The organism is Sulfitobacter sp. M368, from assembly GCF_025141875.1.
In the GTDB taxonomy this organism is placed as follows: Bacteria; Pseudomonadota; Alphaproteobacteria; order Rhodobacterales; family Rhodobacteraceae; genus Sulfitobacter; species Sulfitobacter mediterraneus_A.
In genome coordinates this window covers 3,547,501-3,604,728 of record NZ_CP081113.1, presented here as the reverse complement: position 1 = coordinate 3,604,728, position 57,228 = coordinate 3,547,501, and the positions used below count along the sequence as shown (strand labels likewise).

Below are 57,228 nucleotides of genomic sequence, written 5' to 3'. Positions count from 1 at the left end.
AATGTCGCAGATCGGGTCATCTATGGCTACGTTCTGGATTTCCTGAACATGTCCTGCTGCGGGATCAACAATCCCTTTGTTTTCAACGTTGCGGATGTCTTTATCTTTGCAGGCGCAATCGGTTTGGTCTTTTTTGTGGAAGATCCAAAAAAGGCTGGAAAAGCGGCGGCGAAAAAACATAAGTGACATTGCCCACCTGCCTGCGATATTGAAAGGCAGACCCATAGGAGACGACCCATGCGCCGTATCGCTTTGATTGCCCTGATCCCGCTCGCTCTTGCGGCGTGCTCCAATCAGGGATTGAGAGATCTGCGCAGCTCCTCTGACGGGCCGGACGAGTTTATGATCCAGCCGGTAAAGCCGCTAGAATCCCCCGACAACTACGCGACGCTGCCAACGCCGACACCGGGCAAAGCCAACCTGACGGATCGCTCTGCCCTGAACGAAGGGGTGCAGGCCTTTGGCGGGCGTCCGCAATCGGCGGATGGGGGTATCCCGGCAAGTGACGGCGCATTGGTGCGTCATGCCAGCCGCAATGGCGTTTCCGCCAACATCCGCGAAGAACTGGCCGAGACCGACGCCAAGTTCCGCAAACGTAAGGCACGGTTCACCCAGTTCCGGATTGTGCCGGTGGATCGCTACAATCAAGCGTACAAACGACAGGCGCTTGATGCCAACAAGGAGGCACGTCGCTGGCGCCGGGCTGGTGCGCGTACTCCATCGGCGCCCCCGGCAAAGTGATCAGTCGTCAGCGCTGAAAGTGCAGATCGCCCCTTGATTGTGTGCGCAACCCGCGTACCTACAAGCACAAGCGAAACATTCAAAGGACGCTCCATGTTCAAAGCGCCGATTTTTGCGGCTTTGGCGGCGGTATTCCTGCCGTTTGCCACAGTCCACGCCAATGCCAACGAGGCGGTCAGCCATTTCACCCTTGAAAACGGGATGGATGTGGTCGTGGTCGAAGATCACCGCGCCCCTGTTGTACAACAGATGGTCTGGTATCGCGCCGGATCTGCGGATGAGCCGAAGGGCGCATCAGGTGTTGCGCATTTTCTGGAGCATTTGCTGTTCAAAGCGACAGACAAAATGGAGTCGGGCGAGTTTTCCGCAACCGTGGCCGCAAACGGCGGGCGCGACAACGCATTTACCAGCTATGACTACACCGCCTATTTCCAACGGGTGGCCGCCGATAGGCTGGAGCTGATGATGCGGATGGAAAGCGACCGGATGCGCAACATCCGGCTGACGCCGGACAACATCCGCACCGAACGTGACGTGATCCTCGAAGAGCGCAACCAGCGCACCGAGAACAACCCGTCTGCACTGTTCAATGAACAGATGAACGCCGCGCAATATCTCAACCATCGATATGGCGTGCCGGTGATTGGTTGGAAACACGAGATGCAGACACTTGATCTGGATGATGCGCTGTCCTTCTACGAGACCTATTATTCGCCCAACAACGCCATTCTGGTGGTCTCTGGCGATGTGGAACCCGAAGACGTGCTGGCATTGGCCAGGAAATACTATGGGGTGATCCCCGCCAATCCTGACCTGCCCGAACGCCTGCGCACCGAAGAACCGCCCCAGAACGCAGAGCGGCGGCTGATCTTTCGGGATCCGCGTGTGGCGCAACCCTATGTAAGCCGGTCCTATCTTGCACCGGAACGTGATCCCGGTGCACAGGAAAAGGCCGCTGCACTGACAATCCTCGCCGAGATCCTCGGCGGTGGCACCACGTCTTTCCTGGCGGAAAAGATGCAGTTCGATACCCAAGTCGCGACCTACACGGCGGCTTATTATCGGGGCAGTTCCCTTGATGACACTACGTTTAATTTCATTGTTGTTCCGGCGGATGGCGTGACCTTGCAACAGGCAGAAGATGCTCTTGATGCTGCGCTGGCGGATTTTGTCATTGCCGGTGTCGATGCAGAACAGTTGGACCGGATCAAATTACAAATCCGCGCCTCCCAGATTTATGCCCGTGACGATGCCGACAGCGTTGCCAACCGCTATGGTCAGGCGCTGGCGATGGGGATGAGTGTGCAAGACGTGCAAGACTGGCCTGATATTCTTGAGGCTGTGACAGCCCAGGACATCATGCAGGCCGCCAGTGAAGTTCTTGATCGCCGGGCGTCTGTCACCGGATGGCTGATGAAAGCGGAGGCCGCGCAATGAGATTGATTTTTGCCCTGATCCTGACAGCACTGGCTGGTCTTCCAGCCCGCGCCGAAGTGAACATCCAATCTGTTACCAGTCCCGGCGGGTTGACCGCATGGTTGGTTGAAGAACCTTCCATTCCCTTTGTCGCGCTGGAAATCCGGTTTCGCGGGGGTGCCTCGCTGGACCGGCCCGGAAAGCGCGGCGCGGTGAACCTGATGACGGCGCTGCTGGAAGAGGGGGCGGGCGACATGGACGCCCGCGCTTTTGCCCGTGCCGCAGAAGCGCTGGCCGCCAGTTATGATTTTGATGCCTCCAATGATGCGGTGGCGATCTCGACGCGGTTCTTGACCGAGAACCGTGCAGAATCCGTGGCTTTGCTCAAGTCAGCGTTACAGGCGCCACGATTTGACGAAGAAGCGATTGAACGGGTGCGGCGGCAGGTGCTGTCGATCATCCAGTCTGACCAAAAAGACCCCGATGACATCGCAAGCCAGACGTTCAATCAAATTGCCTATGGTGATCACCCATATGGATCGTCCCTGAATGGCACATTGGAAAGCGTGGCGGCTTTGACTCGCGATGACCTGCTGGCGGCGCATGCTGATGTGCTGGCCCGCGACCGGATTTATATAGGCGCCGTTGGCGACATCACGCCCGAAGAACTGGGCGCATTGGTGGATGAACTGCTTGGCGGATTGCCGGAAGAAGGGGCAGAAATGCCGCCACTGGCAGAGGTGACAATCCCCCCTGGCGTGACGGTGGTGGACTTTGCCACACCGCAATCCGTTGCGATCTTTGGCCAAAAGGGGATCAAGCAGGATGATCCAGACTTTTTTGCCGCGACCATTCTGAACCATGTGATCGGCGGCGGGTCGTTTGAAAGCCGTCTGATGACTGAGGTGCGCGAAAAACGTGGGCTGACCTACGGGGTCTATTCCTATCTTGTGCCGCGGGATCTGGCCGAGGTTTACATGGGCAACGTCAGTTCGGCCAATGACCGCATTGCGCAGGCCATTGCAGTGATCCGCGATGAATGGGCCAAGGCTGCGGCCGATGGCATCACCCCGCAAGAGCTGCAGGACGCCAAGACCTATATCACCGGGGCCTATCCCTTGCGGTTTGATGGCAATGGACCGATTGCGAACATTCTTGTGGGCATGCAGATGATCGGCCTGCCGATTGACTACATTCCAACCCGCAATGACAAGGTTGAGGCGGTGACGCTGGCGGATGTGAAGCGCGTTGCGGCGGAACTGCTTGACCCCGAAGGCCTGCACTTTGTTGTGGTTGGGCAGCCCGTAGGTATCGAGAGCACGGGCAATTGATCAGCCTGTGTAAAACGAGGCGCTAAAGCGCCACACGATATTGGTTCTGGCCAAGGGCCAGAACGTTTTTTGAGTTTTTCTTGCCAAATGAAGGCAGGGATTACTCGCCGTAGGGCACCCAGATGTTTTTGACCTCTGTGGCGGCTTGCAGGAATTCCCGCCCTTCGCCAGCGGCCCCGTGCCAGTCACGGGCGATACCGTTGTTGACCCATGTGCGCTTGAGATTATGGGCGGATCCTTTTTCGATGATTCCGCTCAGCTCTCCTGCGCCAAAGGACCAAACCGCGTCGACATCCATGTGCCGGGCCAGCGGATCGGCGATATCTGATTGCGGGCCTGTCAGGATGTTCACTACGCCCGCAGGTACGTCGGAGGTTTCAAGCACTTGCACAAAGTCGGTTGCGGACAGTGGGAAGGGCTCGGACGCAGAGAGGATCACGCGGTTGCCCATCGCAATCGCCGGCGCCATGCAAGAGATCAGGCCCAGAAGCGGCGCCTCGGCAGGGCAGAGCGCGCCAATGACGCCCACAGGTTCCTTCATTGCCAGTGCAACACCGCGGATCGGAACGCCGTGCACCTGACCGTCGTATTTGTCGGCCCATGCAGCATAGGTAAAGAGGCGGCGCACGGAGGCATCGACCTCTTTTGCGCCGGACTTGCCACCCTGTATTGCATCAAGGCGGTTGGCGAATTCACCGTGACGCGCGGCGAGGTTTTCGGCGATGTAATAGAGGATTTGTGCCCGCAAGTGCCCTGTGGTCTTTGACCAGCCTTTGGCGGCCTGTGCCGCCTCGACAGCGTTGCGCACATCCTTGCGGTTGGCCAGTGATGCATGGCCCAGCAAGGCGCCTGATTTGCCCCAGACCGGCGCGGAATAGCCACCGTCGGGCCGTGCCTGTTTGCCGCCGATGTAAAGCTTGGCGGTCCGGTCAACAGGATCGGCGGGCGCGCCTTCGCCGGTGAAGGCATCAATGGGTTTGAGCGGTTTGGCATTGCCTTTGGGTTTGGTGTAGGCGCTGAGGCCTTCCCAGCCACCCTCGCGGCCAAAGCCGCTTTCACGGACGCCGCCAAAACCCGCAGCGGCATCCATCAGGTTGGTGCCGTTGATCCAGACAATCCCGGCGACCAGCTTGGGGGCGATGTCGAGGGCCAGATTGACGTTCTCGGACCAGATCGTCGCGGCCAGTCCATAGCGGGTGTTATTGGCCAATTGCACCGCCTCGGCAGGGGTGCGGAATGTCGTGGAGACCAGAACCGGACCAAAGATCTCTTCTTGCATCAGGGTGTCGGCAGGGTTCAGACCAGTGATTAGAGTTGGCGGATAAAAACACCCTTCTGCTGGCATCTCGGTTTCTGCGACGAAACGTTCGCCTGCGGTATTGGCCTCGACCAAGCTGGATACCGATTGCAGCTGCACCGGATCGACCAAAGCGCCGACGTCGATGCTTTTGTCTAGCGGGCTGCCCACACGCAGCTTGTTCATCCGGGCGCGGAGCTTGGCATAGAAACGGTCCGCGATGGGTTCATGCACCAAAAGCCGCGATCCAGCGCAGCAAACCTGCCCCTGATTGAACCAGATCGCATCAACCAGCCCCTCGACAGCGCTGTCGAGATCGGCGTCGTCAAATACGATGTAGGGGGATTTGCCGCCCAGCTCCAGCGTCAGCGCCTTGCCGCTGCCTGCGGTCGCCTCGCGGATGCGGCGGCCTACGGCGGTGGAGCCGGTGAAGGCGATCTTGTCGACGTCTGCGTTGACGATCATCTCACCCACTGCACCGTCGCCGGTGACGATGTTGACCACGCCTTTGGGCAGACCCGCCTGACGGCAGATGTCTGCAAAAAGAAGGGCAGTCAGCGAGGTATACTCCGCCGGTTTCAGCACCACGGTGTTCCCCATAGCCAATGCAGGCGCGATCTTCCATGCCAACATCAACAGAGGGAAATTCCACGGGATGATCTGTCCACAAACGCCCAAGGCTTCGGCATCAGGCAGTTCGCTGTCCATCAGTTGCGCCATGCCCGCATGGTAGTAAAAATGCCGTTGGGCCAAGGGCACGTCGATATCGCGGGCCTCGCGGATCGGCTTGCCGTTGTCCATCACTTCCAGCACCGCGAACAGGCGGCTGTGTTTTTGCAACAAACGGGCCAGCGCATAGAGGTATTTCGCGCGGCCATGCCCGCCAATCGCGGCCCATTTGGGCTGTGCTTTGCGGGCCGCTTTGACGGCGGCATCAACGTCGGCTTGGGTGGCTTGGGACAGGGTTGCCAGAATTTCGCCCGTTGCGGGGTTCTTGCTGTCGAAACCATCACCGGCCTTGGTGAAAGCCCCGTCGATGAAATGGCCAAACCGATCGCCCTGATCGACAAGCCACGCCAGTGCTTCGGCGGCTCCCTCGGGGGCGGTGCCATACTCCATGGTCTCAAAGATGTCAGCGACGCTCATAGTTCACCCTTTTCAAAAGTCTTGGTCCAGCGCTTGGCTTAGCTTGTGGCGTGGCGGTATCCGGCGGAATAGCTGCCGGTGACGTGGTGTTCGAGTTGCCGCTCAATGTCATTGAGCAGCGAGGAAGCGCCAAAGCGGAAGAGGTCCGGCTCAAGCCAGCGATCGCCAAGCTCTTCTTTCATCAGCGCAAGATAGGTGATCGCATCCTTGGCCTTGGAAATGCCGCCCGCCGGTTTGTAGCCGACGCGGATGCCGGTGCGTTCAAAATAGTCGCGGATGGCGCGGATCATCACCAGACTGACGGGCAGGGTAGCGTTGACGCTTTCCTTACCGGTGGAGGTTTTGATGAAATCGGCACCGGCCATCATGCACACCAAACTGGCGCGGGCGACATTGCGCAGGCTGCCCAACTCGCCGGTGGCAAGGATCGCCTTGACGTGCGCATCACCGCAAGCGGCACGGAAGGCTTTCATTTCGTCATAAAGCGCCTGCCAATCGCCGGTCAGGACATGGCGACGCGAGATCACGATGTCGATCTCGGCGGCGCCTGCCTCAACGCTCATTTCAATTTCGCGGATGCGCAGTTCAAGCGGCGACAGGCCGGCGGGAAATCCGGTAGACACCGCCGCGATGGGGATATTGGTGCCTTCCAGGGCGCGTTTCGCGGCCGGGATCATCTCGTGATAAACGCAGACCGCGCCGGTTGTGATCGGCTTCATCCCCAGTGCGTTCAGCAGATCAGGCGCAACCGGTTGCCGCGCCTTGGCACAAAGGCGTTCTACGCGCCGTTCGGTGTCATCGCCAGACAGCGTGGTCAGGTCGATACAGGTGATCGCACGCAAGAGCCATGCCGCCTGATGGGCCTTTTTCACAGACCGCCGGGCAGGCAAAGTCGCGGCACGGCGTTCCACGGCGGAGGTGTTCACCTGCACGCTACGCACCCAGTCGAGGTCAAGCGGCATACCGGGATTGCGCGGCTCCGTAACCTGCGGCAGATGCGCGTCGGTTGTCGTCGCGTCGGTGGTCTTTTTATCGGTGAGCTGGGCGGCCATAGGGCATCTCCGGTTCGAACAGATGGTCAAATTGCCACGGGCGGCAGGGGAATAGCAAGATGTCCTGCCGTGCGGTCACAAATGCATCAAATTGGGCAAAGCCGCAGGGGGCGAGCTCGGTTCAGGCCAAAACCGGCGGAAAAGCGCGCCAATCGACTGCTGGTTTAGAATGATATTGAGAATTAGTCGCAACAAGCTTGACTTAGTTGAGAATCAATCGCATCTATTACCGCAAGGAGATTGAGATCTATGGATTCTTTTTCGGTAACACGTCGCGCAGCCCTGTTGGGTGGTCTTGCGGTCTTGGGAACTGTGTCCTTTGCACGGGCCGCTGGCCAGCTGGATATTGTAGCGACCACGGGGATGATTGCAGATGCCACACGCCGGGTCGGCGGAGATCTGGTGTCGGTGCGGGCCTTGATGGGACCGGGCGTTGATCCGCATGGCTATCGTCAGACCCGCAGCGATATCGTGGCGATGACCCGCTCTGATCTGGTGCTGTGGCACGGGCTCTACCTCGAAGCGCAGATGGAGCGGTTCTTTGAAGAATTGGGCGACAAGCGGCAGGTCGTTGCCGTGGCGGAGGCCCTGCCAAAGGACAGCCTGCTGAGCCATGCAGATTATGAAGGGCGTTATGACCCCCATGTATGGATGGACCCGGCGACATGGATTGGTGTGGTTCAGGAAATCACCCGCACATTGACCACCTCACGGCCAGAGCATGCCGCCGCATTTGAGGCCAACGCCGCAAGCTACATCGAAGAATTGAACGCATTGGTCACCTACACAGCCGAGGCATTGCGCCGCGTGCCGGAAGATCAGCGCGTGTTGGTCACCGCGCATGACGCCTTCAGTTATTTCGGCAAGGCTTATGATTTTGAGGTGATCGGTATTCAGGGCATTTCAACCGCCAGCGAGGCGGGGTTGAACCGGATCAGCGAACTGGTGGACGTTCTGGTAGAACGCAACATCGGCGCGGTGTTTGTCGAAACATCGGTGTCGGATCGCAACATGCGAGCCTTGATCGAAGGGGCCGCTGCCCGCGGGCATGAGGTACGCATTGGCGGATCGCTTTACAGTGATGCGATGGGTGCGGATGGCACTTATGAAGGCACCTATATCGGTATGATTGATCACAACGCGACCACCATCGCCCGTGCTTTGGGCGCGGATGTGGCCCCTGGCGGCATGTCGGGCAAATTGATGCGGGGGAGCTAATCATGTCATTGGATCTGGTCACAGCAGACGCATTCACATCCCAGGAAACGGCCCGGCAGGACAGCCCTTTGGCGATCCGAGGGTTGACGGTATCCTATGGGCAGAAACCTGCGGTCTTTTCTGTCGATATGACAGTCGAGGCAGGCAAGATGACGGCGATCATCGGCCCCAACGGGGCGGGTAAATCGACCATGCTCAAGGCCGCACTGGGCATCATCAAACCGCTGGCGGGCACAACAACCGTATTTGGCAAACCAGTGGCGCAACAGCGCCAGAAGATCGCCTATGTGCCACAACGGGCTTCGGTGGATTGGGATTTCCCAACGCGGGTGATCGATGTGGTTCTGATGGGCCTCTACCCCAAGCTTGGCTTGTTGGGGCGGGTCCGTGCGGCGCACCGTCAAAAGGCCGAGGATTGCCTCACCCGTGTCGGTATGCAGGATTTTGCCACCCGCCAAATCGGCCAGCTGTCCGGCGGCCAACAACAGCGTGTATTTCTCGCCCGTGCCTTGGCGCAGGATGCAGAGCTGTACCTACTGGATGAACCTTTCGCGGGTGTCGATGCCGCGACAGAAAAGGCGATCATCGCGGTTCTCAAATCCCTGCGAGATGCAGGCAAGACCGTTGTGGCCGTACATCACGACCTGAGCACGGTGGCTGAATACTTTGATAATGTGTTCCTGATCAACACCCGCCGCGTGGCCGAAGGCAGCGTGGTCAACACCTTTGTCTCGCGCAACCTGCAAGATGCCTATGGCGGCCGCCTTGCCGGGGCGCAGATGGATGCGCTGGCACTCTCATGATCTTTGACGCACTGCTGTTGCAGCTGGGCTATAACGCCACGCTCGTGACGCTTGGTGCGGCCTTGCTGGGCATGGCTGCCGGTGTGGGTGGCACTTTCCTGTTCCTGCGCAAACGCGCCCTTGTCAGTGACGCGATCAGCCATGCCACCCTGCCCGGTGTGGCGCTGGCATTTATGGCGATGGTGGCGCTGGGCGGGGATGGTCGCAATCTGATCGGGCTGCTGGGCGGCGCGGCGATTTCGGCGGCGGCAGGCCTCCTGTTGGTCTCATGGCTCAGCTCCAGAACTCGACTGGCCGAAGATGCGGCTATCGGGTCGGTGCTGTCCGTCTTTTTTGGTTTTGGGATTGTCCTGCTGACCGTGATCCAAACCATGACCGCAGGCAGGCAGGCAGGCCTTGAGGGGTTCTTGCTTGGCTCTACCGCAGGAATGTTACGTAGCGATGCATTGGTGATCGCGGTCTCAGCGGCGATCACGCTGGCGCTGGTCCTGCTGATGCGGCGTCCGTTGACGCTGGCGGCATTTGATCCCGAATACGGGACTTCGCTTGGGCAGAATGTGCCGCGCACCGATCTTGCCATGATGGGGCTGGTGCTGGCGGTGACGGTTGTGGGCCTCAAGATTGTGGGCCTGATCCTGATTGTGGCGCTGCTGATCATCCCGCCGGTGACCGCGCGGTTCTGGACGGAACGGACCAATCATGTGGTGCTGATCTCCGGTCTGTTGGGTGGCGTATCGGCTTACATTGGCGCCGCGCTTTCGGCGGCTTTGCCGGATGTGCCCACCGGGCCGATCATTGTGCTGGTCGGCTTTGCCCTGTTTGCGATTTCTCTGCTTTTGGCGCCGCAGCGTGGATTGGTCTCTGCCGTGATGCGGCACTTGAGCTATCAGCGGCAGGTGCATCTACGCCAGGGGCTTTTGGCGCTGGCCCACGGGCAGCCGATCTACGAACGTCTGACCCTGCGCCTGTTGCGCAAACGCGGCTGGGCCTTGCCTGACGGCGTCGCCACCCCCGAAGGCAAAGGCCGCGCGGCCAAAGCGATGCGCGACGAAACCCGCTGGCAAGAGATCCGCCGCGATCCGGCGTTTGAAGTGGCGGCATCGCGATACGACGGGCTGACCGAAATCGAAAGCGTCCTGACCCCAGACCAAATCATCGAAGTGGACCGCCGCATTGGCCGCGCCGGACCGGTGTCCGCATGAACGGCGCGGAGTTTGTTCCCCTTTCGCTGGTTCCGTTGCTGACCGGCATCTTCGTGGCGGTGGCCTGTGCATTGCCGGGCAATTTCCTTGTGCTGCGGCGGCAGGCGCTGATCGGCGATGCGATCAGCCATGTCGTGCTGCCCGGTATCGTTGTGGCGTTTCTGATCACCGGCGTGGTCAGCACATGGCCCATGCTTTTGGGCGCGGCGGGTGCAGCGATGGTTGCAGTTGTCGCGATTGAAGGCGTTCGCCGGCTTGGCCGGATCGAGGCGGGCGCGGCCATGGGCGTGATCTTTACCGCGATGTTTGCCGGCGGTGTCCTGCTGTTGGAACAATCCGACACGTCCTCGGTGCATCTGGATGTGGAACACGCCCTTTATGGAAATCTGGAAAGCCTGATCTGGCTGGATGCGACAGGTTGGTCCTCCTTGTGGGATTGGCAGGCACTCAAGGGATTGCCGGTGGAACTGCCGCGCATGGCCCTCACACTTGTTGCGGTTACGCTTTTTGTTGCGCTGTTTTGGCGGCCCCTCAAGATCAGCACTTTTGACGAAGGGTTCGCCCAGACCATCGGCATGCGCACCGGCCCGTTGGGGCTGGGGCTGGTGATCATGGCGGCGATTGCGGCGGTGGCGGCCTTTGATGCGGTGGGCAGCATCATTGTGATTGCGATGTTCATCTGCCCGCCCGCAGCGGCGCGTTTGATGACCAACAGGCTAGAGCATCAGGTGGCGTGGTCCGTTGCTTTTGCCACGATCGCGGCGGTTCTGGGCTATGTCTTTGCAGGCTACGGGCCGCTGTGGATCGGACTGCAAGATTCGGTCTCGGCGGCTGGCATGATTGCCACCGTATCGGGGATCATCCTTGGTCTTGCGGCCCTCTTTGGCCCGCACCGCCTGCGCGGATCAGCTGCCCCGGTAGGTTGAATAGCCAAAGGGCGACAGCAAAAGCGGCACGTGGTAATGCGCATCTCCGTCTGAAATGCCAAAGCGCAGCGGGATTTCATCCAGAAACCGCGGATCTTCGGCAGGGGTGCCGATCCGGTCAAGGTAGGCACCGGCCTCAAACACCAATTCATATGTACCGGTGGCAAACTGCCCCTTGGGCAGGATCGGCGCATCTGTGCGGCCATCTGCATTGGTTTGCATCTGCGCGAGTTTGAGCCGGTTTGTGCCTTCAACCCGGTAAAGGGTGATGGTCATCCCTCCGGCAGGCAGACCGCGTGCTGTGTCCAGAACGTGGGTTGTAAGATATCCTTGCGACATTTGAACGCTCCTGCCTGTTGCCTTGGAACCGTTGAGGATAGCTGCCCCGCCGGTCAGGTCAATCCATGGCTGCAAACCGATTCGCGCCCTGATTCGCATGTTTTTTGTAAAGCGATTCGTTTTTGCTTTGACCTGCGAATCATCCCTTGCGTATATGGAGGCCCACACCACATTCAGGATCGGCCAATTGCGTGCCGTGATCTGTGGTCAAACGTCTGGGGGGACGTAACACATGAAATATTGGACCGTTCAGGTCAGATCATTCCGGCAAGGCGACGGTCAAACCCGCGCAATGCCAGTGGTGCCGTACCCCTATGCGCCGGGGTTGGCCCCCCGTGGCAGCCTATCCAGCAGTTACAGATTGGCCCGCGTCCGATACCGTTAAACGAAGAAAAAGCGCAGATGCATCAGCCTTTCTGGCAACGGGTCGCCCCAAGGGGCGGCCCGTTGGCGTTGCGGCGGATAAATTGCACAATTGCGGCGCAGGCAGGATTTGTGCAGGGTGATGGGCGCGCAAACAGGATGCAGATATGACCCGCTACCCCAGAGATTTTCGCGGCCACGGCGCGACGCCGCCCTACGCCGCTTGGCCCAATGACGCCCGGATCGCCGTGCAATTCGTGCTCAATTACGAAGAGGGGGGCGAAAACTGCCTGCTGCATGGTGATGCGGCGTCAGAGGCATTCCTGTCCGAGATTGTCGGCGCAGCCCCCTGGCCGGGCCAGCGCCATTGGAATATGGAAAGCATCTATGACTACGGGGCACGGGCCGGGTTCTGGCGGTTGCATCGCCTGTTCACCGGCGCGGATATCCCTGTCACGGTATACGGCGTCGCCTCCGCTTTGGCGCGCGCGCCCGAGCAGGTTGAGGCGATGAAAGACGCCGGTTGGGAGATCGCCAGCCACGGGCTGAAATGGATCGACTACAAGGACCACAACGCCGCGGATGAACGTGCCGACATTGCCGAAGCCATCCGCCTGCATACCGAGGTTGTGGGGGAGGCACCGCAGGGCTGGTACTGCGGGCGCACATCGGTGAACACCGTCTCCTTGGCGGCACAGACCGGCCGGTTCGACTATATTTCTGACACCTATGACGACGATCTGCCATATTGGATGGAGATCGACGGCCGGGAGCAATTGATTATCCCCTACACGCTCGACTGCAACGACATGCGCTTTGCCACGCCGCAGGGTTTCAACTCGGGCGATCAATTCTATACCTATCTGCGCGATACCTTTGATGCGCTTTATGCCGAAGGCACCCAAGGCCAGGCCAAGATGATGTCCATCGGTCTGCACTGCCGTTTGATTGGACGTCCCGGACGGGTGCAGGCGTTAAAACGGTTTGTCGAGTATATCAAAGGGTTTGAAGGGGTCTGGACGCCGCGCCGGATTGATATTGCCGACCACTGGCGTGCGGTGCATCCCCCCGCGCTGCGCGGCTTGCGCCCCAGTCAATTGTCGCGGTCTGATTTTGTCGCGGCCTTTGGCGGGATATTCGAACATTCCGCCTGGATCGCCGAACGCGCGTTTGAGCTTGAACTTGGCCCCGCCCATGACTGCGCGGCAGGATTGCACAATGCCTTAACCCGAATGTTCCGATCTGCAACCTACAACGAACGGCTTGGCGTGTTGACGGCGCACCCGGATCTTGCAGGCAAACTGGCCGCTGCAAAACGGTTGACGGCAGAAAGCACTGCAGAACAGGCCAGCGCAGGATTGGATGCGCTCACTGATGCAGAACGCAGCCGGTTTGAGGAGCTGAACACCGCCTATGTGGCCAAACACGGTTTCCCTTTCATCATCGCGGTGAAGGATCACGACAAAGACGGCATTCTGCGGGCCTTTGAAACGCGGATCAGCAATGACACCGACACCGAATTTACCACTGCCTGCAAACAGGTCGAACGCATCGCGCGTCTTCGGCTGGAGGATATGTTTTGACCTATGCGTTCCCCCCCGGCGGCCTGCCGGATCAATCCGTAAACCCCGAAGGCGCGGCGGTCTTTACCGACGCCTATGCGGTGATCCCGGCGGTCACCCAGCGCGACATCGTCACCAGTTTTCTTCCCGGTTGGAAAGGCATGCGTATGTGGGTCTTGGCCCGCCCGCTCAGCGGTTTTGCAGAGACCTTTTCCCAATACGCGGTCGAACTGTCCGCGGGCGGCGGTTCAGACACGCCCGAAGTGGATGACGAAGCGCAATCCGTTCTATTGGTCACGGAAGGGCAATTGACCCTCAACATTGATGGGAAAACCCATAAGCTGACAGAGGGCGGCTATGCCTACCTTCCACCTGATACTGTCTGGACCCTGTGGAATGACGATGCCGGACTGTGCAAGTTTCACTGGGTGCGCAAGCGCTACGTTGTGGCCGATGGTGTTGATGTGCCGCCCCCTTTCGTGACTTCTGACAAGGACGTGGCCCCGATAGAGATGCCCGATTGTAATGGTGTCTGGGCCACCACACGATTTGTCGATCCGTCCGATCTGCGCCACGACATGCATGTGAACATCGTGACGTTTCAGCCCGGCGGCCGCATTCCCTTTGCCGAGACCCATGTGATGGAACATGGGTTGTATGTGCTGCAAGGCACGGCGGATTATCTGCTGAACAAGGACTGGGTGCCTGTCGGTCCCGGCGATTTCATGTGGCTGCGTGCGTTTTGCCCGCAGGCCTGTATCGCCACAGGCAAGGAACCGTTCCGCTATCTGCTGTACAAAGACGTGAACCGTCACATGCCGCTATGACCCGTGAGATCACGGCGGAACCATTGACCGCCGAGGCCTTTGCCCCCTTCGGTGATGTGCTGGAGCTGCGAGAGACGCCAGACAAAATGATCAACGCGGGCCTTTGTGGCCGTCATCATGATCTGGCGGCACTTGATTTTGGGCCAGATGGCCGCGCCGGGATCAGCCTGTTTGACGCGCAGCCGCGCAGCTTTCCTTACGAACTGACGCTGCTAGAGCGTCACCCCGAAGGATCGCAGGCTTTCATGCCGCTGACAGAACACCCATTTTTGGTGATCGTCGCGCCCGACCTTGAGGGCAATCCGTGCAGGCCGCGCGCCTTCCTGACCGCCCCGCATCAGGGCGTCAATTTTCACCGCGGGACATGGCATGGGGTGCTGACGCCGCTGCATGCGCCGGGGCTGTTCGCGGTGGTGGATCGCATCGGAGCGACACCAAATCTGGAAGAAATATTTCTTGATCCACCGTATATTGTGGTCCCATAGTTGCTGCGACCCGGAAAAACCGGGCGAAAAACAGCAAGACAGGGACAGAAAATGACAGATACCTCCTCATCGGTCGGCTATCACGACCCTTCGAACACACCGCCACTTGGCCAAGCGATCCCCTTGGGATTGCAGCATGTTTTGGCGATGTTTGCCTCTAACGTCACGCCATCCATTATTGTCGCCGGTGCCGCCGGTCTGGCTTTCGGCGGGCCAGAGCAAGTTTACCTGATCCAGATGGCAATGCTCTTTGCCGGGATTGCAACGCTCTTCCAGACTGTCGGTTTTGGGCCGGTTGGTGCGCGGCTTCCGATCATGCAGGGCACCAGTTTTGCCTTTGTGGGTGTGCTGGCCGGGGTCGCCGCGACCCAAGGTCTCGGTGTGGCGCTGACTGCCTGTATCATCGCGGGTGTGATCCACTTTCTGCTTGGGTCGGTGATTGACAAGCTGCGCTGGCTTTTTCCGCCCTTGGTGACTGGCCTCGTGATCCTCGCCATCGGTCTTTATCTCATCCCGGTCGCCATCAAATACGCGGCGGGCGGTGCCGCGACGTTTCAGATGCAGGCCGAAAGCTTTGGCTCCCTGATGCATTGGACCGTGGCCCTTTCGGTGGTGATTGTCGCGCTGGCGCTCAAGTTTTTCACCAAAGGAACGCTCAGCAATGCGGCTATCCTAGTGGGTCTGATCGTTGGCTACATCGTCGCCTACCTCAGCGGCATGGTCAGTTTCGGCGCGGTCTCCAAGGCAAGCTGGTTCACAGCAATCAAGCCACTGCCTTACGGGTTTGAATTCTCGCTCGGCGCTGTCATCGCCGTCACGCTGGTCTCGATCGTTTCTGCGATTGAAACCGTGGGGGATACCTCCGCCACCACCAAGGCAGGCGCAGGGCGCGAGGCCACAGACGCCGAAATCACCGGAGCGACCTATGCTGACGGTCTGGGCACAGCGGTCGCCGGTGTCTTTGGCGGTTTGCCAAACACATCCTTCAGCCAGAACGTGGGCATCGTCGGCATGACCGGCATCATGAGCCGCCATGTGGTGACGATTGGCGCATTGGTTCTGATCCTGTGCGGGCTTGTTCCAAAAATCGGCGCTGTCATCGCGTCCATGCCCCTGCCGGTCTTGGGCGGCGGTGTGATTGTGATGTTTGGCATGGTTGCGGCTGCGGGCCTCAATGTGCTGAGCGAGATCAACATGAACCGGCGTAATATGGTGATCATCGCTGTTGCGCTGGCGGCGGGTCTGGGTCTGAACCTTGTGCCGACAGCAGTGCAGTATCTGCCAGGCGTTGTGAAAACACTGGCTACATCCGCGGTTGCCCCTACGGCATTGGTGGCGATCGTCCTCAATCTGGTATTGCCTGAGGAAATCTAGGCAAACTCACAGACACGCCCCCTTGCGCGGGCGTGTCTTTCCCGTTCTTGTAGCGGGACGATTTTTTGACCGGAGCCTTCCCCATGTACGATCTCGCCGCCATCTCCAGCTGGATAGAGTTTGCCGTGCGTTGGGTTCATGTGATCACCGCGATTGCCTGGATCGGATCGTCATTCTACTTCATCGCATTGGATCTCGGCTTGCACCGCGACCGCAATCTTGTCTCCGGCGCCGATGGTGAGGAATGGCAGGTTCACGGCGGCGGCTTCTATCACATCCAGAAATACCTGATCGCCCCGGACCAGATGCCTGGCGATCTGATCTGGTTCAAATGGGAAAGCTATGCAACCTGGCTGTCTGGGTTCGCCCTGTTGGTGCTGGTCTATTATCTGGGTGCAGAATTCTATCTGGTCGATCCCTCCGTGGCGGATATCGGCACGGTCCAGGCGGTTCTGATTTCGCTGGCCTCGCTGACCTTTGGCTGGATCGCCTATGACCAGATCTGCAAAAGCAAGTTTGGCGACGACAACACCCGCCTGATGATCCTGCTTTATGTGATCCTTGTCGGGATGGCCTATTTCTATACCTCGGTGTTCTCAGGCCGGGCGGCGCTGCTGCATCTGGGGGCGTTCACGGCCACGATCATGTCGGCAAATGTGTTCTTTGTCATCATGCCGAACCAGCGGATTGTGGTCGCGGACTTGCAGGCCGGGCGCACGCCGGACGCCAAATACGGCAAGATCGCCAAGCAGCGCAGCACCCACAACAACTACCTGACATTGCCGGTGATCTTCATGATGCTGAGCAATCATTACCCTCTGGCCTTCGCCTCAGAGATGAACTGGCTGATCGCGGCGCTGGTGTTCCTGATGGGCGTGACAATCCGGCATTATTTCAACACAGTGCATATGCGGGCGGGCAATCCGATCTGGACATGGTTGGTCACGGCGCTGATCTTTGTGGTGATCATGTGGCTCTCCACCGCGCCGATGTTCCAAGCGGCGGAACGTGAAGAGGCGCATGGCCCTGCCCTGCGCTTTGCCAAGGCCGAAGGGTTTGCGGACGTGCAGGATATCGTCATGGGCCGGTGCAGCATGTGTCATGCCGCTGAACCTGCGTGGGAAGGGATGCATTGGCCGCCCAAGGGCGTGCGGCTTGAGACCGAACACCAGATCGCCATGGCCGCCAAGGAAATCTATTTGCAGGCGGGGCTGACCCACGCCATGCCCCCCGCCAACCTCAGCTATATGCAACAAGATGAACGGGCACAGATTGTGGCCTGGTATATCGCCGCCACAAAATAGCTGGGGATAACCCGGTTTCGCCCCGATATCCGGGTTTAAGAATCGGGCGCTCCCATGCTAGGTTTTGCGCTATGGCGCATCCCAACCCCAACATAAGCGAAAATCAGCCCGTCATCCGGCAACTGGACGACGCTGCAATCAACCGCATCGCCGCAGGCGAAGTGGTAGAGCGGCCTGCCTCTGCGGTCAAAGAACTGGTCGAAAACGCTGTTGATGCCGGTGCCAGCCGGATCACGGTGGAATATGCGGACGGCGGCAAGACATTGATCCGGGTCACGGATGATGGCTGCGGCATTGCGCCGGATGATCTGCCGCTGGCCCTGTCGCGCCATGCGACCTCCAAAATTGACGGCTCGGACCTGCTGAATATTCACACCTTCGGCTTTCGTGGGGAGGCATTGCCGTCTCTCGGCGCGGTGGGCCGGCTGACCATCACCAGCCGCGCCGCAGGACATGAAGGGGCAGAGGTCACGGTGAGCGGCGGCAAAATGGGTGCAATCAAACCTGCGGCCCTGAACGGCGGCACCGTTGTCACCCTGCGAGATCTGTTTTTTGCAACGCCCGCACGGCTCAAATTCATGCGCACCGACAGGGCCGAGGCGCAGGCGATTGGCGATGTGGTCAAACGATTGGCGATGGCGGAACCCTTTGTGCAGATCGTGCTGCGGGATGTCTCTGGTGACGGAGCAGGGCGCGAGGTGTTTCGCGCCGATGCGGAGCAGGGCGATTTGTTCGATGCCCTGCATGGCCGTTTGGCGCGGGTATTGGGGCGCGAATTTGCAGACAATTCGTTGCGCATCGATGCGGAACGCGAGGGGCTGCATCTGACTGGTTTTGCCGCGCTGCCGACCTATTCGCGTGGGTCTGCAGTGGCGCAATATCTGTTCGTGAATGGCCGTCCGGTGCGGGACAAACTGCTGACTGGCGCACTGCGCGGTGCCTACTTCGATTTTCTCAGCCGCGACCGGCACCCGGCGGCGGCGCTGTTTTTAGACTGTGATCCGACGCTGGTAGACGTGAACGTGCATCCTGCAAAATCCGAGGTGCGGTTTCGCGATCCCGGTCTGGCGCGTGGGTTGATCGTTTCGGCGCTGCGTCACGCGCTGGCCAATGCCGGGCATCGCGCCTCGACCACGGTCGCGGGGGCCACCCTTGGCGCGATGCGTCCTGAACCCACCGGCGCACGGGTTTATCAGATGGATCTCCCATCAACAGGCGCACGGCAGGCGGCCTATGACGCGCAAGCGCCGGGTTTCGCCGAGACCGCTGGGATGTGGGGCCGTGTCGAAACTCCGCCGGAAGAGGTAGTCGAAACCCAAGATCCCGCGCAGCAATATCCGTTGGGCACAGCCCGCGGTCAGGTGCATGAAAACTACATCATCGCGCAGACCGAAACGGGCATGGTCATTGTCGATCAACACGCGGCCCATGAACGGCTCGTCTATGAAAAACTCAAGACCCAGATGGCCGAAAACGGCGTCGCGGCGCAGGCGCTCCTGATCCCCGAGATTGTGGAACTGTCCACAGGCGACTGCGCCCGTCTATTGGACCTGGCGGACGAGTTGCAAAAATTTGGGCTGGGCATCGAAGCCTTTGGCGGCAGCGCCATCGCAGTGCGCGAAACACCCGCGATCCTTGGCACGGTGAACGCCCGCGCGATGGTGCTTGATATCCTGGATGAACTGGCCGACCAGAACGACAGCAACATCCTGCAGGCGCGGATCGAGGCGATCCTCAGCCGCATCGCCTGTCACGGCTCGATCCGGTCGGGCCGCTGGATGCGGGCCGAAGAGATGAACGCGCTGCTGCGCGAGATGGAGGCGACCCCGCATTCGGGGCAATGCAACCACGGCCGGCCCACTTACGTAGAACTCAAGCTGGCCGATATTGAACGGCTCTTTGGACGGACATGATCACAATCGCAGGGCAAACATATCAATGGGGTGATCCGCAGGTCACAGCGGCGCTGATCGGGGCGGGGGTGATCATGTTGATCTTGATCCTGCTGATCATGGCGGTGCGGGCGGCGGGGCGTTCGGCCCAGATGGCCGCGCCGCTGGCACAGCAGATGCAGATCCTCGGTGGCCATGTGCAACAGCTCGGCGCGGGCCAGGAACAATTGCGCGGCGGTCTGCAGACGGTGTCTGACACACAAGCCAACGCACAGGCCCAGATGATCCAAAGCATCGAAACGCGCATGGCCAATGTGCAGCAACAGATGCAAGACCGGCTGGCTGACAATGCAGCCAAATCCGCACGGGCCTTGGCGGAGATGCAGGAACGGATGAACCACACCCTGCACGGCTCGGCCAAGCAGACGACAACCAGTTTGACGCAGTTGCAGGAACGGCTGGCCGCGATCGACAAGGCGCAGGACAATATCACCAAGCTGAGCGGAGATGTTCTCAGCCTTCAGGACATTCTCAGCAACAAGCAGACCCGCGGTGCCTTTGGCGAAATCCAGCTGCATGATATCGTGTCAAAGGCGCTGCCCTCTGACAGCTATAGTCTGCAAGCAACCCTGACCAACGGAAAACGCGCCGATTGCCTTATCCATCTGCCGAACCCACCGGGGCCGATTGTCATCGACAGCAAATTCCCGCTGGAGGCCTATGAGGCACTGCGCAATGCCAAGACGGATTATGAGTTGAAAGAGGCCGTGGCCAAGATGAAAGTCTCGGTCAAGGCCCATATCAAGGCGATCTCGGAGAAGTATATTCTGGAAGGTGAAACCGCAGATGGCGCGTTGATGTTCCTGCCGTCAGAGGCAGTCTATGCCGAATTGCACGCCAATTTCCCCGAACTCATTCGCGATGGTTTTGCCGCACGGGTGTGGATTGTATCGCCAACCACCTGCATGGCGACGCTGAACACCATGCGGGCAATTCTGAAAGACGCGCGAATGCGAGAACAGGCGGGCGCGATCCGCAAGGAACTGGGCGCGTTGCACGGCGATGTGGAACGTTTGGTGACGCGCGTTGGCAACCTCGATCGGCACTTCGGTCAGGCCCGCAAAGACGTGGACGAGATCATGATCAGCAGTGAAAAGGCGGCCAAACGCGCCGGCCGCCTGCACAACTTTGATTTTGAAGAACTGTCCAAGGACAGTGCGGAAACCACGGTTGTCCCGCTGGCCAAGCCTGACGTCTGATCACACCGTAGCGAGATGTTTGGCAAAGGTCGCTTCGGCCCGCGCCCAAACGCCTGCCTGATCCCCGGCCAGCGACCGCAAGGTTGGCAGCAGTTGCCCGGCGTAGTCCTGCGCGCTTTCAAGCGGCAGCATTGAGGGCAGGTTGTCGATGGCCGTGACATCCAGCGGTGGATTGTCATGTACCCGCAGCGCCGGTTCCGCCCAGGTGGTGGTCTTGTCATAGACCTGCACGGGGTTGAAATCGCTGTCCGGATCACAGGCCACATCACCAATCACCCGCAGCTTGCGCGGGGCGGTTGGCGCATCAGGGCGCACGAAGGGTGGCGTGTTTGGACCGGCCAGAATGCAGTTGAAAAACAAGGTGTGATCCAGAATTTCAGGATAAGGTCCGCCATGCGCTGTCTCGGCCATGTCCCATCCGGTGACGCTGACATCCATCGCTTTGCACAGATCCGCCGCGCCGGTGCCAACGCGTCCCAAGGCGCCGATGATCAGGGCATCGGGGGCTTGATCCATGAACGGTGTCAGCTCCCTGCGCAGGGCGTCTTTCATCGCATCGGCGTTCGGATAGGGCGTCACTGGCCCAGCCACCTCGCCCCTTTGCTGCGCGGCCCAGCATTTCAGGGCAACCGCCGCACCGGCAAAACCGGCCCAATAGCCAAAGGCCGCCACGCGCCGCCCGGTTTCATCGGTCAGATACTCCAGATCCAGCAAGGTACCGCCGCCCGCCTTGAACCGTTTGAGCAACGCCTGCCCGGCAGATTGGCCCTTGAAGGCATGGCCAAACATGATGTGCCGGTGCGGCAGGGGCGTGCCATCTTCGGGCAGTTCCTTTAGGCCAAAGATAATCGCATCTGCGGGGGCATCGGGCCAACTGTAGGCAGGCGCAATGGTGCAGCCGACCTTTGCATAATCATCGGTCGCAATCACCCGGCTGTCAGAAGCCTCTACCGTCACGGAAAACCCTACCGCCAGCAGCTCTGCCGCGCCTTCGGGGGTCAATCCGACACGGGTTTCATTGTCGCGCTGTTCGGCGCGGACCCAAAGATGTGGCGTGGTCATAGCATACCCTTTTCACGAATGGTCTTAACACTGTCCCGCGCGTCCATGCGGCTGAGGAAAGCATCAATGGCCGGAAAGTCCTTGCGGGGCACGCCATCCCCTTCCATCCAGTTGCAGACGATAAACAGATACAGATCGGCGATGCTGATCCGGTCCCCCAGAACATAATCACCGCGCAGGCAATCGGATTGCACATATTCCGCGCAGGCCCGCACGGTTTGCGGGACTTTCGCCTGCATGTCGGCATGGCTTTCTTGTTTGTCGGCCCAGCGGCTGCCCCGCATCTTGTGGGCATGGGCGACATGCATGGTCGACGCCAGGTAGAACATCACGCTGCGCATGTGGGCGGCGTCTTCGATATCCGACGGGATCAATCCGGCCTGCGGCGCGAGATCGGAAATATACTCAAGCAAGGCGCCCGTTTCCGTCAGGATTGTGCCTTTCTCAGTGATCAAGGCGGGCACACGGCCTTTGGGATTGATCGCCAGATAGGCCGGCTTGGTCTGCGCGGCGGTGGCAAAATCCACCTTCTCCAGCTCATAGGCCAGACCGGTCTCTTCAAGGCCAAGGGCGACTGCTATCGAGATCGTACCGGGGGCGTAATAGAGTTTCAGCATGAGATCACCTTTTAGATATGTGTCTGGGCAAGACGCCTGTCGGGGGTTTCCAGATGCGGCACTGCGTTGAACAGAACCGGCGACCAATGCCCGCCAATTGGGAACAACCGATGCATGGACGTGTGCATGATCGCCAGCGCCATACGGGCCATGGCCGGCACACTAAGGCCCATCGCCTGTGCCATCACCATCGAGATCAGACCGCCCGATGTGACCACCAATGCAGGCCCATCCCCAGCCGCGATATCGCGCAATGCGCTTTCGATCCGGTCGTGAAAATGCTGCCAGGTTTCCGGCGCGCCCTCCAGCTTGCCAGATTTCCAGTATTCGAAAACGGTTGGCAAGTGGGACGTAAAGCTGCCTTGTTCGGTCGGGAAAGGCACGCCGTGTTGCTCTTCGAGAAGCGTCGCAAGCGTAAAATACTCAAGCTCGTTCAACCGCGCGTCACGTTCGGCAACCAGACCGGTCGCCATCCCGTCCGCCGTTTCGCGGTGGCGGATCAAAGTGCCGGTAAACAGTCTTGTGTGATGGCTTCCGGCCTCACGCAGGTAATGGCCCAGCCACGCCGCCTGTTCGTGGCCCAGATCGCTAAGCCGGTCATAGCTGACCTCGTCCTTGGCGCCGGAATTGGCCTGCCCGTGGCGGATAAGAGTGATATGCGACATGTCTGAAAATCCTTCTTGCGACTTTGATAGGGCAGCAAGGGCCAAGTGAAAAGCCATCCGCGCCAATACGAAACCTACGATCACCGCCAACGGGCGGTTTGGCGCAAATTTGGGGCAGGGCGTCGGGAATGGGACTCCCGCAAAAACCGACAATTGGCTATAGAGGCAGCAGCGCTTTTCAGGAGGACAGGATGGCGGACAAGATCACATTCACGCTCGACGGCGAAAAAGTAGAGGCCGAAGCGGGCTTGACGATCTGGGAAGTGGCCAATGGTCGCGGCCTGAAGATCCCGCATCTGTGCCACAAACCTGCACCTGGCTACCGGCCGGACGGCAATTGCCGCGCCTGTATGGTCGAGATCGAAGGCGAACGCACGCTGGCGGCCTCCTGTATCCGCGAGCCCAGCGAAGGCATGGTCGTCACCACAAACAATGCCCGCGCCGAAAACGCCCGCAAAATGGTTATGGAACTGCTGGTGGCAGATCAACCCGCACCCGAAGTGGCCCATGACAAATCGAGCCACATGTGGGATATGGCCGCGTTGAACGGCGTCAGCGAAAGCCGTTTCCCCAAGATCGAAGAGGGACGCATCCCGCTGCTGGATGACAGCCATGTTGCGATGTCAGTCAATCTGGATGCCTGTATTCAATGTGGTCTCTGCGTTCGCGCCTGCCGCGAAGTGCAGGTCAATGACGTGATCGGCATGTCGGGCCGCGGCCATGACAGCTATCCTACTTTTGATATGGCAGACCCGATGGGCGCCTCCACCTGCGTGGCCTGCGGCGAATGTGTGCAAGCCTGTCCGACAGGGGCATTGATGCCGTCTACTGTGGTGGACGAGAACCAGGTCGGTGACAGCGCCGATTTCGACAGTGAAGTCGACAGCATCTGCCCGTTCTGCGGTGTGGGCTGCCAGATCTCGCTCAAGGTCAAAGACGGCAAGGTCAAATATGTCGAGGGCATCAACGGCCCCGCGAACGAAGGACGGCTTTGTGTCAAAGGTCGCTTTGGCTTTGACTATATCCACCACGATCACCGCCTGACCAAACCGCTGATCCGGCGTGACGATGCGCCTGCCAAGGGATTGAACGTTGACCCCGGCAATTGGCAGGAGTTCTTCCGCGAAGCGTCATGGGATGAGGCTCTGGATTTTGCCGCCAAGGGGCTGAAAGACATCGGCGGCACCGGCGTTGCGGGCTTTGGCTCTGCCAAATGCACCAACGAGGAGGCTTATCTGTTCCAGAAAATGATCCGCCAGGGGTTTGGTCACAACAACGTCGACCACTGCACCCGTCTATGCCACGCATCCTCTGTTGCGGCGCTCATGGAAAACGTCGGTTCCGGCGCGGTGTCTGCGACGTTCAACGAAATTGAGAATGCGGATGTGGCGATCGCCATCGGCTGTAACCCGATTGAAAACCATCCCGTCGCGGCAACCTATTTCAAGCAGTTCACCAAACGTGGTGGCAAGCTGATCGTCATGGATCCGCGCGGTCAGGCGCTCAAACGCTTCTCCAGCCATATGCTGCAGTTCCGCCCCGGCACCGATGTTTCGATGCTCAATGCGATCATGCATGTGATTGTCGAAGAGAACCTCTTTGATCAGCAATATATCGAGGCCTACACCGAGAACTGGGAAGCCGAGAAAGAGCACCTCAAGGATTTCTCGCCAGAGAAGATGGCGGAGGTCTGCGGTATCGACGCTGAGACCCTGCGTGATGTGGCGCGGACTTTTGCGGGTGCCAACGCCGCGATGATCTTCTGGGGCATGGGGGTCAGCCAGCACATCCACGGCACCGACAATTCGCGCTGCCTGATCTCGCTGGCGTTGATGACTGGCCAGGTGGGTCGCCCCGGTGCGGGGCTGCATCCGCTGCGCGGCCAAAACAACGTGCAAGGTGCCTCTGACGCGGGTCTGATCCCGATGTTCCTGCCCGATTACCAACCGGTCACCGATGATGGAGTGCGCAGCGCCTTTACCGAAGTGTGGAAAAGTGAGGACTTTTCCAACCAGAAGGGTCTGACCGTCACCGAGATTATGGACGCGGTGCATGATGGCGATATTCGCGGCATGTATGTGCTGGGTGAAAACCCGGCGATGTCGGACCCCGATGTGGAACATGCGCGGGACGCCCTGGCCAAGCTGGAGCATCTGGTGGTGCAGGATATCTTTATCACCGAAACCGCGAACTATGCTGATGTGATCCTTCCGGCCTCGGCCTTTGCAGAAAAGTCCGGCACGGTGACAAACACCAACCGTCAGGTGCAAATGGGCCGACCCGCTGTGCCGCCCCCCGGCGAAGCGCGTGAGGACTGGTGGATCGAGGTGGAACTGGCGAAACGTCTGGGTCTTGGCTGGGATTATGAAGGCCCCGCCGATGTGTTTGCCGAGATGAAGCAAAACATGAAGTCGCTGAACAATATCACATGGGATCGTCTCGCGGTCGAAAATGCGGTAACCTATCCGTCGCTCTCACCCGAAGATCCCGGTCAGCCGATTGTGTTTGGCGATGGCTTTCCGCGTGCCGGTGGCCGCGCGAAATTTACGCCTGCCTCGATCATTGCCCCGGATGATGTGCCGGATCAGGATTACCCGATGATTCTGACCACCGGTCGCCAGCTCGAGCATTGGCATACCGGGTCGATGACTCGCCGCGCCAGTGTTCTGGACGGGCTGGAGCCAGAGGCAAACTGTTCTCTGCACCCCTCCACCTTGCGCAAGCTGGGTGTGGTTCCGGGCGATCATGTGCGTTTGACGACCAAACGCGGTTCGATCGAGATCATGGCGCGCGAAGACCGCGCCGTATCGCCGGACATGGTGTTCCTGCCCTTTGCTTATGTCGAGGCGGCGGCGAATATTCTGACCAACCCTGCGGTGGATCCTTATGGCAAGATCCCCGAGTTCAAGTTTTCGGCCGTGAAGGTTGAAGCGGCGAGCACGCAGGTGGCCGCCGAGTGATCCAAAGGTGCGCCTGACGGCGCATTCGATATTATTTGGTTGATGAGGGGGCATTGCCCCCTCAAACTCCCCCAGAGTATTTTTTTGCCAAAAAGAAAGAGGGGGGCATCATGCAGATAGATGCAGCGCGATTCCTTGCGGATCTTCATGCTTTGCGCGGATTTGGTGCGTCTGGCGTGGGCAAAGGCGTTGTGCGCCCGGCCTATTCGGCGCCTGATCTGGCGGCACGTGATTGGCTTGCAGGCCAGATGCGCGCGGCGGGTCTGACCGTTGCAGTAGACCCCATGGGCAATCTCTTTGGCTTGGCGGAGGGGCCGTCGATCTTGCTTGGCTCGCATTCTGACAGCCAGCCGGAAGGTGGATGGCTGGATGGTGCGCTGGGCGTGATCGCGGGATTGGAGGTGGCCCGCGCCGCACAGGAGGCGGGCGGGCCTGCGGTCTCCGTGGTGTCGTTTCAGGATGAAGAGGGCCGGTTTGGCGTGACCACAGGATCGGCGGTCTGGGCGGGGCATCTTTCACAAGAGACTGCTGATGCGCTGACAGATCATGCGGGCGTGCGGCTGGCCGATGCGCGGGTCGCCATGGCAGACCGGGTGACGGGTGACGTTGATCCATGCCAGTTCACTGGCTTTATCGAGATGCATATCGAGCAGGGACCAACGCTGGATACTGCAAATGAGCAGATTGGCGTGGTCACGGATATTGTCGGCATCCGTGAAATGAAGATCACCTTTGACGGCCAGCAGAACCATGCGGGTACAACGCCCATGCATCTGCGCCGTGATGCGTTTCAGGCGGTCTCGGCGTTCAACACATTGCTGAATGACCGGCTGCGCAATGTAGTGACGCCCAGCACGGTTTGGACCATCGGGCATGTGTCCTTGCATCCCAATGCCTCTTCCATCGTGCCGGGGCGGGCAGCGTTTTCAATGCAGTGGCGCGATGGAAATTCAGACCGTTTGGACCGGATGGAGCAGATCATCCGCGACACGGCCCATGAGGTGGCGCTGGCGGGTGATTTGACGCTGGACTATGGGCCGCTGTTGGGGCTGGAGCCGGTGGCGATGGATGCGCGGTTGCGCGGGGCATTGGAGGCGCAGGCCGAAGCGGTGGCGCCGGGGCGCTGGCGGGGAATGCCGTCGGGGGCGTTGCATGACGCCACAAATGTATCGCGCCTGATGCCTGTTGCGATGCTGTTTGTGCCGTCCATTGATGGGATCAGCCATGCCTTTGAGGAAGACACAAATGAGGTGGATCTGGTGGCCGGGCTGAAGGTCTTGGCCGGGGCAGTTGCGCAGTTGGGTTAGGTCCAGCTGACGTCGCCGAGAAAGATATAGCCCGCGCCATAGATGGTCTTGATCAGCTGCGGGTTCTTGGGGTCTTCGCGCAGCTTGGTGCGCAGCCGCGAGATGCGGACGTCCATGGCCCGGTCAAAGCTTTCGGAGGCCGCGCCGCCAAGGCTTTCTTGCATCTGCGTCCGGCTGATCAGGCGTTTGGGACTGTCGAGAAACAGGCGCAACACCTCGCCTTCGGCATGGGAAAACGGGGTTTCACCACCTGCGTCATCCTCAAGGATGTAACGGTCAAAATGCGCGGTCCAGCCGCTGAAGCTGGCTGTGTCACCGGCCTGGGGGGCGGGTTTGGTGTTGCGCAGGCGGGCGCGGATGCGAGCCACCACTTCGGCCGGGTCGAAAGGTTTGATGATGTAGTCATCTGCGCCCAACTCCAACCCCGTGACACGATCCTGCACCTGAGATCGGCCCGAAATGATGATCACGATTGCACCCTGTTCCAGCGCGAGGCGATGTACGAGGGTTAGCCCATCGGTGTCAGGCAAGCTGAGGTCCACGAGGCAGACATCGGGGGTATGTTTGGCCAAAGCCGCCTCGAACGCGTGGGCGCGGCCAAAGCTGAGAGTTGCAAAACCAGCCTCTTCGAGCACGTCAACAAGCATGCGGCGGATCTCCGGCTCATCGTCCAGAATAGTGACAAGCGGTTTGGTCATTCGGCAGCAACCTCATTGGGGGTGATCAAGGCGGCCAGATCGGCGGCGGTGAAGGGTTTTTGCAGGACCGGTGCAAGGGTTTGCGCCTTGAGGAACAACGCGTGATCCTTGGGCAAAGAGGTCATCAAGATGAATGGCAGCTTGCGGTTCACCCGTCCTGCCAGATCAAGGCCCGTTGCCTCACCGATCAGTTGGATGTCAGACAGTACCATGGCAATATCGGGCAGGTCGGCGAGCAAGGCCGTGGCCTCATCCGCGCTGGTGGCTTCGATCACCGAATGGCCAAGGCTCATTAACATATCACGGACGCCAGCGCGTAGATCGTCTTCGTCTTCCACCAGCAGGACCATGCCCGTGGTGGCATGAAGCGCCGGGCGATAGGGCAGGCGCAGCACCACCTGCGCCCCGCCGCCCCTTCCATTGGACAGGCGCAGATCGCCCCCCGCGGATTTGGTCAGGTCATAGACCATCGACAGGCCAAGCCCCGATCCTTCACTGCCCTTGGTGGTGAAAAACGGATCAATGCCCTTCTCCAGTGCCTTGGCAGAAAACCCCGGCCCGCTGTCTTGCATTACCCATTCGATCCAGGTGTCGTGCACAATGCGCTGTGCGAGGGTGATATGTCCGCTTTTGCCGCAGGCGTCGCGGGCGTTCAGGATCAGGTTCAACAGGCTGTCCTGAACCATGCCTTTGTCCAGCAGAGCGAGGGTTTCTGGCGCTTCATCCAGCACCGTGAGGGTCATGCCATCGGGCAATGTGGGGGCGGCCAAGGTTTCAAAATCACGGAGAAAAAGGCTCAGATCAGTGGCCGTGGGGCGCAGGGCTCTGGGGCCGGTCACATCCGCAATCGCGCTGAGCAGGGCTCCGCCGCGCCGCGCCACAGCCAGAGTGCCTTCGATCAGTTCATCCGCGGCGCCGGGCATATCCGGCAATCGGCCAAGCCGGGATTGCAGGCCGAGGATAATGGTCAGAAGATTGGAAAAATCATGCGCCAGACCGGAGATCATTTGTGCGGCCAATTCCCGTTTGCGGGTTTGCTGCAGAGCAACGCGGGTTTGGGTTTCCTCGGTGATGTCCATCGACAGAATGTAGATGCCGCCACGGGTGTCAGGGGTAAAGGCGACACGGATGCGACGGGCGCTGTGATCGTCGGTAAATTCAAGCACAGATGGATCACCGGCATAGGCTTTGGCCAGCGATGGTGCAATGCGTTCATAGGCGGAAGCGCCCAAAGCCTGACGACTGGTTAAGCCTATGATATTACTAGGTCTTCCGGGGATAACTGACGACAATCTGCGGTTCGAATAGGTGTAGATGCCATCGGCGTTCACATGCGCAATATGGGCTGGCATCATCTCGGTGGTCAGGCGGGTGCGGGCTTCGCTTTCGGTGAGCTGACGCTTGGTCTCTTCAAGCGTTGTGATCATCGCCGCCAGTTCGCGGTTGGTCGCTGACAATTGTTCGGCATGGGCCAATACCTGATCGCTCAGGGCGTCGGACCGCGCCCGCAACAGCGCCTCTTGTTGCTTGGTGCGGGTGATGTCGGTGTAAACCGTGACCCAGCCGCCCTGAGGCAAAGGGGAGCCTTCCACGCTGATGGTGCGGCCATTGGCGCGGGTCCGTTCCATGTAATGCGGTTTGAAAGCGCGGGCCTGTTCGACCCGTTCGGTGACGAACTCCTCAAGATCCGAGACATGGCCATATTCGCCGCGTTTTGCCAGATGGCGGATCGTGTCTTCAAACGGGGCGCCGGGCGTGACCAGTGCATCGGGCAGATTGAACATCTGCTGAAACGGGGCGTTGCAGACAACAAGGCGCAGATCGGAATCATAGATTGTCAGGGCCTGTACGATCAGGTTCAGCCCTGCGGAAGTCATCGCCTTGGTTTGTGCATCGCTCAGTGTCATTGTGCCCCCTGCCTTATCGCTAACACCCAAAACGGGCATGCGCCAAGGGTGCAAACAGGTCTTTTTGCTGTGTAACAATTCGTAAGGATTGAGAAAACTTCAGGAAAAAGTTGACCGTCAGTCTAATCCCAACATCCTTGTGAGGAAGAGAATCGCACAAGTGATCTGGCTCGCCAAAGTGGCGGGTATGGGAGGAATACAAATTGGCCAAGCCGCTGACGCGCGCCGACGGACCGCAGTCCGTTCCGGCGCTTTTGCAACGCAACGCAACGAAATTCGCGAATGCCCCGGCGTATCGCGAAAAGGAATATGGCATCTGGCAAAGCTGGACCTGGGCTGAAACCCACGAGGAGGTTCAGGCGCTTGCACTGGGGTTGATGAACCTTGGCGTGAACGAGGGTGACTTTGTCGCGGTGATCGGGCGCAACCGTCCGTATCTTTACTGGGCAATGGTCGCCGCCGAGATGGTCGGTGCCGTGCCTGTTCCGCTTTATCAGGACGCCAACGCCGAAGAGATGGCTTATGTTCTGGGGCATTGCGGCGCGCGGTTTGTGATCGTTGGTGATCAGGAACAGGTCGATAAGGTGATCGAAGTGCAGGAAGGTCTGCACCAGTTCGAACATCTGATTTACCTCGATCCGCGCGGCTTGCGCAAATATGACCACACGACATTGCACCAGTACAGCCATGTGCAGGATCAGGGCCGCGCAGCCCATGACGAATACATCAAAGAACTGGAGCGCCGCACGGCCAAGCTGGATTATGACAGCACCGGCGTGATGCTTTATACCTCCGGCACCACCGGCAAGCCCAAGGGCGTTGTTCTGTCAAACCGCAACATCATTGAAACGGCGAAGTCTTCGTCTGAGTTTGATAACCTGCGTCAGACCGATGATATCCTGGCCTATCTGCCGATGGCCTGGGTGGGCGATTTCATTTTTTCCGTTGGTCAGGCGATGTGGACCGGCTTTTGCACGAACTGCCCGGAAAGCGCAGAAACGATGCATGTCGATCTGCGCGAGATTGGGCCGACCTACTACTTTGCTCCGCCGCGCGTGTTCGAGACCCAGCTGACCAACGTCATGATCCGCATGGAAGACGCCAGCCCCTTCAAAAAGCGCCTGTTTGATTATTTCATGGCCCATGCCCGCAAGGTTGGCCCCAGTATTCTGGATGGCAAACCCGTTGGCGGCTGGGATCGCCTGAAATATCAACTGGGCGAATTGTGCATCTATGGGCCGCTGAAAAACACGCTTGGCTTTAGCCGTGTGCGGGTTGGCTATACAGCGGGCGAGGCGATTGGCCCCGAGATTTTTGATTTCTACCGCTCGCTTGGGATCAACCTCAAACAGCTTTATGGTCAGACCGAAGCAACCGTGTTTATCACCGCGCAGCCCGATGGCGAAGTGCGCAGTGACACCGTTGGCGTGACCTGTCCGGGTGTCGAACTGAAGATCGCGGACAATGGAGAAGTGTTCTACCGGTCTCCGGGGGTGTTTGTGGAATACTACAAAAACGCCGAAAGCACGGCAGACACAAAAGACGCCGAAGGCTGGGTCGCGACGGGCGATGCGGGCTTTATCGAAGAGGGTTCCGGCCATCTACGGATCATCGACCGGGCCAAGGACGTGGGCCAGATGGCAGATGGATCGCTCTTTGCGCCGAAGTATGTAGAGAACAAACTCAAGTTCTTCCCGAATATTCTGGAGGCCGTGGTCTTTGGCAATGGCCGGGATGAATGCACGGCCTTCATCAACATTGACCTGACCGCCGTTGGCAACTGGGCCGAGCGCAACAACATCGGCTATGCCTCCTATCAGGAACTGGCGCGCCATCCGCAGGTAATGGACACGATCCAAAGCCATGTAGAAGAGGTTAACAAATCGGTGGCAGAGGACGCGATGCTGTCGGGCTGCCAAGTCCATCGGTTTGTGGTTCTGCACAAAGAACTGGACGCGGATGACGGCGAACTGACCCGGACCCGCAAGGTGCGCCGCCGTATCATCGAGGAAAAGTTCCACGACATTATCACCGCGCTTTATGACGGGTCCAAATCCGTCAGCACCGAAACCGAAGTGACCTATGAGGATGGCCGTAAAGGCAGCATCAAGGCCACATTGGAAGTGCGTGAAGCCAAAGTGGCACCTGTGGCCCAAAAGATGGCTGCGGAATGACAGGGCAAACAAGGCCCGCATGGATGGAACGGCAAAGAATTGAACTCAGGGTAAAGGGGGGCGCGGTGTGAACGCAACTGCAGAAAGCTATACCACCGAAGACGGGCGCACGATCGGGCCTGTGGTGATGGAGATGAAAAACATCACCCTCCGTTTTGGCGGGGTGGAGGCGATTAAGGATATCTCCTTTGACATCCGCGAAGGCGAGATCCGTGCGATCATCGGCCCGAACGGCGCCGGCAAATCGTCAATGCTCAATGTGATCAGCGGCTTTTACGTCCCACAGGAAGGCGAGGTCTGGTACAAAGGCAGCCGCCGTCCCGCGATGAAACCGTTTCAGGTTGCCGAGCAGGGCATCGCCCGCACATTCCAGAACATCGCCCTGTTCGAAGGGATGTCGGTGCTCGACAATGTGATGACCGGCCGTTTGACCCATATGAACACTGGCCTGTTTGCCCAGTCCTTTTGGAAGGGCAAAGCCGAGCAGGAAGAGATCGCCAACCGCGAAGTCGCGGAAAAGATCATCGATTTCCTGGAAATTCAGGCGATCCGCAAAACGCCGGTTTCGCGTCTGTCCTACGGTTTGAAAAAACGTGTGGAACTGGCGCGGGCCTTGGCGGCGGAGCCATCGATCCTGCTGCTGGATGAGCCGATGGCAGGCATGAACGTCGAAGAAAAAGAGGACATGAGCCGCTTTATTCTGGATGTGAATGACGAATTCGGCACCACGATTGCCCTGATCGAACACGACATGGGCGTGGTTATGGACCTGTCCGACCGTGTGGTCGTGATGGACTACGGTAAGAAGATTGGCGACGGCACACCTGACGACGTGCGCAACAACCAAGACGTGATTGATGCCTATCTGGGGGTGGCCCATGACTGAGCATTTGATTGAAAAGGGAGCATTCTGATGCCCGAACAACTGGCTTTTACAATCGAAGTGTTCCTCAATGGCCTGATGGCCGGGGTTCTTTATGCGCTGGTCGCGCTGGGCTTTGTCCTGATCTACAAAGCGTCTGGCATTTTCAACTATGCCCAAGGGGTTATGGCGCTGTTTGCGGCGATGACGCTGGTCGGTATCCAGAACGGACAAGTGCCGTTCTCGCATTTGATCAATGCCATTTTGGGCACCGATGTGCACCATTTTGGCTGGCATGTGCATTCCGCCATCGCGATTATTATCACCGTTGCGGTGATGGTGCTGCTGGCGGTCTGTGTGCAGCGGTTCGTGTTCCGGCATCTGGTCGGGCAGGAACCCATCATCCTGTTCATGGCAACCATCGGTCTGGCATATTTCCTCGAAGGGGTTGCCGATCTGATGTGGGGGTCTGAGATCAAGTCGCTGAACGTCTGCGCGGCAGAGGGCGCGTGCCTTCCGCAAGGTCTGAACCTCTGGATTGACGAGACAACCTATAACGCCTTCGGTTACGGCTTCTTTATCGACAACCTCGATATTGTCGCCAGCATTGTTGCGGTCGTCCTCGTGGTTGGTCTTGTGATGTTTGCCCAATACACCAAGCAGGGCCGCGCGATGCGGGCCGTGGCGGATGATCACCAGGCGGCTTTGTCTGTGGGTGTATCGCTTAACTTTATCTGGATCCTGGTCTGGTCGCTGGCAGGTTTTGTCGCGCTGGTGGCGGGCATCATGTGGGGTGCAAAATCCGGCGTGCAGTTCTCGCTGTCGCTGATCGCGCTCAAGGCACTGCCGGTGCTGATGCTGGGCGGCTTTACCTCGATCCCCGGCGCAATTGTCGGTGGCTTGATTATCGGTGTGGGTGAAAAGCTCTTTGAATTCCTGATCGGCGCACCCTTCCTTGGCGGTGCGACCGAGAACTGGTTTGCCTATATGCTGGCGCTCTTGTTCCTTGTCTTCCGGCCGCAAGGCCTCTTCGGGGAGAAGATCATTGAGCGTGTTTGAAAACACCACATCGCAGCAGCGGTGGGCGCAAACCCACCCGACCGAATACTTGAGAGGGAGCTTCTAAATGTTCTACCGTGAAGCCGGCGATTTCAACACGTCCTACGCCGAGGACCAGCAGACATTCCCGATCAAATTCGACCGTTACCGGTACTATGTGGTGCTGTTTATCGCGATCTTTGTGATCCCGTTCATCATCAACGATTACTGGGCAAACTCGTTCCTGTTGCCGTTCCTGATCTACGCAATTGCGGCCATCGGACTCAACATCCTTGTGGGATATTGCGGTCAGGTCTCGCTTGGCACCGGTGGGTTCATGGCGGTGGGCGCATATGCCTGTTACAAGCTGATGACGGCGATGCCCGATGTCAGCATGTTCATCCACGTTCTGCTTGCGGGGCTGATCACAGCCGCAGTGGGGGTTCTGTTTGGCCTGCCATCGCTGCGGATCAAAGGGTTCTACCTTGCGGTGGCGACACTGGCGGCACAGTTCTTTCTGGTCTGGCTCTTCAACCGTGTGCCGTGGTTCTACAACTACTCTGCCTCTGGCCAGATCAACGCACCTGAGCGTGACACCTTTGGCATCCTGATCACTGGCCCCAATACCGAGGCCTGGGCGACCTATATGTTCTGCCTGATCTTCACCATCGCATCGGCGCTGGTGGCACGGAACCTGACGCGCGGCTCTGTCGGGCGCAAATGGATGGCGATCCGCGATATGGACATCGCCGCCGAAATCATCGGGGTGAACCCGCTGCGGGCCAAACTGACGGCTTTCGCGGTGTCCTCGTTCTTTATCGGTATCTCGGGCGCGCTGTTCTTTGCGATCTATCTGGGCGCCGTGGAAGTTGGCGAAGCCTTCGGCATCACCAAATCTTTCCTCGTGCTCTTCATGATCATCATCGGCGGCCTTGGCTCCATCTTTGGTTCTTTTGCTGGCGCGGCTTTCCTTGTGTTGTTGCCGGTGCTGTTGAAAATTGTCGGCGTGGATTGGCTGGGATGGCCCACGGATATCGTCGCACACTTGCAGCTTGTTATCGTGGGTGGTCTGATCGTTGTATTCCTGATCGCGGAACCACATGGCCTGGCACAACTGTGGCGCGTGGCCAAAGAGAAACTGAGATTGTGGCCCTTCCCGCACTAGGGAAGGCCATGGGAAGACGACGGGGCGAACCCCGTCGATGGCGGGGTGACCCCCGCCCTACGGAAATCGGATAATATCCAAGGGAGGAAACACCGATGAAATATAAACTAGGTACACTGGCCGTTGCAGGCCTGATGGCGGCAAGCCCAGTCATGGCGGATCTTGTATTCCCAAGCCTGAGCTATCGGACCGGCCCATACGCCGCTGGCGGCATCCCGTTCGCTGATGGCTATGCGGATTATTTCACCATGCTGAACGCCCGTGACGGCGGCATCGGCGGCGTGATGGCCAAGGTGATCGAATGTGAAACCGGCTATAACACCGAAAAAGGTGTGGAATGCTACGAATCCACCAAGGGCGAAGGCGCTTTGGTGTATCAACCGCTGTCCACAGGTATCACATACCAGCTGATCCCAAAAACCACGGCTGACAATATCCCGATGCACACCATGGGCTATGGCCGGACGTCTGCTGCAAACGGCAAAGTGTTCAGCCACACGTTCAACTATCCTGCCAACTACTGGAACGGTGCCTCCGGCGCGATCAACTATCTGCTGAGCGAGAACGGTGGTGATCTGAAGGGCAAAAAAATTGCTCTGGTCTATCACAACTCCGCCTACGGCAAAGAGCCGATCCGCACACTGCAGGAACTGTCCGCCAAGCACGGCTTTGAATTCAAGGAAGTGCCTGTTGACCACCCCGGTCAGGAACAGAAATCCCAGTGGCTGCAAATCCGCCGCGACAAGCCTGATTACGTGATCATGTACGGCTGGGGCGTGATGAACCAGGTTGCGGTTCAAGAAGCGGCCAACATCCGTTTCCCAATGGAAAACTTCATTGGCATCTGGTGGTCCGGTTCCGAGAACGACGTTCTGGCAGCGGGCGACAAGGCCGACGGCTACAAGGCTCTGACATTCCACGGCGTTGGCGATGACTTCCCGGTGTTTGACGACATCAAAAAGCACGTTGTCGATGCAGGCAAAGCGGCCGGTGCGGGCGATCAGATCGGGACCGTCCTGTACAACCGTGGCCTCTATGCCGCGATGCTGGCAGCCGAAGCGGCAAAAACCGCGCAGGAAATCCACGGCACCGCCGACATCACCCCAGCGATGATGCGCGATGGCATGGAAAACCTGGAGATCACAGAAGCGAAAATGGCCGACCTCGGCATGCCAAACTTTGGTCCATCCTTCAGCGTGTCCTGTGAAAACCACGGTGGTCCGGGCTTGATCGGCATGACCCAGTGGGACGCGACCGCAAAAGAGTGGAAGCTGATCTCTGAGTTCTCCGAAACAGACATGTCCGTGATCCAGCCGTTGATCGACGAGGATTCGGGTGCCTATGCATCCGAGAACAACATCGAAGCGGGTTGTAAGTAACCGTTTCCCTCTGGCCGCAGCACCCGTTGCGGCCAGAGATCCCACGATTTTTATGAAGGGTTTGCCCCATGCTGGATGCTGCCAATACCGCCGAGACTCAGGTCGATAACGTCCTTGAAGTCAACAATATCGAGGTGATCTACAATCACGTGATCCTTGTGTTGAAAGGCGTGAGCCTGAACGTGCCCAAGGGTGGCATCACTGCCTTGCTCGGTGGCAATGGCGCGGGCAAAACCACGACGCTGAAAGCGATCTCGGGTTTGCTGGCCTCTGAGCGTGGTGAAGTGACCAAGGGGTCAATCAAATACCGCGGCCTCGATATTCAGGACGCAGATCCCGCTGAAACCGTGAAAAAGGGTGTCGTGCAGGTGATGGAAGGCCGTCACTGCTTTGAGCACCTGACCATCGAAGAGAATCTGATGACGGGTGCCTATACCCGCACCGACGGCAAAGCCGCCATCGCCGCAGATCTCGAAATGGTTTACAACTATTTCCCCCGCTTGAAAGAGCGCCGCAAAAGTCAGGCGGGCTATACCTCAGGCGGCGAACAGCAGATGTGCGCCGTGGGCCGCGCCTTGATGAGCCGCCCCGAGACCATTTTGCTGGACGAGCCATCCATGGGTCTTGCGCCGCAGTTGGTGGAACAGATCTTTGAGATCGTCAAAGCGATCAACGAAAAGGAAGGCGTGACTTTCCTTCTTGCGGAACAGAACACCAACGTTGCCCTGCGCTACGCCCACTATGGCTACATCCTTGAATCGGGCCGTGTGGTGATGGACGGCCCCGCCGCCGACCTGCGTGAGAACAAGGACGTTAAAGAATTTTATCTGGGAATGTCCGATGAGGGGCGCAAATCCTTCCGCGACGTGCGCAGCTATCGCCGCCGCAAGCGTTGGCTCAGCTAAACCCATCCCAAGACCGATTTTATTGCAATTTTAACCGGGGTAGATGCCATGGCCAGCACCTCTTTCTTTGACGAACAGGAAACGCGCAGCGCCGACCAGCGCGCGGCGGAGCAATCCGCGCTTTTGCGCAGCCGTCTTGCGGCCATAACCGAAGCCCCGGCTGAATGGCGCGAGGCCGCCGCAACCGTACAAACTGCAGCAGATCTTGTGGCGCTGCCAGTGCTGCGCAAATCCGATCTGTCCGGTTGGCAAAAGCAAAATCCACCCTTTGGCGGTATCGCGGTCAGCAATGTCACCCATGTGTTCCAATCGCCCGGTCCGATTTACGAGCCCGGCAGCACCAGTGTGGCCGATTTCTGGCGCATGGGCCGGTTTCTGCATGCGGCCGGATTTGGCACAGGTGACATCGTGCAGAACTGTTTCGGCTATCACCTGACCCCGGCAGGCCATATGTTTGAAAGCGGTGCGCGGGCGGTTGGGGCCAAGGTCTTGCCTGCGGGCACCGGCCAGACCGAATTGCAGGTCCGTGCGGCGGTCGATGTCGGTACCACCGGATATGCTGGCACGCCCGATTACCTCAAAATCATCCTCGAAAAAGCCGACGAGATGGGCGAGACGCTCAAGATCACCAAAGCTGCCGTGGGTGGCGGTGCGCTGTTCCCATCCCTGCGGAGCTATTACATCGATCGCGGTATCGCCTGTTTGCAGTGTTATGCCACCGCTGATCTGGGCAACATTGCCTATGAGACCCCCGCGATGGAAGGCATGATCGTCGATGAAGGTGTGATCGTGGAGATTGTAACGCCCGGCACCGGTGATCCTGTCGCCCCGGGCGAAGTGGGCGAGGTCGTTGTGACCTCCCTGAACCCCGATTATCCGCTGATCCGTTTCGCCACCGGCGATCTGAGCGCGGCCATGGACGGCACATCGCCTTGCGGGCGCACGAACATGCGGATCAAGGGCTGGATGGGCCGCGCTGATCAGACCACCAAGATCAAGGGCATGTTTGTTCGCCCCGAACAGGTGGCCGAGCTGGTCGCCCACCACGCCGAGGTCGCGAAGGCCCGTGTCGTGGCCAGCCGTGCAGGGGAAACCGACGTGATGACCGTCCAGATCGAAGCGGACGGCGGTGATGCGGATGCATATGCCCAATCGGTTCAGCAATTGCTCAAGCTCAAGGGCAAGATCGAAGTGGTCGCTCCCGGCAGCCTGCCCAGGGACGGGTTGGTGATCGAGGATCAGCGCAGCTACGACTAAACCCGTGCCATCTGGTGCCGCTGCACTGGTATTCCTGAGCAGAATCGTCGAAATAGGGGCATGACCCTGAACCCGACACAAACAGCAGCCAGAACCGCCCCGCGCGACGGGATACGGGTGCTTTCGTTTGTGTCCGTACTGGTGGCCGTGATCTGCGCTTTGCCGATGCTGGCGGTCCTGATTGCCGCGCTGAGCGGCGGCACGGATACGGTGGCGCATCTGATCGACACCGTTCTGGGCCGCTATGCGGCGACCACGCTGTTGCTGGTTCTTCTGGTGTCGATCGGGACATTTGCCATTGGCGTAGGGGCGGCGTGGCTTGTGACAATGACCCGTTTTCCAGCTGTGAAAATCCTTGAGATTGCGCTGGTTCTGCCCTTGGCCTTTCCGGCCTATGTGCTGGCCTATGCCTACACCCATGTGCTGGATCACCCCGGTATTGTCCAAGCGACCCTGCGGGATGTGACCGGCTGGGGCCCGCGCGATTATTGGTTTCCCGAAATCCGATCACTGGGCGGCGCGGCGGCGATGCTGGTGCTTGTCCTCTATCCTTATGTTTACCTGTTGGCCCGCGCCGCGTTTCTGCAACAAAGTGGCACAACCTTTTTGGCGGCTCGCGCCTTGGGGTCCAGCGCATGGGCCGCGTTTTTCAAGGTCAGCCTGCCCTTGGCCCGACCTGCCATCGCTGGCGGTGTGTTGTTGGCGGTGATGGAGACCATCGCGGATTTTGGCACTGTCGCCTATTTCGGGGTGCAGACCTTTGCCACCGGCATCTACACCTCCTGGTTTTCGATGTTCGACAGGGCCGGGGCGGCGCAACTGGCGCTTTGCTTGCTCAGCTTTGCATTGCTGCTGGCGCTGCTGGAACGCATCCAACGGGGGCGGGCCAAATACCACGATCCGTCCCGCCGCAGTCAGGCGATGCCACCCATTCAACTCAAGGGCTGGGGCGCGGCGGCCGCTATGATTGTTTGCGGTATTCCGGTGGTCTTTGGCGCGGTACTGCCAATTGCCGTTCTGTTGGTGATGGGGCTGGGATCAGAGCAAAATCTGTTCAGTCCGCGTTATCTGGGGTTCATCCAGAATTCTGTCACACTGGCGGGGATCGCTGCGGTTGTAACGGTCTGCGCGGCAATCTCTGTCGGGTTCTTTCAACGCCTTCGACCGGGGCGTCTGTCCAACGGATCGGCCTATGTGGCGCGGCTGGGATATGCTGTGCCGGGGGGCGTGATCGCGGTGGGACTGCTGGTGCCTTTTGCGGCCTTTGACAATGCTTTTGATGCCTGGATGCGGGCGACCTTTGACATCTCGACAGGGTTGCTCATCACCGGATCAATCTGGCTGTTGATCGCGGCCTATCTGGTGCGTTTTCTCGCGGCGGCGCTTGGCGCTTATGAGGGCGGACAGGCAATGGTGCATGCCAATATGGACGCCGCCGCACGGTCATTGGGGCAAACTCCGCTTGGCACCCTGCGGCGGGTGCATCTTCCGATCCTTGCGCCGAGCCTGCTGACCGCGTTGCTGATCGTCTTTGTTGATGTGATGAAAGAACTGCCAGCGACCCTGATCATGCGGCCCTTCAACTATGACACATTGGCGGTGCAGGCCTACCGGCTGGCCAGTGATGAGCGCCTTGAAGGGGCGGCGGTGCCGTCACTTGTGATTGTGGCGATGGGCCTGCTGCCGGTGATCCTGATTTGCCGTCAAGTCGGACGCAAACGTTAACCGGCCAAACCGGCTTTCCAGTCTGCGCGGGTGATCCGCCAGCATTGCCAGACACCCGATTTGCCGCCCATTGACAGCTTTGCATCACAGACCCGCTTTGCCCCGAGTTTCGCAGTGGCCCGCTGCGAGCGAATGTTACCGGGATCAATGTGCAGCCAGACGTCATCCACCACGTCAAAGGCATGGGCAAACATCAGCGCTTTCATCGCGTGGTTGGTGCCGCCGCCCCAATGGTCCCTCCTGAGGAAAGTATAACCGATCGACACGCTTCCGGGATGGTCAGGCGCCTCGTAATAGCGTGAGCATCCGATCACCCGTCCACTGCTGCGCTCTGTCACGGCCAAAGTGCCGCCACTGGCCAGCAAACTGTCGAAATAGGGGTCAAAAACCGCCCGTTCATGGCGGGTCTTGGCGGGATGTCCGGCCCAGATCGCAGGATCGCTGGCCGCTGCGAACAACGGCTCACGGTCATCTGCGGTCAGAGGGCGCAGACAGAGGTCACCGTCTTGCAGCGTCGGTTGCGGATCAAATTTCGGGTGCATAGCAGGCTCAACCATAAAAAAGGGGCAGACCAAAGGTCCGCCCCAGAAGGTGATCGAAACCGATCACAGGGTCCAATGATTTTTTGGACTTATTCCCAACCCACTGTGTTGAAAATCTTTTGCGCGGTCGGAATGTTCTCTGCCACATCGGACAGATTCACGTCGTCCGCTTTGAACTCACCCAGTTGTTTCACTGAATCGGCCAGTTCCACACCCGCGACTGTCGGGTATTCGTCGTTGCCGTTGGAGAAATAAACCTGCGCGGAGTCGGATGCGAGGTATTCAAGGAACTTGATCGCGTTCTCCTTGTTCGGCGCATGGGCAGCCACACCGCCCCCCGAGAGGTTCATATGTGCGCCATTTCCGTCCTGATCGGGGAAGACCACGCCAATCTTGTCGATGTCTGCGCTGACGCCTTTGACGTCTTTGCGGATCGCGCGGGCAAAATAATAGGTGTTGGAAACAGCAATCCCGCATTCGCCGGAGACGATGCCACGCAATTGGTCGGTGTCGCCACCCTGCGGTGCGCGAGCCATGTTGTCCACGACGCCCTGCGCCCACGCGGTCGCTTTCTCTTCGCCCTCATGGGTGACGATGGAGGCCAGCAGGGTCTGGTTGTAAGTGTTGGTCGAAGACCGGATACAGACCTGGCCTTTGTAGGCTGGGTCGGCCAGATCCATGTAGGTCGCCGGCGGGTTTGTGACCCCGGCCTTGTCATAAAAGATGATCCGGCCGCGCTGCGAGAAACCGTACCACTGGTTGTCGTCGTCCTGCAGGTTTGCGGGGATCTTGGCTTCCAGCGTCGCGCTGTCGATGGCTTGCAACAGGCCCATATCCTTGGCGCGTTTCAGGCGGCTGGTGTCGACGGTCAGCAAAAGATCGGCAGGAGAATTCGCACCCTCGGCCTGCATCCGTGCCAGCAATTCGTCAGCCTTGCCTTCGATACGGTTGATGGTGATGCCGGTCTGTTCGGTGAAATCGGAGTACAGCCGTTCATCGGTGTCATAATGGCGCGACGAATAGAGGTTCAGCTCGCCATCAGCCAAAGCGGGAAGCGCCAGCGCGATCAGCGCGGCAGCAGATGTTGTTGTCTTAAAGTGGGTCATAGTGGTTTTCCATACTGTCCAGAATTTCCTGACTGAAACAGTAAGAAACAGATTCCCCTGCAGAGCGCAAGGTATTCCTGATAGTTTTTGTTGGAAAAGGCGCCCTGCCGCTGAAACGGCAGGGCAGGGGATCAGCTTTGATCGCCAATCTTGTCCTGGGTCTTGGTCTCGAAATCAGATGCATCGTGGCGTTCGTGCAGCTGCATGGACAGATCATCGCCAAAGGCCCGGTTCACCATCCGCCCGCGCGTGACCGCAGGCCGGGCGTCGATGGCCTCGGCCCAACGCAGCACGTTTTTGTAGGTCGCCACATCCAGAAATTCTGCCGCGCTGTACAGGCGACCCAGAACCAACTGCCCATACCATGACCAGATCGCCATATCGGCAATGGAGTACTCGCCGCCAAAATATTCGTTCTCAGCCAGATGGCGGTCCATCACATCCAGCTGGCGCTTTGTTTCCATCGCAAAGCGGTTGATCGGATATTCGAATTTCTCTGGCGCGTAGGCGTAGAAATGGCCAAAGCCGCCGCCCAGATACGGCGCGCTGCCCATCTGCCAGAACAGCCAGCTTAGCGCCTCTGTCCGTTGTGCGGGATTGGTGGGCAAGAACGCCCCGAACTTTTCCGCCAAGTACAGAAGGATCGCACCGGATTCGAACACCCGTTGCGGCGTATCGCCGGAACGGTCCATCAGGGCGGGGATTTTTGAGTTGGGATTCACCTCCACGAAGCCGGAGCCGAATTGATCGCCCTCGCCGATATTGACCAGCCACGCGTCATATTCCGCGCCCGTGTGGCCCGCCGCCAGCAGCTCTTCGAGCATCACGGTGACCTTGACGCCATTGGGTGTGGCAAGTGAATAAAGCTGAAAGGGATGCTTGCCCACAGGCAGTTCTTTGTCATGGGTGGCCCCGGCAATGGGGCGGTTGATGCTGGCAAAACGTCCGCCGCTTTCTGCGTCCCAGGTCCAGACTTTGGGGGGTGTGTATTCGGTGCTGTCGGCCATTTGTTTTCCTCTTTTGGTTCTGCGGCACGTCCTGCACCGTCTGTCACAGTGCAAGGTAGTCGGATCGTGGCGGGCCACAAGTGGCGCGGTCAAATTGCTTTGGCGCCTACAATATGTGCAATTGTGCTGAACCAACGGAGGGCAAAAGATGAAACGGCGGTTTATTCAATGTGATGTGTTCAGCGATACGGCACTGCGCGGCAACGGGCTTGCGGTGGTCTTGGAAGGCGCAGGGCTGAGCGATGCGCAGATGATGCAATTCGCGATCTGGACCAATCAGGCCGAGACAACCTTTCTGGTGCCACCTCAACATTCAGATGCCGACTACGGCGTGCGAATCTTCTCGCCCACCCGCGAAATGGATTTTGCCGGGCACCCGACCTTGGGCAGCTGTGCCGCGTGGTTGCATGCCGGTGGCGTGCCTAAGGTTGCCGGACGCGTTATGCAGGAATGCGCAATCGGTCTGGTCGAGATTGATTTGTCCGGCACGGTCCCGGCCTTCGTGGCCCCGCCAACCCAGATTGATGAAGCGGACCTGGCCGAGCGGGATCGGATCGCCGCCGCTTTGGGCCTGAGCGATGCGGATATTGCCGCTTCGGCGCGGGTGAACAATGGCGCGGCATTTAACCTGATCGAATTGCACAGCGCAGAGCGGGTGTTGTCATTGGATGCCCGCGCGGTGTCCGCCCCTGAGTTTCGCGGTGTGGCGGTGCTTGGGAAGCATCCGGGTGGTGCCTATGCACACTACGAATCCCGCAACCTGACACCGGCCTCCCTGATGGCCGAAGATCCGATTACCGGCTCCATGAATGCGGCGATTGCGGTCTGGCTCAAATCGCAGGGACGGCTGGCGGATGATATTGTCATCGCCCAAGGCACCGCCATCGGACGAAATGGTCGGGTGTTCGTCAGCAACCGTGGCGCGGATGTGATGATTGGCGGGGCCACAACAATCGTGATCGAAGGGACGGTCGAAATCTAAGGTTTCGATCCTGACGCCTGAAATAGCAAAAGGCTGCCCCGAAAAAGGCAGCCTTTTGAATAGCTCTGACTGTTGCCAGTCTACCGATCAAATTAACCCTGACGGGCTTTGAACCGGCGCTGTGTCTTGTTGATCACGTAAACGCGGCCTTTGCGACGCACAACGCGGCAATCACGATGCCGGTTTTTCAGCGAGCGGAGCGAATTGCGAACTTTCATAGTCCTTATCCTTCCATCTGTGGCCCCGCCTTCCTTTTGAAAAGAAGGACCAGCGCCGGGTTACGGACGGCCCCCGAAAGGACCAGTGAAACAGGTGGTGGGCGATACTGGGATCGAACCAGTGACCCCTTCGATGTCAACGAAGTGCTCTACCGCTGAGCTAATCACCCACTTAATCAGCGTGTTATCCCATGCCCCAAACAAAAACGGGGCGCGAAATGACGCGCCGGTTGGGGTGCTATAAAAGGAGTCGGAGCTTTGTTCAAGGGCTTTTGGTAATTCAAATTTATGCGCTATGAAGAGGGGGAAAGGGGCGCATATGTCCAAGACCGCTTATGATGTTCTGCACCCGGTGCGCAACCGGTCTTGTGTTGTCTTCGCCTCGCCGCATTCGGGGCGGAATTATACCCCTGATTTTCTAGAGCAAACCGTGCTGGATGCCCATCTGATCCGGTCATCCGAAGATGCTTATGTGGATCAACTCTTTGATTCTGTGGTGGAATTTGGCGCGCCTTTCCTAATGGCCGGTGCACCGCGGGCCTATCTTGACCTGAATCGGTCTTGTGAAGAACTGGATCCCGCCTTGATCGAAGGGGTCCGCCGTCAGGGGCACAATCCACGTGTGGCCTCGGGCCTTGGGGTGATTCCACGCGTGGTCGCCAATGGCCGTGCGATTTATCATGGCAAGATCAGCCATGCCGACGCCGCCGACCGCATTGAACGTTTGTGGCGGCCCTACCACAACCAATTGCAAAATCTGCTGGATGTTGCCCAACGGCGTCACGGCCAAGCAATCTTGATCGACTGCCATTCCATGCCGCATGAGGCAATGGACGGTATTGCGCGGGCCGGTGTCCGGCGCCCTGATGTTGTTATTGGTGACCGGTTTGGCGCTTCGGCATCGGGCGGGGTTGTGGACCGCGTTGAATCGGCGTTCCTGTCCGCGGGTTTCACAGTCACCCGCAACACGCCATTTGCGGGGGCCTACATCACCCAGGCCTATGGACGCCCATCCCGCAACCAGCACGCCGTGCAGATCGAACTGGACCGATCGCTCTATCTTGACGAGGCCAAGATCGAGCTCAACGGGAACTTTGACGCGGTCAAAGCAGCCCTGCGGCAGGTCGTGGCCGAGGTGGCCGCGATTGGCCAAGGACGGGTGCCATTGGCCGCAGAATAACGTTCATGCGGAGCCAAGCCGCATTATGCCGATCCCCACGAACAACACTGCAACGCCCGAGGTTACGGTACGGATCTGATTCCATACCTGCCATTGCGTCGAATATTCGGCCCAGATGATACGCGCGTCCTCAATGTCTTGCGGCACCGCGACGCCTGCCAATGCCTCGTTCATGGGGATGTTGAACGCGGCTGTCAAAGCCACGGCCAAGACCGCGACCATGACCCCCGCCAACCCGAACCACAGTGCTGCACCGCTTTGTTTTTCGCGCAACATGACAAATGCTGTGAGCAGCAGAACTGGTGCTGTGCCAAAAAACGCAGGCGCAAACACCGCATTGCGCACAGAGGCATTCATCGCCTGCATTGCGGCAATAGCCACGCGCGGATCGGCCGTATCCAGCCCCCACATGGTTGAGCAAACCCAAGCATAGAAAAAACCAAAAAGAGCCGCAGACAGCAGCAAACTGAGCAGAGCGAGGGGGCGAATGAGCGAAGGCATATCGATCTCCTATATCCGTACGAATGTGTACGCCTTTACATATCCGTATTGATATGTACGGTATGAAGTCAAGAGGGGAGACAAAATTGCGGGACGAGAAAAAACAACAGCGCCGCCGGGAGATTGAGGCCGCAGCCTATGACCTGTTGGCGCTGCATGGCTATGACGGCACATCTATGTTGGCTGTTGCCAAAGCCGCAAAGGCGTCAAACGAAACGATGTATCGGTGGTACGGAGATAAGAACGGGTTGTTTGAAAGCATGGTCCGCGCCAATGCCGCTGCGGTACGCAATGGGTTGCAAGCTTTGGTCGATGACGGCTTGCCTCCCTTGGAGGTATTGCACCGCATGGCACCGGTTTTACTGGGCATGTTGTTGGGGGACAAGGCCATCGCGCTCAATCGAGCGGCAGCTGCGGATGCGACCGGGGATCTGGGGCGGGTTATCGCCACCTGCGGGCGCGATGAGGTGTTGCCGCTGATTAAGGAGGTCTTGGTCGCAGCTGTTCAACAGGGGTTGTTACAGCCCCCCGCACAGGGAGAGATTGGCAGTTTGTTTATGAACCTGCTGGTCGGAGATCAGCAAATGCGCCGCGCGATTGGGGTGCTGCCCGCCCCGACCGCCGAAGACGTCACGCATCAGGCCGATCAGGCAATGTCACACCTGTTGCAGCTTTGCCGCCCTAGCGCAGCGCCCGTCCCTTGACGATGGCCTTGCTGCCGAACCGATCACGGATCTGGTCCGTCGCCCGCTCTGCCTGACTGCGCCTGACAGCATCGGGGTCCAGCAAATCACCGGCCAAGTCGGCCCCTTCTGCCGGGCTGAGATCGGATATACCGCAACCGATCAGGCGAAATGGCCCTTGATCGTCCAATTGGTCAAACAGGGCGCGGGCGTGGCGATAGATGCGATCTGCCAATTGGGTCGGATCATGAAGCGACACGCGCCGGGTCAGCGTTTTGAAGTCGGACCGTTTGATCTTGAGCGTGACAATGCGTCCTGCCAGATCCTTGGCCTTGGCGCGATCGGCGACCTGTTCGGAGAGCCGCCACAGATGGCCGTCCAGAATATCCGCATTGCCGGTGTCTTCGAAAAATGTGGTTTCCTTGCTGATGGATTTGACAGGCTCATGCGCCGAAACGCGCCGCCTGTCCTGGCCTCGCGCCAGGTGCCAAAGCCGTTCACCCATGCCTCCGAACCGGGCAACCAAGTCGGTCTTTTCCCAGCGCAGCAGATCCGAAAAGGTGCGAATGCCCGCTTTGTCCAGCGCGCCCTGCGTGACGGCGCCAACGCCCCAGATCAGTTTGACGGACTTGTCGCGTAGAAAATCGCCGGTTTCCGCCGCGCCGATCACCGAAAATCCATGAGGTTTGTCCAGATCAGAGGCGACTTTGGCCAGAAACTTGTTATGGCTGAGGCCAATGGATCCGGTCAGCCCAAGTTCATTTTTCATCCGGCGCACCAACCCGGCCAACATCACTGCTGGCGGTGCGCCATGCAGGCGGGCGGTGCCGGTCATATCCAGAAACGCCTCATCCAGAGACAGGGGCTCAATGGCGGGGGTCAACTCCTCCATCATGGCGCGGATCGCGCGGGAGGCCTCAACATAAGCGTCCATTCTAGGCTTGATGATCACGGCCTCCGGGCACAGCTTGAGCGCCTGAAACATCGGCATTGCCGAACGCACCCCGCGAATCCGCGCAACATAGCAAGCCGTCGAAACCACGCCGCGTCGGCCACCGCCAATGATCACCGGTTTGCCGTTCAGCTCGGGATTGTCACGCTTTTCAACAGAGGCATAGAAGGCATCACAGTCCATATGTGCTATGGAAAGGGTCTCAAGCTCGTCATGCACCAGAACACGCGGGCTGCCGCAGGAGGGGCAGCGCCGGGCAGGGGCGATTTGAGACAGGCAATCACGGCAAAGGGCGGCCATGGTCAGACACCGTGGGCTGAGGTTTCGAAGGTGAGTTTACCCAATGGGAGCACAGATGAACATGGCCGATGAGCAGGCATTTGGAGGGGCAAAGGTCTGCCTCTTTATAGGGGCTAATCTGGCCGTAATCTTACGCGACGATTTGCCGGATTTGCCCTATGCCAATCACTGGGATTTTCCCGGCGGTGGCCGCGAAGGCAATGAGACAGCTTTTGAATGCGCACGCCGGGAATGCTTTGAGGAATTGGGCCTGCAGATCACACCGGCATCGGTGCTATGGAAACGCGCCTATCGGTCGGGCGGGACGGTCAATTGGCTGTTTGTTGTGGGTGCCCCTGCGGAAGCTTCACAAGATGTAGTATTTGGCGATGAAGGGCAGCGATGGACGTTGATGGATCCACAGGTATTCCTGTCCCACCCCATGGCAGTGCCACGGTTTCAGGATCGGCTTCGAGATTACTTTGAGGAAAGTGAAGATAGGGGCAAATAGAAAGCCCCCCGCTGCGTGTAGCGGGGGGGAGGTGACGAACATCAGGAAGAACCAGTTCGTCGGGGAGTATCACCTGCTACAAACCTACCATATTTGGGCAATTCGACATAGGATGTTGAACTGTGATCAGACGGGCTAGATCAGCTATGTTGTGAATTTGTTACAGTCTGTGGTTGAACTTTGATTTCAGTGGGAAATCTCGGACAGGATCGCCTCGGCTGCCGTGCGCGGGGCGTCGGATTGCCAGATCGGACGGCCCACAACGATATGATCTGCACCGTCCGCGATGGCCTGCGCCGGGGTCGCGACACGTTTTTGATCGCCGAGTGCCGCGCCAGCAGGCCGCACGCCGGGGGTCACGATCAGCCGGCCTTTCGCCTCCGGCAAGGCGCGGATCATGGCCGCCTCTTGGGGGGAAGCAATGACGCCATCCGCACCCGCATCAAATGCACGTCCCGCGCGGGTGCTGACCAAATCAGGCAAATCACCCTGCTGTATCAGCGCCGCATCAAGGTCGGCGCGGTCCAGCGAAGTCAGGATCGTGACCGCGAGAATTTTCATATCACTGCCCGCGGCGCCCTGTTTGGCGGCACGCACCACATGCGGATCGCCATGCACGGTCAGAAAGTCGAGATCAAACTGTGCCAATCCCCGTACTGCGGCCTCTACCGTGGCGCCAATGTCGAACAACTTCATGTCCAGAAAAATCCGCTTGCCGTGTTCCTGCTTTAACTCATTGGCCAGTGCCAAACCGCCACCGCAAAGCATCCCCAAACCGATCTTATAAAACCCCACCGCATCCCCAATCTTTTGGGCAAGCTCAAGGCCCGCATGGGCATGTGGAACATCAAGGGCAACAATCAGGCGGTCGTCGGTCATGGCAAGGCTCCAGGCAAAGTGCAAACGGCCCTGACCTACGCTGTTGAGCGGGTCAAGTCCACTGATGATGTGCTGTTCAGGCCAAGGCAAAAAAAACCCGGCCATGCGGGGGGAGCATGAACCGGGTCAGTATCAGAGACAATGCAGGCAGCAGAGGTCTCTGGGGTGCAGGAACGCGGGGACAGAACGCGCGAACCTGCACCGAGGCTATGGGGGAGGCAGAACCCCCACAGAAACTTATGCCGCGTTGCGCTGTTCGCCGTTGATCAGCGTTTCCAACCAACGCACCGGATCGAACCGGGACCGCGGGGCACGTTGTTGCGGTGCAAAGCGGCGCATTTGCGAATGCAAGCCGCCACGTTTCGCGTGGCGGCGCAGGGCTTGGGTGCGCAGGCCATTGGCTGCGTCCTCAAAAGACATCGAAATCGGCGCCTCAATGGAACAGGCGTATTTGCGTGCGCCATTTTCGCCGTAAACCGTGACGCAAGCCTCAAAGCTTTGATTGGCGGCGTTGTAGATAACGTCGGTCAATTTGATCGGGCTGGTCTGCATGTTGGTCTCCTTGCGGGGTCCTGTTTGGTTTGGTGTCGTCATCATGTGTCTCAGTTAACAACGCGGAACATTGCGGTTTAGTTTCATTTCCCAATGCATTCACCTTACAAAGAGCCGAGTACAGTGACTTGCATACCTTCGATTTGGGGGTGGTTCCGCGCCAAAACAAGGGGGAACAAAACACGCTGTGCATCACAAAATGAGGAGGTGGGCGGAAATCCGCACAAAATCTCCGGTGGGCGCAGGACAAAAAAAACGACCACCACCGCCTTGAACAGGTTCCTCCAGTCCCCAAATTAGAACCGAGGCCCAATAGGGTGTGTGCCGCCGGGCGGGCATATCCATCGACGGGCGCTTAACAAGAAGGAGAACACCATGGACTTGAGCAAGTTCACGGAGCGGTCGCGCGGTTTCATTCAGGCAGCGCAGACTATAGCGACACGGGACAACCACCAACGGTTGACCCCAGAACACATTCTAAAAGCATTGTTGGACGACGATCAGGGGCTTGCTGCCAACCTGATTGCTGCATCTGGCGGTGATCTGGGCCGCGTGACAGATGCGCTGGCGTTGGCACTGGGCAAAATGCCGAAAGTCAGCGGCGATGCCGCGCAGGTCTATCTTGATAACGCGACAACCAAAGTCTTGGATGAGGCTGCCGCGCTGGCCAAGAAGGCCGGTGACAGCTTTGTTCCGGTTGAGCGTATCTTGATGGCGCTGTGCATGGTCAAATCCGGCGCAAAAACCGCGTTGGAGGCTGGCAAGGTAACTGCGCAAGGGCTGAACGCTGCCATTAATGATGTTCGTAAAGGGCGCACGGCCGATACGGCCAGTGCCGAAGATGGTTATGACGCATTGAAGAAATACAGCCTTGATCTTACGGCCCGCGCCGAAGAGGGAAAAATTGATCCCATCATTGGCCGCGACGAGGAAATCCGCCGGGCGATGCAGGTGCTGAGCCGCAGAACCAAGAACAATCCGGTGCTGATTGGTGAGCCTGGCGTGGGTAAAACCGCAATTGCCGAAGGGCTCGCGCTGCGCATCGTGGATGGCGACGTGCCGGAAAGCCTGCGCAACAAGCGGCTGCTGTCGCTGGACATGGGTGCGTTGATTGCTGGTGCGAAGTACCGCGGCGAGTTCGAAGAACGTCTCAAGGCCGTTCTGACCGAAGTGACCGAGGCCGCAGGCGAGGTGATCCTGTTTATTGACGAGATGCACACCTTGGTCGGTGCGGGCAAGGCAGACGGGGCGATGGATGCCTCCAACCTGCTGAAACCAGCCTTGGCACGGGGTGAATTGCATTGTGTCGGCGCGACCACGCTGGATGAATATCGTAAATATGTAGAGAAAGACGCGGCGCTGGCCCGCCGGTTCCAGCCTGTGATGGTGTTGGAGCCAACGGTCGAAGACACCGTCAGCATCCTGCGCGGCATCAAGGAAAAGTACGAACTGCATCACGGTGTCCGTATCAGCGACTCTGCCCTCGTTGCGGCAGCGACCCTGTCGCACCGCTATATCACTGACCGGTTCCTGCCGGACAAAGCCATCGATCTGATGGATGAGGCCGCCAGCCGGTTGCGCATGGAAGTAGACAGCAAACCCGAAGAGCTGGACGCGCTGGACCGGCAGATCCTGCAATTGCAGATTGAGGAACAGGCGCTCACTTTGGAGGATGATCAGGCGTCCAAAGACCGGCTGGAGACCTTGCAAAAAGATCTGGCTGATTTGCAGGATCGCAGCGCCGAGATGACTGCACAATGGCAGGCCGAGCGGGACAAGCTGGCCGGCGCCCGTGACATCAAGGAAAAGCTGGACCGCGCCCGCGCCGATCTGGACATTGCCAAGCGTGAAGGCAACCTCGCCAAGGCGGGGGAGCTGTCCTACGGCGTCATCCCGCAGCTTGAGAAAGACCTCGAAGCCGCCGAAAGCCGCGAAGAAGGCGTTATGGTCGAAGAGGCCGTGCGGCCTGATCAGATCGCATCCGTGGTGGAGCGCTGGACCGGTATCCCTGCGGGCAAGATGCTCGAAGGAGAGCGGGACAAGTTGCTCAGGATGGAGGATCAGTTGCACGCCCGCGTGATTGGCCAGGACAGCGCCGTGAAAGCGGTTGCCAATGCCGTGCGCCGTGCGCGGGCCGGTCTCAACGACGAAAACCGCCCCTTGGGCAGTTTCCTGTTCCTTGGGCCTACCGGCGTTGGGAAAACCGAATTGACCAAAGCGGTGGCAGAATTCCTGTTTGATGATGACAATGCGATGGTGCGCATCGACATGTCAGAATTCATGGAAAAACACGCTGTTGCACGACTGATCGGTGCGCCTCCGGGCTATGTCGGTTATGAAGAAGGCGGCGTGTTGACCGAAGCGGTGCGCAGGCGGCCTTATCAGGTGGTTCTGTTTGATGAGGTTGAAAAGGCCCATCCGGACGTTTTTAACGTGCTGTTGCAGGTTCTGGACGACGGTGTTCTGACCGATGCTCAGGGCCGCACCGTGGATTTCAAGCAGACCTTGATCATCCTGACCTCCAACCTTGGGGCGCAGGCGCTGAGCCAACTGCCCGATGGCGGTGACATGGCACAGGCCAAGCGGGATGTGATGGATGCTGTTCGGGCGCATTTCCGTCCAGAATTCCTCAACCGGTTGGACGAGACCATCATCTTTGACCGTCTGGCACGCGATGACATGACCGGCATCGTGGATATCCAGCTTGCGCGTTTGCTGAAACGTCTGGCGGGGCGCAAGATCGCGCTGGAGTTGGATGCGGGCGCAAAGACCTGGCTGGCGGATGAAGGCTATGACCCGGTTTTTGGTGCGCGGCCGTTAAAGCGTGTGATCCAACGCGCGTTGCAAGACCCACTGGCCGAGATGCTGCTGGCGGGGGATGTGCGGGACGGTGATACGATCACGGTTTCGGCAGGCACGGATGGTCTGATCATCGGGGACCGCGTTGCGGCCAGCAATCGGCCCAAACCGGATGACGCTGTGATCCACTAAGGCTGGACCAGCATGAAACGCAAAACCGAAGGCCGGGGTGATCCCCGGCCTTTTCTTTTGGCGCTTTGACCTGCAAGAGTTGTGTGATCTTCGACCAACCTCAGAAGCCGTAACTGCGATGACCATTCTCACGACCCCGCGTCTTGTTCTGCGACCGTTTGATCCTTCGGACGCGGAAGACTTGTTTGCAGTATTCGGCAACCCAACCGCCATGCGATATTGGAGCACGTTGCCCCATGCTTCGGTCGCGGATACGGCGCGGATGATTGATCGGACGCTGGCCGGCGATCCCGGCAGCCATGCCGAATTTGCGATCGAGCATGAGGGCAAGGTGATCGGAAAGGTTGGCCTTTGGCAAATGCCGGAAATCGGCTACATCCTGCATCCCGATTACTGGCGGCGCGGCTTCGCGACGGAGGCGGTGCAGGCGGTGATCGCCCATGGGTTCGAGACCCTCGGGCTTGACCGGATCACGGCAGATGTCGATCCTGATAACGCGGCCTCGCTCGCGATGCTGACAAAGCTGGGGTTTGTGATCACCGGACAGGCGAAAAACACCATCGAAATTTGCGGCAAATGGTTCGACAGTATCTACCTGGAATTGCTGGCGCCGGATCGGTGATCCGCATGCCGGGGTTTATTCCCGGCTTGATCTGTGGTGCATGGTGCCATGGCGACAGCAGATTACGTTCTTTTTGATTGCGACGGCGTGTTGGTGGACAGTGAGCCGCTGACCCAAGCTGTTCTACAGCAGAACTTTGCCCGGCACGGTTTGATGATCAAGACCGAGGACATTGGCCGCTTGTTTGTCGGCGGCACAATGGAAGGCGCGATGAAAAGCGCCCGTGTGCTGGGCGCGGAATTGCCGGACGATTGGCTGATGCAAATATACGCAGAGGTCTTCGCGGTTCTAAATGCACAATGCGAGGTGATCCCCGGCGTGCCTGATATGCTGGACCGACTGGATCGCGCCGGGGTTGGCTATGCGACCTGTTCCAACGGTCCGATGGAAAAGATGCAAGTCACCCTAGGCCGTTGCGGTCTGTGGGAGAGGTTTGAAGGGCGGATTTTTTCGGCCCATGATTGTCCAGCGGCCAAACCTGCCCCGGATGTTTATCTCAAGGCCGCGTTCCATACCCGCGTCGCGCCCGCCCGCTGCGCTGTCATAGAGGACAGCGCCACCGGGGCCAAAGCCGCGCAAGCGGCAGGTATGACTTGTTTTGGCTATCATGCGGATGCCGATCCGGAAAAGCTGAGGCCGTTCTGCGATGTCCTTTTTGACGATATGGCGGATCTTCCCGCGCTTCTAGATCTGGGTTGATCCGCGGCCTGTGACCAAAGTTGCAGGCAAAGCGCCTTATACACGCTCTCTGACAATCCGGTGTGATCCCTGAAACACAGGCGCATTTCAATTGGCTGAAACCTGCACGCGCACTACCTCCGATACAGATGTATAGAGGAGCATGTCATGGCGAACCGCTGGACCAACACCCTGAAAGACCGCGATTGCACACCGGAGCACGCGTTTCTGAACCGGCGGCAATGGATGGCCGGAGCAGCGGCAGGTGTCGGATTGGCGGGCCTGGGCATTCCCGCCGCCGCGAGCGAAACGCTTGAGCCCAACAGCTATGACGATATCACCCAATACAACAACTACTACGAGTTCGGCACCGGCAAGGGCGATCCGGCCCGCAATGCCCACACGCTGACAACCGCGCCGTGGTCCGTCAAGATCGACGGGCTGGTGGACAATCCGGGCGACTATGCCTTTGAGGACATTCTCAAGGCGATGACCATCGAGGAACGCATCTACCGGTTTCGTTGTGTTGAGGCGTGGTCGATGGTGATTCCGTGGAACGGGTTTGAACTGGCCGATCTGTTGGCGATGGCGGGGGTTCAATCGGGCGCAAAATACGTCGCCTTCGAAACGGCGCTGCGCCCCGACGAAATGCCCGGCGTGCGTTTTCCCGTGCTTGATTGGCCATATGTGGAGGGTCTGCGTCTTGACGAGGCCATGCACCCGCTGACGATCATGGCGACAGGGATTTACGGCAAAGACATCCCAAATCAGAACGGTGCGCCCCTGCGCCTCGTGGTGCCGTGGAAATATGGGTTCAAATCAATCAAATCCGTTGTCCGCATCACCCTGACAGACAAACAGCCGCCAACCAGCTGGAACAAAGCGAATGCGCGTGAATACGGGTTTTACAGCAATGTGAACCCGGAGGTGGATCATCCACGCTGGTCACAGGCCAGCGAACGGCCCATCGGCGGTGGATTGTTTGCCAAGCGCAAACCGACATTGATGTTGAACGGGTATGAAGAAGACGTGGCTGCGCTTTACGCCGGGATGGACATGCAAAAGAACTTTTAAGCGCTCTGGGCGATGTCCAGATCGAAATCCAATTCAGTGCGCAGTTCTGTTTGGGTGGGCATCATGCGGTTCGCCCGAACGATCCGCTCCATATCGGCCAGGAACCGGCCCCGCTGTGCGATGTATTTGGGAACATAGAGCGGCTTTTGATCGATAAATGCCAAAACAAGGACCGGACGTTTTTCATGATCTCGGACGCTGATCAAACTTGTGAGGTCTCGCGATTGCGGCACAAAATCATTGCCGCAGCTTTCGATTTTCTGGCTGTCATAGGTGACGCGCTGCACAAACAGCACCATAAACCAATTGTAAGCCAACAAAGCGCCGACAAGGACGAAGGCTGCGTTTTTGAGCAGCTGATTGCTGACAGCAAAGAAATTCCAGAACGGCGCGGTGTCCACTGTGAACAAAAGAACCAGCGCGACAAAAGGCACGATGACACGGACACCCCATGCAGGGCGTAGCTCTGTCCATCCGCTGGGGTGAAGTTCCGCATCGTCGTCTTCTGGCAATGCGGCCGATGGATCCGCTGTTTCACCGGGGGCAAAAACCGGTGGTCCCGCTTTGTCTTGACGCCATTTGGCCAGGGTGCCCGTCATGGCCAACCCGGCGATCACACCTACAACAGTATATATCATTGCCTGATCATGCGTCATTACTTGGGGTCCGTCGTTACACGCTGCATTCTGGCAGCACCCTTTCATCGGCATTTATTGTGGTGAAAATGGGGCGCAGGTTCGGCGAAAGAGAGAATGACAGTGAATAAGGCCCAACAAATTATAAACGCTGCCGCCCGCAAGATCCCTAGTTGGGTTCTCTATATACTATGTCTGCTCTGGCTGCCTTGGCTTGTCTATCTGGCGCAAACTGGCGGGTTGGGCCGCGAACCCATAAAGGGGCTGGAACATGCGCTGGGTGAATTTGCGCTCAAACTCTTGGTTATTGGCTTGGCCATCACGCCGCTGCGCCGGCATCTGGGCATCAACTTGATCAAGTTCCGGCGGGCTTTCGGGCTGTTGGCCTTTATCTATGTCACCCTGCATCTCGCGGTTTGGGTGGTTTTGGATATGAGCCTGCTGTGGGGGCAGATGTGGGCCGATGTCTGGAAGCGCCCCTATATTACGATCGGCATGGCCGGGTTCCTGTGTCTGCTTCCCCTGGCGATGACCTCGAACAACTGGTCTGTCCGCAAGATGGGTCCAAACTGGCGCAAGCTGCACAAACTGACCTATCTGGCAGTATTGTTAGGTGCCGTTCACTTTATCTGGCTGGTCAAAGGCATCCAGCTGGAGCCGCTCATCTACATGGCTGTGATCCTTTTGCTGCTGGCCCTGCGGATCAAGTCCCGCACAACCGCCAAGGTGCGCTAAGACGCGACTCGCCGCCCAGGTCCGGTGGATCAGCCGTCTGCGATTCCTTGGAGACTGAGCCGATTCACCGGTGAATCGCCAAATCAGACCGATTCATTGAGGTTTTCCGGGCGACTCTCCGGACCAATCGCCCCGCGCGGCGGCGCCCCGATACGAGATGTTGTGCCCGTCCGGCCCAGTTGCCCTATGGTAAGAGCAATAATGCTGCTCAACAGGCCGAATTTCAGACATAAAATGCAAGCAAACCCCTGTTTTCATACAAAAAACAGGGTGCGTTACAAAAAATGCATATTTCCGGAAAAAAGGGGTTGCGGGCATCCGCCACTAACTCTAGAACCCCCCTTACCGGACGAGCGGTGACGCTCAAACGGGGCGCTGGACGGGCCAGACGGAAGCGGGGACGCGGAAGTGGGGTTCGGAGGCGGAGAGAAAATTTGAGGTAATTTCGGCGGGGCGCGCCAAAAAGTTAGGGCGCATCTCGGTGACTTTTGTCTCTACGCTGTTTGAAAATTTGATATCTGAAGAGATATGTGGGCGGTTTGGTTCATTCGATGGATCAACCTCTTCATATCGCGCTCTTAGACTTCGGTCGATGATGGAGTGTCAGCTTCACTGTTTGAGTGGCTTTCGGTTACTTTGGTAACTTTAAGTACATCAAACAGAAAAGACGCCATAGGATTTCAGTAAGGTCTTATGGTCGATGTGCAGAGGTTCGACGTCAAGGATAAGCAAGCAATTGCTTTTCAACTTGAGAGTTTGATCCTGGCTCAGAACGAACGCTGGCGGCAGGCCTAACACATGCAAGTCGAGCGCACCCTTCGGGGTGAGCGGCGGACGGGTTAG

General features: G+C 58.7%; 51 protein-coding genes, 1 tRNA gene and 1 rRNA gene (2 of these 53 cut by a window edge). 35 read left to right on the top strand and 18 right to left on the bottom strand.

The features are described from left to right. The 4 genes from lspA to K3754_RS17750 all read left to right on the top strand — a co-directional run. Nucleotides 1-186, top strand: the 3' portion of a protein-coding gene (gene lspA, locus K3754_RS17765; protein WP_259939004.1) for a signal peptidase II. Its footprint begins 312 nt before the window's first position; only the last 186 of its 498 coding nucleotides appear in the window; its start codon lies off the left edge, out of view; it ends in the stop codon at nt 184-186. Between the two features lie 51 nt (nt 187-237). Further along, nucleotides 238-741: a DUF3035 domain-containing protein gene (locus K3754_RS17760; protein WP_203209820.1), complete on the top strand. Its 504-nt coding sequence runs from the start codon at nt 238-240 to the stop codon at nt 739-741. 93 nt (nt 742-834) lie between these two features. Then, nucleotides 835-2,178, top strand: a complete 1,344-nt coding sequence (locus K3754_RS17755) for a pitrilysin family protein (RefSeq protein ID WP_259939001.1) — start codon at nt 835-837, stop codon at nt 2,176-2,178. Beyond that, the gene (locus tag K3754_RS17750; RefSeq protein ID WP_259939000.1) at nt 2,175-3,488 is read left to right on the top strand and encodes a pitrilysin family protein; all 1,314 of its coding nucleotides are present in this window, start codon (nt 2,175-2,177) and stop codon (nt 3,486-3,488) included. The genes K3754_RS17755 and K3754_RS17750 overlap by 4 nt, the downstream gene beginning before the upstream one ends. A 100-nt stretch (nt 3,489-3,588) precedes the next feature. Here K3754_RS17750 and K3754_RS17745 read toward each other — a convergent pair whose 3' ends face one another. Next, nucleotides 3,589-5,931 carry an aldehyde dehydrogenase family protein gene (locus K3754_RS17745; protein ID WP_259938999.1) on the bottom strand — a complete coding sequence of 781 codons (2,343 nt, stop codon included), beginning with the start codon at nt 5,929-5,931 and terminating at the stop codon, nt 3,589-3,591. 38 nt (nt 5,932-5,969) lie between these two features. Then, nucleotides 5,970-6,983 (bottom strand): deoxyribose-phosphate aldolase, encoded by a 1,014-nt coding sequence (deoC, locus tag K3754_RS17740; protein WP_259938997.1) that lies wholly within the window; start codon nt 6,981-6,983, stop codon nt 5,970-5,972. Nucleotides 6,984-7,232: 249 nt separating this feature from the next. Here deoC and K3754_RS17735 point away from each other — a divergent pair, with 249 nt between their 5' ends. From K3754_RS17735 to K3754_RS17720, 4 genes are read left to right on the top strand one after another with little or no spacing between them, the layout of a single operon-like run. Then, nucleotides 7,233-8,201 carry a metal ABC transporter solute-binding protein, Zn/Mn family gene (locus K3754_RS17735; RefSeq protein WP_259938994.1) on the top strand — a complete coding sequence of 323 codons (969 nt, stop codon included), beginning with the start codon at nt 7,233-7,235 and terminating at the stop codon, nt 8,199-8,201. A gap of 2 nt (nt 8,202-8,203) precedes the next feature. Next, nucleotides 8,204-9,004, top strand: a complete 801-nt coding sequence (locus K3754_RS17730) for a metal ABC transporter ATP-binding protein (protein ID WP_259938992.1) — start codon at nt 8,204-8,206, stop codon at nt 9,002-9,004. Continuing rightward, complete coding sequence (locus K3754_RS17725) at nt 9,001-10,206, top strand: metal ABC transporter permease (protein ID WP_259938991.1); 1,206 nt, start codon at nt 9,001-9,003, stop codon at nt 10,204-10,206. Before K3754_RS17730 ends, K3754_RS17725 begins: the two co-directional genes overlap by 4 nt. After that, complete coding sequence (locus K3754_RS17720) at nt 10,203-11,132, top strand: metal ABC transporter permease (RefSeq protein WP_203209828.1); 930 nt, start codon at nt 10,203-10,205, stop codon at nt 11,130-11,132. Before K3754_RS17725 ends, K3754_RS17720 begins: the two co-directional genes overlap by 4 nt. On the opposite strand, the gene uraH is transcribed toward K3754_RS17720, so the two are convergent. Continuing rightward, a complete protein-coding gene (gene uraH, locus K3754_RS17715; protein ID WP_259938989.1) occupies nt 11,112-11,471 on the bottom strand; it encodes a hydroxyisourate hydrolase in 360 nt (119 codons plus the stop codon). The genes K3754_RS17720 and uraH overlap by 21 nt on opposite strands. Nucleotides 11,472-12,001: 530 nt before the next feature. Between uraH and puuE the strand changes: the two genes are divergently transcribed. The 7 genes from puuE to K3754_RS17680 all read left to right on the top strand — a co-directional run bounded on the left by puuE (nt 12,002) and on the right by K3754_RS17680 (nt 20,537). Continuing rightward, nucleotides 12,002-13,417, top strand: coding sequence for an allantoinase PuuE (puuE, locus tag K3754_RS17710; RefSeq protein WP_259938987.1), 1,416 nt, complete (start codon nt 12,002-12,004; stop codon nt 13,415-13,417). Further along, complete coding sequence (locus K3754_RS17705) at nt 13,414-14,223, top strand: bifunctional allantoicase/(S)-ureidoglycine aminohydrolase (protein WP_259938986.1); 810 nt, start codon at nt 13,414-13,416, stop codon at nt 14,221-14,223. Before puuE ends, K3754_RS17705 begins: the two co-directional genes overlap by 4 nt. Beyond that, nucleotides 14,220-14,708 (top strand): ureidoglycolate lyase, encoded by a 489-nt coding sequence (locus tag K3754_RS17700; protein ID WP_259938984.1) that lies wholly within the window; start codon nt 14,220-14,222, stop codon nt 14,706-14,708. The genes K3754_RS17705 and K3754_RS17700 overlap by 4 nt, the downstream gene beginning before the upstream one ends. A 51-nt stretch (nt 14,709-14,759) precedes the next feature. Then, nucleotides 14,760-16,082 (top strand): uracil-xanthine permease family protein, encoded by a 1,323-nt coding sequence (locus tag K3754_RS17695; RefSeq protein ID WP_259938982.1) that lies wholly within the window; start codon nt 14,760-14,762, stop codon nt 16,080-16,082. 83 nt (nt 16,083-16,165) lie between these two features. Then, nucleotides 16,166-17,386, top strand: coding sequence for a urate hydroxylase PuuD (locus K3754_RS17690; protein ID WP_259938980.1), 1,221 nt, complete (start codon nt 16,166-16,168; stop codon nt 17,384-17,386). Between the two features lie 71 nt (nt 17,387-17,457). Continuing rightward, nucleotides 17,458-19,299, top strand: a complete 1,842-nt coding sequence (gene mutL / locus K3754_RS17685) for a DNA mismatch repair endonuclease MutL (protein WP_259938979.1) — start codon at nt 17,458-17,460, stop codon at nt 19,297-19,299. Further along, nucleotides 19,296-20,537: a DNA recombination protein RmuC gene (locus tag K3754_RS17680; protein WP_203209835.1), complete on the top strand. Its 1,242-nt coding sequence runs from the start codon at nt 19,296-19,298 to the stop codon at nt 20,535-20,537. The genes mutL and K3754_RS17680 overlap by 4 nt, the downstream gene beginning before the upstream one ends. On the opposite strand, the gene K3754_RS17675 is transcribed toward K3754_RS17680, so the two are convergent. From K3754_RS17675 to K3754_RS17665, 3 genes are read right to left on the bottom strand one after another with little or no spacing between them, the layout of a single operon-like run. Beyond that, on the bottom strand, nt 20,538-21,599 hold the full coding sequence (locus K3754_RS17675; protein WP_259938976.1) for a saccharopine dehydrogenase: 1,062 nt from the start codon (nt 21,597-21,599) through the stop codon (nt 20,538-20,540). Beyond that, a complete protein-coding gene (locus tag K3754_RS17670) occupies nt 21,596-22,216 on the bottom strand; it encodes a glutathione S-transferase family protein (protein WP_259938975.1) in 621 nt (206 codons plus the stop codon). The genes K3754_RS17675 and K3754_RS17670 overlap by 4 nt, the downstream gene beginning before the upstream one ends. An 11-nt stretch (nt 22,217-22,227) precedes the next feature. Beyond that, nucleotides 22,228-22,881 (bottom strand): histidine phosphatase family protein, encoded by a 654-nt coding sequence (locus tag K3754_RS17665; RefSeq protein WP_259938972.1) that lies wholly within the window; start codon nt 22,879-22,881, stop codon nt 22,228-22,230. Nucleotides 22,882-23,072: 191 nt separating this feature from the next. Here K3754_RS17665 and fdhF point away from each other — a divergent pair, with 191 nt between their 5' ends. Both fdhF and K3754_RS17655 read left to right on the top strand, forming a co-directional pair. Next, nucleotides 23,073-25,841 (top strand): formate dehydrogenase subunit alpha, encoded by a 2,769-nt coding sequence (fdhF, locus tag K3754_RS17660; RefSeq protein ID WP_259938970.1) that lies wholly within the window; start codon nt 23,073-23,075, stop codon nt 25,839-25,841. Between the two features lie 110 nt (nt 25,842-25,951). Continuing rightward, a complete protein-coding gene (locus K3754_RS17655) occupies nt 25,952-27,148 on the top strand; it encodes a Zn-dependent hydrolase (protein ID WP_203209839.1) in 1,197 nt (398 codons plus the stop codon). Here K3754_RS17655 and K3754_RS17650 read toward each other — a convergent pair. Together K3754_RS17650 and K3754_RS17645 are read right to left on the bottom strand one after the other, a co-directional pair. Beyond that, nucleotides 27,145-27,846, bottom strand: a complete 702-nt coding sequence (locus K3754_RS17650) for a response regulator transcription factor (protein WP_259938967.1) — start codon at nt 27,844-27,846, stop codon at nt 27,145-27,147. The two genes, K3754_RS17655 and K3754_RS17650, sit on opposite strands and share 4 nt — an antisense overlap. Beyond that, a complete protein-coding gene (locus K3754_RS17645) occupies nt 27,843-29,753 on the bottom strand; it encodes a PAS-domain containing protein (RefSeq protein ID WP_259938965.1) in 1,911 nt (636 codons plus the stop codon). Before K3754_RS17645 ends, K3754_RS17650 begins: the two co-directional genes overlap by 4 nt. Nucleotides 29,754-29,956: 203 nt before the next feature. Here K3754_RS17645 and K3754_RS17640 point away from each other — a divergent pair, with 203 nt between their 5' ends. The 8 genes from K3754_RS17640 to K3754_RS17605 all read left to right on the top strand — a co-directional run bounded on the left by K3754_RS17640 (nt 29,957) and on the right by K3754_RS17605 (nt 40,258). After that, a complete protein-coding gene (locus K3754_RS17640) occupies nt 29,957-31,927 on the top strand; it encodes an AMP-binding protein (protein WP_259938963.1) in 1,971 nt (656 codons plus the stop codon). A gap of 127 nt (nt 31,928-32,054) precedes the next feature. Continuing rightward, complete coding sequence (locus K3754_RS17635; protein WP_238936727.1) at nt 32,055-32,813, top strand: ABC transporter ATP-binding protein; 759 nt, start codon at nt 32,055-32,057, stop codon at nt 32,811-32,813. A gap of 27 nt (nt 32,814-32,840) precedes the next feature. Then, on the top strand, nt 32,841-33,848 hold the full coding sequence (locus tag K3754_RS17630; RefSeq protein ID WP_259938960.1) for a branched-chain amino acid ABC transporter permease: 1,008 nt from the start codon (nt 32,841-32,843) through the stop codon (nt 33,846-33,848). Between the two features lie 67 nt (nt 33,849-33,915). After that, a complete protein-coding gene (locus K3754_RS17625; RefSeq protein WP_037907039.1) occupies nt 33,916-34,992 on the top strand; it encodes a branched-chain amino acid ABC transporter permease in 1,077 nt (358 codons plus the stop codon). A 95-nt stretch (nt 34,993-35,087) separates the two neighbouring features. Then, on the top strand, nt 35,088-36,371 hold the full coding sequence (locus K3754_RS17620) for an ABC transporter substrate-binding protein (RefSeq protein WP_259938958.1): 1,284 nt from the start codon (nt 35,088-35,090) through the stop codon (nt 36,369-36,371). Between the two features lie 68 nt (nt 36,372-36,439). After that, nucleotides 36,440-37,276: an ABC transporter ATP-binding protein gene (locus tag K3754_RS17615; protein ID WP_203209846.1), complete on the top strand. Its 837-nt coding sequence runs from the start codon at nt 36,440-36,442 to the stop codon at nt 37,274-37,276. A gap of 48 nt (nt 37,277-37,324) precedes the next feature. After that, a complete protein-coding gene (locus K3754_RS17610) occupies nt 37,325-38,533 on the top strand; it encodes a phenylacetate--CoA ligase family protein (RefSeq protein WP_259938957.1) in 1,209 nt (402 codons plus the stop codon). Nucleotides 38,534-38,593: 60 nt separating this feature from the next. Then, nucleotides 38,594-40,258, top strand: coding sequence for an iron ABC transporter permease (locus tag K3754_RS17605; RefSeq protein ID WP_259938955.1), 1,665 nt, complete (start codon nt 38,594-38,596; stop codon nt 40,256-40,258). Here K3754_RS17605 and K3754_RS17600 read toward each other — a convergent pair. The 3 genes from K3754_RS17600 to yghU all read right to left on the bottom strand — a co-directional run bounded on the left by K3754_RS17600 (nt 40,255) and on the right by yghU (nt 42,913). Next, a complete protein-coding gene (locus tag K3754_RS17600) occupies nt 40,255-40,800 on the bottom strand; it encodes a GNAT family N-acetyltransferase (RefSeq protein WP_259938954.1) in 546 nt (181 codons plus the stop codon). The two genes, K3754_RS17605 and K3754_RS17600, sit on opposite strands and share 4 nt — an antisense overlap. A gap of 89 nt (nt 40,801-40,889) precedes the next feature. Then, a complete protein-coding gene (locus tag K3754_RS17595) occupies nt 40,890-41,906 on the bottom strand; it encodes a Fe(3+) ABC transporter substrate-binding protein (RefSeq protein ID WP_259938953.1) in 1,017 nt (338 codons plus the stop codon). A 131-nt stretch (nt 41,907-42,037) separates the two neighbouring features. After that, complete coding sequence (yghU, locus tag K3754_RS17590; RefSeq protein ID WP_259938951.1) at nt 42,038-42,913, bottom strand: glutathione-dependent disulfide-bond oxidoreductase; 876 nt, start codon at nt 42,911-42,913, stop codon at nt 42,038-42,040. A gap of 148 nt (nt 42,914-43,061) precedes the next feature. Here yghU and K3754_RS17585 point away from each other — a divergent pair, with 148 nt between their 5' ends. After that, nucleotides 43,062-43,895, top strand: coding sequence for a PhzF family phenazine biosynthesis protein (locus K3754_RS17585; RefSeq protein WP_259938950.1), 834 nt, complete (start codon nt 43,062-43,064; stop codon nt 43,893-43,895). 92 nt (nt 43,896-43,987) lie between these two features. Here K3754_RS17585 and ykgO read toward each other — a convergent pair whose 3' ends face one another. Then, nucleotides 43,988-44,113, bottom strand: a complete 126-nt coding sequence (gene ykgO, locus K3754_RS17580; RefSeq protein ID WP_005850168.1) for a type B 50S ribosomal protein L36 — start codon at nt 44,111-44,113, stop codon at nt 43,988-43,990. Nucleotides 44,114-44,208: 95 nt separating this feature from the next. After that, a tRNA-Val gene (locus tag K3754_RS17575) sits at nt 44,209-44,283 on the bottom strand. Nucleotides 44,284-44,432: 149 nt separating this feature from the next. Here K3754_RS17575 and K3754_RS17570 point away from each other — a divergent pair. Then, complete coding sequence (locus K3754_RS17570) at nt 44,433-45,293, top strand: N-formylglutamate amidohydrolase (RefSeq protein WP_259938948.1); 861 nt, start codon at nt 44,433-44,435, stop codon at nt 45,291-45,293. Between the two features lie 3 nt (nt 45,294-45,296). On the opposite strand, the gene K3754_RS17565 is transcribed toward K3754_RS17570, so the two are convergent. Then, entirely contained in the window at nt 45,297-45,794 is a 498-nt protein-coding gene (locus K3754_RS17565) for a DUF1772 domain-containing protein (RefSeq protein ID WP_259938946.1), read from the bottom strand. A gap of 86 nt (nt 45,795-45,880) precedes the next feature. Between K3754_RS17565 and K3754_RS17560 the strand changes: the two genes are divergently transcribed. Beyond that, on the top strand, nt 45,881-46,498 hold the full coding sequence (locus tag K3754_RS17560) for a TetR/AcrR family transcriptional regulator (RefSeq protein ID WP_259938944.1): 618 nt from the start codon (nt 45,881-45,883) through the stop codon (nt 46,496-46,498). Here the strand turns inward: K3754_RS17560 and K3754_RS17555 are convergent. Further along, the gene (locus K3754_RS17555) at nt 46,476-47,729 is read right to left on the bottom strand and encodes a DNA polymerase IV (protein ID WP_203209856.1); all 1,254 of its coding nucleotides are present in this window, start codon (nt 47,727-47,729) and stop codon (nt 46,476-46,478) included. The two genes, K3754_RS17560 and K3754_RS17555, sit on opposite strands and share 23 nt — an antisense overlap. 55 nt (nt 47,730-47,784) lie before the next feature. Between K3754_RS17555 and K3754_RS17550 the strand changes: the two genes are divergently transcribed. Next, nucleotides 47,785-48,219: an NUDIX hydrolase gene (locus tag K3754_RS17550; protein ID WP_259938936.1), complete on the top strand. Its 435-nt coding sequence runs from the start codon at nt 47,785-47,787 to the stop codon at nt 48,217-48,219. 186 nt (nt 48,220-48,405) lie between these two features. On the opposite strand, the gene pyrF is transcribed toward K3754_RS17550, so the two are convergent. Then, entirely contained in the window at nt 48,406-49,098 is a 693-nt protein-coding gene (gene pyrF / locus K3754_RS17545) for an orotidine-5'-phosphate decarboxylase (RefSeq protein ID WP_259938935.1), read from the bottom strand. A 237-nt stretch (nt 49,099-49,335) separates the two neighbouring features. Then, nucleotides 49,336-49,650 (bottom strand): orotidine 5-phosphate decarboxylase, encoded by a 315-nt coding sequence (locus tag K3754_RS17540; protein WP_203209859.1) that lies wholly within the window; start codon nt 49,648-49,650, stop codon nt 49,336-49,338. 375 nt (nt 49,651-50,025) lie between these two features. On the opposite strand from K3754_RS17540, the gene clpB reads away from it, so the two are divergent. The 4 genes from clpB (at nt 50,026) to msrP (ending at nt 55,015) form a co-directional block, all read left to right on the top strand. Continuing rightward, nucleotides 50,026-52,641: an ATP-dependent chaperone ClpB gene (gene clpB / locus K3754_RS17535; RefSeq protein WP_259938934.1), complete on the top strand. Its 2,616-nt coding sequence runs from the start codon at nt 50,026-50,028 to the stop codon at nt 52,639-52,641. 118 nt (nt 52,642-52,759) lie between these two features. Further along, nucleotides 52,760-53,263 carry a GNAT family N-acetyltransferase gene (locus K3754_RS17530; protein WP_259938933.1) on the top strand — a complete coding sequence of 168 codons (504 nt, stop codon included), beginning with the start codon at nt 52,760-52,762 and terminating at the stop codon, nt 53,261-53,263. Nucleotides 53,264-53,311: 48 nt separating this feature from the next. Next, complete coding sequence (locus tag K3754_RS17525) at nt 53,312-53,962, top strand: HAD family phosphatase (protein WP_259938932.1); 651 nt, start codon at nt 53,312-53,314, stop codon at nt 53,960-53,962. A gap of 147 nt (nt 53,963-54,109) precedes the next feature. Next, on the top strand, nt 54,110-55,015 hold the full coding sequence (gene msrP, locus K3754_RS17520; RefSeq protein WP_203209863.1) for a protein-methionine-sulfoxide reductase catalytic subunit MsrP: 906 nt from the start codon (nt 54,110-54,112) through the stop codon (nt 55,013-55,015). Here the strand turns inward: msrP and K3754_RS17515 are convergent. Further along, nucleotides 55,012-55,671 (bottom strand): hypothetical protein, encoded by a 660-nt coding sequence (locus K3754_RS17515; protein ID WP_259938931.1) that lies wholly within the window; start codon nt 55,669-55,671, stop codon nt 55,012-55,014. The two genes, msrP and K3754_RS17515, sit on opposite strands and share 4 nt — an antisense overlap. A gap of 96 nt (nt 55,672-55,767) precedes the next feature. On the opposite strand from K3754_RS17515, the gene msrQ reads away from it, so the two are divergent. After that, complete coding sequence (msrQ, locus tag K3754_RS17510) at nt 55,768-56,385, top strand: protein-methionine-sulfoxide reductase heme-binding subunit MsrQ (RefSeq protein ID WP_259938922.1); 618 nt, start codon at nt 55,768-55,770, stop codon at nt 56,383-56,385. A 744-nt stretch (nt 56,386-57,129) separates the two neighbouring features. Beyond that, nucleotides 57,130-57,228: ribosomal RNA gene (locus K3754_RS17505) — 16S ribosomal RNA — on the top strand (it continues 1,363 nt past the right edge of the window).

Excerpts from the sequence above, each read along its gene's own strand:
- K3754_RS17745 (WP_259938999.1), bottom strand. The coding sequence starts at position 5,931 with ATGAGCGTCGCTGACATCTTTGAGACCATGGAGTATGGCACCGCCCCC.
- K3754_RS17720 (WP_203209828.1), top strand. The coding sequence starts at position 10,203 with ATGAACGGCGCGGAGTTTGTTCCCCTTTCGCTGGTTCCGTTGCTGACC.
- pyrF (WP_259938935.1), bottom strand. The coding sequence starts at position 49,098 with ATGACCGACGACCGCCTGATTGTTGCCCTTGATGTTCCACATGCCCAT.
- K3754_RS17565 (WP_259938946.1), bottom strand. The coding sequence starts at position 45,794 with ATGCCTTCGCTCATTCGCCCCCTCGCTCTGCTCAGTTTGCTGCTGTCT.
- yghU (WP_259938951.1), bottom strand. The coding sequence starts at position 42,913 with ATGGCCGACAGCACCGAATACACACCCCCCAAAGTCTGGACCTGGGAC.
- K3754_RS17725 (WP_259938991.1), top strand. The coding sequence starts at position 9,001 with ATGATCTTTGACGCACTGCTGTTGCAGCTGGGCTATAACGCCACGCTC.
- K3754_RS17635 (WP_238936727.1), top strand. The coding sequence starts at position 32,055 with ATGGAGATGAAAAACATCACCCTCCGTTTTGGCGGGGTGGAGGCGATT.
- puuE (WP_259938987.1), top strand. The coding sequence starts at position 12,002 with ATGACCCGCTACCCCAGAGATTTTCGCGGCCACGGCGCGACGCCGCCC.
- K3754_RS17550 (WP_259938936.1), top strand. The coding sequence starts at position 47,785 with ATGAACATGGCCGATGAGCAGGCATTTGGAGGGGCAAAGGTCTGCCTC.
- msrQ (WP_259938922.1), top strand. The coding sequence starts at position 55,768 with ATGACAGTGAATAAGGCCCAACAAATTATAAACGCTGCCGCCCGCAAG.
- K3754_RS17570 (WP_259938948.1), top strand. The coding sequence starts at position 44,433 with ATGTCCAAGACCGCTTATGATGTTCTGCACCCGGTGCGCAACCGGTCT.
- K3754_RS17645 (WP_259938965.1), bottom strand. The coding sequence starts at position 29,753 with ATGACACTGAGCGATGCACAAACCAAGGCGATGACTTCCGCAGGGCTG.
- K3754_RS17625 (WP_037907039.1), top strand. The coding sequence starts at position 33,916 with ATGTTCTACCGTGAAGCCGGCGATTTCAACACGTCCTACGCCGAGGAC.
- K3754_RS17630 (WP_259938960.1), top strand. The coding sequence starts at position 32,841 with ATGCCCGAACAACTGGCTTTTACAATCGAAGTGTTCCTCAATGGCCTG.
- K3754_RS17700 (WP_259938984.1), top strand. The coding sequence starts at position 14,220 with ATGACCCGTGAGATCACGGCGGAACCATTGACCGCCGAGGCCTTTGCC.
- clpB (WP_259938934.1), top strand. The coding sequence starts at position 50,026 with ATGGACTTGAGCAAGTTCACGGAGCGGTCGCGCGGTTTCATTCAGGCA.
- K3754_RS17695 (WP_259938982.1), top strand. The coding sequence starts at position 14,760 with ATGACAGATACCTCCTCATCGGTCGGCTATCACGACCCTTCGAACACA.
- K3754_RS17680 (WP_203209835.1), top strand. The coding sequence starts at position 19,296 with ATGATCACAATCGCAGGGCAAACATATCAATGGGGTGATCCGCAGGTC.
- K3754_RS17750 (WP_259939000.1), top strand. The coding sequence starts at position 2,175 with ATGAGATTGATTTTTGCCCTGATCCTGACAGCACTGGCTGGTCTTCCA.
- K3754_RS17730 (WP_259938992.1), top strand. The coding sequence starts at position 8,204 with ATGTCATTGGATCTGGTCACAGCAGACGCATTCACATCCCAGGAAACG.
- K3754_RS17620 (WP_259938958.1), top strand. The coding sequence starts at position 35,088 with ATGAAATATAAACTAGGTACACTGGCCGTTGCAGGCCTGATGGCGGCA.
- K3754_RS17670 (WP_259938975.1), bottom strand. The coding sequence starts at position 22,216 with ATGCTGAAACTCTATTACGCCCCCGGTACGATCTCGATAGCAGTCGCC.
- K3754_RS17735 (WP_259938994.1), top strand. The coding sequence starts at position 7,233 with ATGGATTCTTTTTCGGTAACACGTCGCGCAGCCCTGTTGGGTGGTCTT.
- K3754_RS17655 (WP_203209839.1), top strand. The coding sequence starts at position 25,952 with ATGCAGATAGATGCAGCGCGATTCCTTGCGGATCTTCATGCTTTGCGC.
- msrP (WP_203209863.1), top strand. The coding sequence starts at position 54,110 with ATGGCGAACCGCTGGACCAACACCCTGAAAGACCGCGATTGCACACCG.
- K3754_RS17595 (WP_259938953.1), bottom strand. The coding sequence starts at position 41,906 with ATGACCCACTTTAAGACAACAACATCTGCTGCCGCGCTGATCGCGCTG.
- K3754_RS17515 (WP_259938931.1), bottom strand. The coding sequence starts at position 55,671 with ATGACGCATGATCAGGCAATGATATATACTGTTGTAGGTGTGATCGCC.
- mutL (WP_259938979.1), top strand. The coding sequence starts at position 17,458 with ATGGCGCATCCCAACCCCAACATAAGCGAAAATCAGCCCGTCATCCGG.
- K3754_RS17530 (WP_259938933.1), top strand. The coding sequence starts at position 52,760 with ATGACCATTCTCACGACCCCGCGTCTTGTTCTGCGACCGTTTGATCCT.
- ykgO (WP_005850168.1), bottom strand. The coding sequence starts at position 44,113 with ATGAAAGTTCGCAATTCGCTCCGCTCGCTGAAAAACCGGCATCGTGAT.
- deoC (WP_259938997.1), bottom strand. The coding sequence starts at position 6,983 with ATGGCCGCCCAGCTCACCGATAAAAAGACCACCGACGCGACGACAACC.
- K3754_RS17675 (WP_259938976.1), bottom strand. The coding sequence starts at position 21,599 with ATGACCACGCCACATCTTTGGGTCCGCGCCGAACAGCGCGACAATGAA.
- K3754_RS17610 (WP_259938957.1), top strand. The coding sequence starts at position 37,325 with ATGGCCAGCACCTCTTTCTTTGACGAACAGGAAACGCGCAGCGCCGAC.
- K3754_RS17690 (WP_259938980.1), top strand. The coding sequence starts at position 16,166 with ATGTACGATCTCGCCGCCATCTCCAGCTGGATAGAGTTTGCCGTGCGT.
- K3754_RS17650 (WP_259938967.1), bottom strand. The coding sequence starts at position 27,846 with ATGACCAAACCGCTTGTCACTATTCTGGACGATGAGCCGGAGATCCGC.
- K3754_RS17665 (WP_259938972.1), bottom strand. The coding sequence starts at position 22,881 with ATGTCGCATATCACTCTTATCCGCCACGGGCAGGCCAATTCCGGCGCC.
- K3754_RS17525 (WP_259938932.1), top strand. The coding sequence starts at position 53,312 with ATGGCGACAGCAGATTACGTTCTTTTTGATTGCGACGGCGTGTTGGTG.
- K3754_RS17555 (WP_203209856.1), bottom strand. The coding sequence starts at position 47,729 with ATGGCCGCCCTTTGCCGTGATTGCCTGTCTCAAATCGCCCCTGCCCGG.
- K3754_RS17615 (WP_203209846.1), top strand. The coding sequence starts at position 36,440 with ATGCTGGATGCTGCCAATACCGCCGAGACTCAGGTCGATAACGTCCTT.
- K3754_RS17755 (WP_259939001.1), top strand. The coding sequence starts at position 835 with ATGTTCAAAGCGCCGATTTTTGCGGCTTTGGCGGCGGTATTCCTGCCG.
- fdhF (WP_259938970.1), top strand. The coding sequence starts at position 23,073 with ATGGCGGACAAGATCACATTCACGCTCGACGGCGAAAAAGTAGAGGCC.
- K3754_RS17760 (WP_203209820.1), top strand. The coding sequence starts at position 238 with ATGCGCCGTATCGCTTTGATTGCCCTGATCCCGCTCGCTCTTGCGGCG.
- K3754_RS17600 (WP_259938954.1), bottom strand. The coding sequence starts at position 40,800 with ATGCACCCGAAATTTGATCCGCAACCGACGCTGCAAGACGGTGACCTC.
- K3754_RS17605 (WP_259938955.1), top strand. The coding sequence starts at position 38,594 with ATGACCCTGAACCCGACACAAACAGCAGCCAGAACCGCCCCGCGCGAC.
- K3754_RS17540 (WP_203209859.1), bottom strand. The coding sequence starts at position 49,650 with ATGCAGACCAGCCCGATCAAATTGACCGACGTTATCTACAACGCCGCC.
- K3754_RS17585 (WP_259938950.1), top strand. The coding sequence starts at position 43,062 with ATGAAACGGCGGTTTATTCAATGTGATGTGTTCAGCGATACGGCACTG.
- uraH (WP_259938989.1), bottom strand. The coding sequence starts at position 11,471 with ATGTCGCAAGGATATCTTACAACCCACGTTCTGGACACAGCACGCGGT.